Source organism: Pseudomonas sp. ASL8 (assembly GCF_056680355.1).
The window spans coordinates 3606168-3663838 of sequence record NZ_CM155278.1 but is presented as its reverse complement, the minus strand read 5'-3'; the positions used below and the strand labels follow the sequence as shown (position 1 = coordinate 3663838).

The following is a 57671-nucleotide window of genomic DNA, read 5'->3' as shown; positions in this document are numbered from 1 at the left end:
CCTGGTAGGTGGGGTCCTGCTTGAGGGTTTGACGGCCGTCGCCGGCATCGTCGTTGTGGCCGTACACCACAAGGTCGCCGTAAAGCTCCATGGAGAAACGGCCCCACAGTGGCTCGACCCACCCCACCTGCAGATCTCCCTTGAAACGGTTCTCGCCGAGATTGAGCGCATCGTCGCGGTCGTAGCTTCCCAGGGGCAGATAGATCAGCGGCGTGATGCCGAAGTAACGCCCTGATGCTCCGGCAGCCGGCTGGTTAACCAGCCAAACGGTGGCACCGATGATCGGGTCGGCCATTCCAGTGGTACTGCCTAGGGACTGACCACCCACCCGAGCGTCGTAGATGTGTCCGAACGGCAGGAGGATCTGCGGGTCGACGGTTAGCCCACCGATGTCCATGAAATGTATCAGGCGCAGGATGCTGATATTGGATTTAAGGCTGGTGTTGCGGGTGCTGTCTGTAGCGCCATCGGGATTGAAGCGGTCGGCGTGGCCATATTGCTGATACCAAGCTGCGACATTGGTGCCGGGAGGCAAGGCGGTGTAGTCGCCAGCGTTGACGTCGACGGCCAGCGCGTTGGAAGTGCTGACGGCGAGCGCCAACACTCCGAGCAGTGAGCGGGAGAATACATGCATGGAAAGCCCCTTTCTTATTGTTTTGCACGCACAGCCCGGGGCGCGTTGCGCCACCGGGTCTCGACGGATCAGCCGATACGGATGATGGGCTTGAGGGTGATACCACTTTCGCTATCAGCGGCGGCTTGGTTGATCTCGTCGAAATTGTAGAACTTCACCAGCCGGTCGAACGGGAAGCGTCCCTGCAGGAAGAGGTTCACCAGTTCCGGGATGAATTTCTGCGGAACACTGTCGCCTTCGACGATACCGCGGATGGTTTTGCCCCCGAGCAGCAGGTCGTTGACATCAAACTCTGCGGTTGTGCCCAGCGGGGGGGCCCCGACGACCCCCAAGCTGCCGCGGCTGCCTAATGCATCCACTGCCTGGCGCAGTACGGCGGGTCGCCCAGTTGATTCCAGCGCAAAATTGACGCCTGCTCCAGTTATCTCGCGGATGGCGGCCACCGGGTCAGTCTCCTTGCTGTTGATCACATGGGTGGCGCCCAGCTCGGTCGCAAGGGCGAGGCGCGATGGAACTACGTCCACTGCGATGATGGTGGTGGCACCGGCGACCCGGGCGGCCAGCACCGCACTCAAGCCTACGGCACCACCGCCAAACGCGGCGAAACTGCTGCCCGGAGTTACCTTCAGCGAATTGATCACCGCACCGGCGCCGGTCTGGATGCCACAGCCCAGAGGGCCGAGCAGCTCCAGCGGTGCATCCCGACTGACTTTGACGGCATTGTTTTCGCGGCTCAATGCGAATGTTGCAAACGAAGATTGCGCAAAAAAGTGGTCGTTCAGACGCTCGCCGGTCTGATCCTGCAATGCGCTTTCTCCCTGGGGATCCGAGCCGCTGAAATTGCGCCCGAAAAACTCCTGGCAATAAGCGGTGTGTCCGCCGCCGCAGGACAGGCACTGGCCACAATAACCGTAGGTAAGGACCACATGGTCGCCCACCTGCAGGCCTTGAACCAAGGGCCCTACGGCCTCAACCACGCCGGAGCCCTCATGGCCGAGCACGGCCGGCAACGGCACTGGATAGTATTGATCGCGCACGATCATGTCGGTGTGGCACATGCCGGTGGCAACGATGCGCACCAGCACTTCATCGGCTCGAGGGAAACGAATCTGCGCGGATTCAAGGGCGAAGGGTGCCCCTTTGCTACGCGTTACAGCGGCGGTAATAGGACGATAGATAGTGCTGTTCATTATTGTTGTTCTCCTGACTTAAAGCGGGTAGGCGGGCGGGACACCTTTGACGGTGAGCCACTGCCATTGGGTAAACTCTTCCCAGTTCGCGGCACCGCCGATACTGGTGCCGTTGCCGGAGGCGCCGACACCACCGAAAGGGTTGATGACTTCGTCGTTAACGGTTTGATCGTTGATATGAAGCAGGCCGACGCGTAGCTGTTCGCCCAGGGCGAGGGCGCGGCTGACGTTCTGTGAGAGCACCGCTGCCGACAAGCCGTAGTCAGTGTCGTTGCACAGATCGATCGCCTCGGCGTCGTCATCGAAGGGGACGACCACCGCTACGGGGCCAAAAATCTCTTCGTGGAACGCCGGATTGTCACGGGTCACACCGCTGAGCACCGTGGGCTGAAAAAATAGCCCTTCGTAGGTGCCACCCGTTTCGAGCGTCGCGCCTGCGTCGACGGCGGTGCTTACAGCCTGCGCTGCATGATCACGCTGCCGCGCATTGATCAAGGGCCCAAGGTGTACCTCGCTGGCGGCCGGATCGCCGACGCTCAGGCTCTTAGCCTTTGCAACCAGCTTATCGAGGAACCGCTGATAGATGCCACGCTGGACAAGCACGCGCCCGGTCGACATGCAGATCTGTCCCTGGTGCAGATATACGCCCCACGTAGCGTTGGCCAATGCGAGGTCAAGGTCGGCGTCGTCAAGAATGATCAATGAGTTCTTGCCGCCCAACTCCAGGGAAACTTTCTTCAGGTGCCTGCCCGCAGCCTCGCCAACGGCGCGGCCGGCGCCAGTGGAACCGGTGAACTGAATCATCGCAACGTGCGGATCGCTGGTCAGTGCGGCGCCGGCATCGGCGCCACCGGGCAGTACATGCAACAGCCCGCTGGGCAGCCCGGCGAGCTCGAACAATCGAGCGATAACTAGTCCGCCGCACACTGCAGTGCGAGGGTCGGGTTTGAGCACTACCGCATTGCCGGTCGCCAAGGCAGGCGCGACAGCACGCATAGCCAAATACAGCGGAAAATTGAACGGGGAGATGACACCGATGACACCCAGTGGGCGACGGCGGGCCAAGCTCAGACGGCCGGCACTGGAGGGCAATACCTCACCTTGGCTACGTGACGGAAGCCCAGCACTTTCGTGCAATGCTTTGATGGTAAGGCTGACTTCGAAAGCCGCCTTTGGTCGGGTCGAGCCGCTCTCGCGGACAACCCAATTGACGATTTCATCGAAATGTTCTTCGGCGAGTTGCGCGGTTTTGCGAAACAGCGCAGACCTTTCGTCGTAGGGGAGTTGGTACCAGCGACGCTGGGCTTGGGACGCTTGCAGTGTGCTGCTGGCGATCTGTGTCGCGTCGGCGTTTGCAAACTCGCCCAACCTATTGCCTGTCGCAGGTTCGACAACAGCGCCGGGCGCGGCATGACCCGGCTGCCAAGTGCCGGTGAACAGGCGCTGGTGCCATAACGACGCGGGAAGAAACTCAGCAGGTGAGACGGAACTACTCATTGCGGGACCCCTATTTTTTTGTTTTACGTAAGCGCATCGCTCGCTGGCGTTGCGGTGATGATGGAGTCTTAGCAGGGGGCATGCCAACTAGTGGCAGGCATGGGAAGCGCCCGGTCTAGAGCAGCTTTGCTTTTAGCAGGAAAAGTAAAGCCGTTCAGAAAGTGAACGCATCGGCACTCGCGGAGTTCAGCTTCTGTACAGGGCGTTGGTTGAAGATCGTCCGACAGTTTTCAGCGTTTTCGGGACGACCTTATGTTGAGTCTTATGCAGATTGGCGAGAGTCACGTAGTGGCAATGATCATCTTGCTGGGTTAGAAGCTGCTGGGTTGGAGCGGATGCCAGATGATGGTAAAGCCGACTTAAGGAGGCACTGCATAAATAGCCAATCGCCCCACCCTTGGCACACTAAACACCTTCCATCAGCCACCCTCTTCGTGAGCCTTGTTACACGTCATGCAGAAGACCTTCTCCGAACTCGAATACACCCGCAAGAAAAAGCAAACTCGTCGCGATCGCGTCCTTGCTGACATTGAACAGTTGGTGCCTTGGGCACAACTGGAGGCTCAAGTTGCGCCGTTCTACGGCGACACCACTGGCAGGCGCGGGCGCCACTGGCCAATCACTGGGACGGGCTCGTGCCTGCGTTTGTGAAGTTGCACTCGGATTTCCTTGAGCGTTGCCCTCATACGCTTGCTGATGGTCACGCGCCCAACGTCGAACTTCCCGTTCTTGGCTTGACTACAGAAATGCGTGAACCCGAGGAAGTCGAATGTTTCTGGTTTTCCTTCCCCTCGCTTCTTACGATCCTCGACCGCGAACCAGCCAAACCGCAGCAAACGTGTTTTCTCTGGGTGTAGAGTCAGGTTGAATTGGGCGAGTCGAACCTCCAAGGCATGGCGAAAACTCCATGCATCTTCATGTTTTTCAAACCCAAGCACGCTGTCGTCTGCGTACCGCACGGCGATCATCTCGCCCTGTGCGGTACGCCCACGCCATTGCCTGACCCACAAATCCATCGCGTAGTGCAGGTAGATATTGGCCAGCAGCGGTGAAATGGGCGCACCTTGTGGTGTGCCCTGCTTCGCAGGAGTTCGCTTTCCGTTTTCGAGAACACCTGTACGGAGCCATCGAGCTATCAACGCTAACACTCGTCTATCCGCAATTCGGTGTTGCAGGAAGCACATCATCCACTCGTGATCGATGGTGTCAAAGAACGCACGAATATCCACGTCCAATATCCACAGTATCCGAGTTTTCTGTATTCCCACCGATAGAGCGTCCAATGCATCGTGTTGCCCTCGACCAGGGCGAAACCCATACGAAAGTCGAGAAAATTTTGCTCATAAATCGCATTGAGCACTTGCACGAGCGCTGCTTGGACGATCTTGTCTTCCAAGGCGGTAACGCCCAGCGGTCGCTCGCTACCGTCTGCCTTTGGGATGTACACCCGCCGAACAGGTTTGGCTCGATAGCGACCACTGTGCACTTTGTCGTATAGGGCTTTCAGCTTTGTGAGAAGGCCTTGCTCGTACTCTCGCCACGATAGGCCATCCACACCACTGGCCGCATCTCGCTTGAGGTTGTAGAAACTCTCGCGCAATAGCTCGACCGTTACGTGGTGCAGCAAACTCGTGAACTTGACCCGGCGATCCCGCCGGGCTGCTTGACGTACAGCGAGCAACCCTGACAACGCACTTGTCCGGCTCTGAGTCCGGGATGCGGAAGGCTGTTCACTGTTCCCCTTGGCTAGCTCCCTTCCCTCCATCACCTCCGCCGGGGCTGACCCATTGTTCGGCAACTTCTCAGGTACTACGGGGCTATCCGACTTCTCATACGCGTAGACGGCAGACGCTCGGCTTGTGGCCTTTCCTGCCCCGTCTGGCTTGTCACGACCAGACACGGATGAGATCTCCCAGCTTCCGTGCAGTTGACTTCCCAGCATGCTCAGGGTCTACGACCGCGCAGGGCGTGAAACATGACTTGCGATTATCGTCATGCACACTGTGGCCTTCCGCTTCACTTAACAGCGTCGGCGCCCCGAACTCATGATTTCGCGGCTCAATGGCTGGCCTGCTGGTTTCCCCTGCCAACACTTCACCGTACACCTCACGATGCACAGCGCATGACTCGGGGTCGAGGTGTTTCGCCATAACTTCTCTCGTAGGGACTTTCACCCTTTATCAACTGCCAGCTTGGCTGGCGTACTAAGCGCTCCATAAACCCCACATTCAAAGTCACCGCCTGATCCCCGATGCTGTGCTCCCGAATTCTCTCAGGAGCCAACACGTCATGATGCGACCCGACGCCAAAGTCGAAAAAGTCTACCTCTACCCCAAGCCTGTGGACTTCCGAAAATCCATTGATGGCCTGGCCGCCTTAGTCGAACTTGATATTAAAGTCGCCGTGTTCGACCCCGTGCTTTTTGTCTTTCTGAATCGCCACCGTAACCGAGTGAAAATACTTTATTGGGAGCGCAACGGCTTCTGCCTTTGGCTAAAGCGCCTGGAGTCCGAGCGCTTCAAAACATCGCCGGATTGTTCGGATGAAGCCATCGTGCTGACGGTTCAAGAACTCAACTGGTTATTGGACGGTTTTGATTTGTGGCGCAACCGTCCGCATCAAGTTTTGACGCCTCTATTCGTCGCCTGATTCGGTATAATCAAGGGCATGATTTCCATGCCCAAAGACCTTTCTGATGACCCTGTTTTGCTCAAGCGACTGCTTGAGCAAATGCTGAGTGAGCGCGAGTCAGGTAAGGGAAAAATCGTTCATCTCGAAGAAGAAAACGCGCTGTTGCGTCAGCGCCTTTTCGGGCGCAAGTCAGAGCAGACAGCCGACCCCGCGACCCCGCAAATGGCCTTGTTCAACGAAGCTGAAAGCGTGGCCGAGCTTGTCGACGAAACGGTGGAAGAAGAGGTCGTAGCTCCGACCAAACATCGCGGTAAACGCAGCCTCTGCCCGCCGATCTTCCGCGCATCGAAGTCATCCACGAACTGCCCGAGCACGAACTGACCTGCGCCTGCGGTTGTCATAAACACACCATTGGCGAGGACATCAGCGGTAAGCCTCCAGCCCAGCCACCTTTACGCGGTGGCTGTTCTCAACGGCAGCAGCTCATCCAGCCGACTATTCGGCCAGATCGGCAACTTCTCCAACGTATCTTTCAACCACGCACTCGGCTCGATACCGTTCAATTTGGCTGTGGCCAGCAAACTCTGGATCGCCGCCGCCCGCCAACCCGCGCGCTCTGACCCGGTAAACAACCAATTCTTCTTACCGACCGCGATCGGCCGAATAACGTTCTCGACGGGATTATTATCAATGGGCAAGTCACCGCTCAGCGCGTAGCGCGACAGCGCCGGCCAGCGCTTGAGACTGTAATCTATGGCTTTGGCTAGGCTGCCGCCGTTGGCCACGCCTTGGCGAGTCGACTGCAACCAGTCGTGCAGCGATTGCAATTTGGGGGCTGTTTCTTGAGCGCGCAGTTGTTGCCGCTGTTCGGCGTCGAGTTCCCTGCCGCGCCCTTCAATCTTGTAAAGCTCGGCGATCCTTCGTAAGGCCTCAGCGGCCACTGGACTCTGATTGGCCACATGCAGATCAAAGAACTTGCGCCGTGCGTGGGCCATGCAGCCGACTTCGGTAACCCCCAAGCCAAACAACGCCTTGTAACCGGCATAGTCGTCGACCACCAGATGACCTTTCCAGCCATCCAGAAACGCGCGCGCATGCGCACCGCTGCGTCCGGTTTGATAGTCGAACACGGCGAGGCCCGGCCCTTCATCCAGGTCGTTGCTGCGGTAGGCCCACAGATAGGCCCGTTTGGTTTTCCCCTTGCCCGGATCAAGCTGCTGCACCGGTGTTTCGTCGGCATGCAGAATCAAACGCTGGCGCAACAGTTCGGCCAGTCGATCCGCCAGCGGTTGCAGGGCAAAACCATAGCGGCCAACCCACTCCGATAAGGTCGAACGCGCCAGAATGACGCCGTCACGACTGGCAATCTGTTCAAGCCGATACAGCGGCAAATGATCGAGATACTTGCTGATCAAGATCCAGGCAATCAAACCGGGGGCTGCCATACCACCGTCGATGACAGCCGGTGCAACGTCGGCGGAGACAACCCTTTCGCAAGGACGGCAGGCGTACTTGCTGCGAATATGGCGGTGGACGAAGAACTTCGCGGGTTCGACATCGAGCTGCTCGGTGATGTCCTCACCGATTTTCACCAAGACACCGCCACACTGGCCGCACATGCAGACTTCGGGTTCGTGACGATGTTCGATGCGCGGCAGATGTTCCGGCAGCGCCTGACGCCCTGCACGCGGACGCTGAGCCCGCAGTTCAGGTACTTGCACCTCGACTTCGGCCTCGATGGCGGCGCAGTCGGCGTCCATGGTTTCGTGAAACAGATCGCGCTGCTCGGGCGACAGGGCTTCGTTCTTGACGCCGAAACGGATGCGCTTGTATTGAGCGAGTTCGAAGGTCAGCGCCTGGATTTTCAGAGCGTCAAGCTCAACTCTGGCGCGCAACCTCTTCGCTTCTGCCTGGAGCGGCAAAAGCTCGGCGACGAGCTGTTCCCGCAGTGCGGGATCGAGGTTCAGGGCGGTGAGCTTGTCAGAAAAAGGCATGGGCGGATTTTACTGGAAACACCCCCGTCATGCTTGAGATCGAGCGGTTCTAACGCGTTTTTTTACACCTGCCACTGGTGGATCGGACGCGCTTCCAGGCGCTGCCAGTCCACTCCTGTGATCAGCCATTGCCACTGGGCCTGGGTCAGCGTGAAGGTTTTGTCACCCTTGCTCGGCCAAACGAAAGACCCTTGATGCAAGCGCCGCTGGCTCAGCCAGACGCCCGTGCCATCCCATTGTAAAAGCTTGAGCCGAGTGCCTCGGCGGTTACGAAACGCATAGGCCGTGCCGTCACATGGCGAGCGCCCCAGCGTTTGTTGAAGGCGTGATGAAAGGCCATCTATACCCAGACGCATGTCCATGGGATCGAGCACCAGCCAGACTTGATCAGGCAAGACCATCACACCATCTCTCGCAGCAATCGCGCCAGCCAAGTGGGTTCGACCGAAGGCGACAAAACCAACTGCCAACCGTTGGCATGGCGCAGCAGTACTTCAGTCGTGCCAATGGGTTTACTGACTTTGACGGGAACTAAGGTCAGGGTATCGCTGGCTCGCTCGTGGATTCTTACTCGATAGCCAAACGCTTTGGTTTTAAGGCTATGTAGCTGGCAGTAAGCGACTTGAGTGAGGCCGCTGACCTGCCACTGTTCGATGTGTTTTGCCCAGAAAACACGGCATGACTGAAGTGATTTCATCAGAGTGCCCCTTGAAAACCACAACATCTCAGAACGCAGGATCAGATTACAGGTGGCTGGGCTGGAGGCTTACCATCAGCGAGCAGCTTGAGATCGTGCCGATGCAAATCCGTGTGATCAAACATGTCCGCAAGATCTACGGTTGCCGAGATTGCGAAACCGCACCGGTTACCGCGGACAAGCCCGCCCAACTGATTGAAAAAAGCATGGCCAGCCCAAGTGTCCTGGCGATGCTGCTGACGACCAAATACGTCGACGGCTTACCGCTGCACCGCTTCGAAAAAGTGCTGGGCCGCCACGGTATCGATATCCCACGCCAAACCTTGGCGCGCTGGGTTATCCAGTGCGGCCAACACTTGCAGCCGTTGCTCAATTTGATGCGCGACCGGCTACTGGAAGGCCGCGTCAGGTCAGTTCGTGCTCAGGCAATTCGTGGATGACTTTGATACGCGGCAGATCAGCAGATAGAGGCTTGCGTTTGCCAAGGCGTGGCGCTGGAGCAACGACTTCTTCATCGGCATCCTCGACGGCGGGCATCGGTTCACTTTCGGGCTCGTTGAACAGCGTCAATTGCGGTGTGTTGGGCTCGACCGTTTGTTCGGACTTACGGCCAAATATACGGTCACGCAGCAACTTGATCTGCTCTTTCAAATCAACGATATGGGTCTGATAAGCCTCTTTGACTTCCTGATCACGTGCACGCGCTTCATACGTCTCAAGCAGCATCTGCTTGAGACGCACGGGGTCATCAGGAAGGTTGTCAGGCATGGAAATCATGCCGTGGATTATACCCGTCAGGCGACAAATCGTGGAGTCAAAACCTGATGGGGGCGATTACGCCACAGATCAAAACCGTCGAGTAACCAGTTCAATTCCTGGACGCTTAACACGATGGCCTCGTCGGTGGCATCGGGCGATATTTTGAAACGTTCCGACTCCAGACGCTTGAGCCAAAGGCAAAAGCCGTTGCGCTCCCAATAAAGTATTTTCACTCGGTTACGGTGGCGATTCAGAAAGACAAAAAGCACGGGGTCGAACACGGCGACTTTAATATCAAGTTCGACTAAGGCGGCCAGGCCATCAATGGATTTTCGGAAGTCCACAGGCTTGGGGTAGAGGTAGACTTTTTCGACTTTGGCGTCGGGTCGCATCATGACGTGTTGGCTCCTGAGAGAATTCGGGAGCACAGCATCGGAGATCAGATAACGGCTTTGAATGTGGGGTTCATGGATCCCTTACCACCGATCAATGCTGCGCAGGAGATGATTTGGTGGGATGTGGTCTTCAATCTTGAACGAGTAAAACAGCCGTTCCTGTCCACTCGATAATTGTCCCATCATGCTGCGAATCCTCACGCCGGCCGATGTCCATATTTTGCCGCAGGCCGAGTTGAAGGTCTACTTTTTCAACAGAATCGGCCAGAAGCGATCACTGAGTATCATCCATCACGCCATAACAAATCGCGAGCATAATGAAGCGTCTCCAATGATGCAGCATGAGTCGGATCATGAGCGAAACCCAAAGCTGTTTACCAACGAAAGCGCCCGACTGATTGTTGCAAGTCACTACCTAAACGAGCTAGCTCTACTGAAGAACTCATCGTTTGCCCTGACTTAATTGCGGACAGGTCAGCCATGCTGTGAATCTCGATGATGTTTTGGTTGATCTGAACCACTGTAGCGCCCTGCTCTTCTGCACCGGCAGCGATCTGATGGTTCATAGCCTGAATATCAGCTACTGCTTGAGTGATTTCGAGCAACGAGGTACGTGCTTGCTGGGCTAGGTTTACAACATCTCTGGTTCGTAAATTGCCGCGCTGCATAAGCTCCCACGCCGTGTGGCTTCCCTCCTGAAGCGAAATCACGAGACTTTCTATCTCCTTTGTCGATTGCTGAGTACGCATCGCGAGCGCTCGAACCTCGTCCGCGACCACTGCAAATCCCCGCCCCTGCTCTCCTGCTCGAGCAGCCTCGATTGCAGCATTTAATGCCAAGAGATTAGTTTGCTCCGCCACAGCTTTTATTACATCAATCACTTGATTGATGCATGCACTATTGTGCTGAAGTCTTTCCATCGCCCCACCTAACTTAGCCATATCCTCAGAAAGGCATTCTATATAATCGACTGCACCATTTACTACTCGCTCTCCGTCGCGCGCCTTTTCATCCGCCATACTTGCCAATGCGGCTGCTTCCTCTGTGCTTTGCGCAATCGCTTGAACGGTTATCACCAGTTCATTTACAGCAGCAGAGACCTGTGCTATTGCAAACTTCTGCTGCTCATTATCAATTTGAGCCTGCGCGCAAATCGACGAAATTCCCTCGGAGGCAGCAACCAATTGCGAAGCTCCCTGATTGATGTCTCCTACGAGATGACGTAAACCATTCGCCATTTTACGAGTAGCGCTTTGCAACTGCCCTATCTCGTCGTTACGGCAGCTTTCCTCCACATCGACCAAGTCACCAGAGGCAATACGCTCAGCCAACCGAACAGTGGCTTTTAGAGGAGGAACCAATTGACGCGATATGAACCAGACACCACACACGGCGATTAATATAGCAATCACTGAAGCGCCAGCCAAGAGCGCGTATATCAAAGCCACCTTATCATCACGATCCCTGACCAGATCCGACATCAGCTTGTCTACCGACTTCTCCAAGCTCGCATATTGACCAGCCAATTGTTCAGTTTCTTCACTCCAAGTAACTAGCACTCCCTGCGCCAATCCGGAATTATTAGGCACTGAAGCGCGGACCAGTCCAGAAAACGTCCGATCATGGGCAACTAGCTCGCCAGCCAATCCATTTAAGTCATTTGCCGCCGGAGACACAAACAAAGGCAACGCTATTTCAATGCTACTGTTTATCCGCTCCACTGCAGAGTTCCTATCCTGAAAAGTTTGTTCGTCATGAAGAAGCAGGTATTGTCTTTCCACTGCCTTTAGATTTCGAACTTCTACCTTAAGATCACCAATAAGCCCACTTTTTTCTAGCAGACCAGAGAGTGCGTAAACACTGTAAAATCCAGAAAATGTGACAATCATCCCAACACTAATAACCAGGGAAAAACTGAGCATCAACTTGAATTGAACACCAAGCCCTCCCAGCATACGATCACTATCTTCCACAATCATCCCCTTATTTTTATTATAAAATTATAGTTTTGCGTTTCGAATGCACAGCCCTTAAGAAGACTCTGAATAAGTCAGCCCTTTTCAACCAATTGCCGGTCAATTCTCCTTCGACCCTCCACATCAGAACTGTGATCCTAGCAACAAGGATAGCGATTAGATCTAGGCCGACCGAGTCAATAACCAACCTCATGACCATACGAGGGATTCCGCCTTTAATTTATTATTTAATGTTTACCCAAAGAGTGAAAGCGGTCGTCAGGGATAGGAGGAAACCTGGCCATTTGCCGAGCCTTGGTCTAGGATCATGTAGTAATCCTGCAGGGCATCACATGCCCGGAAGGCGATGCGTATTTCACACCCCACACTTGGACTGCTCCCGGCTCCACCAAATCTACATCTAAAGACGTCCGCAGACGTCTTTTTTTGCGCCTTAAATCCAGACAGAATAAGCGCGAAAAATGAGACTATTCCAGCCCTTTCCTGAGGCCCCGCGCAGAAAACTCAACCTAAAATATAAAGCTAAGTTGCCAAGCGGGGTGGTATTGGCGGAGCCAAAGTCGCATCCGCCTTTGCGAACCACTCGAACTTACAAGACATCCAGTTTAGGCACTACGCTAGCCTCATCAAAAAACTCGACCACAAGCCGATTGAATCGGTCGGCCTGCTCAATTTGTGTCCAGTGCCCACAACGCCCGAAAACATGCAACTGTGCACGTTCAATGATTTCGACTAAACGCAGACTGCTGGATAGCGGAACCACCTGATCCTCGCGTCCATGAATAATCAGTGTCTCGTTGGAAAGCCCTTTTATATCTGCATCCGAACTAGCCAGAGCGGCTACCCAGCGCTGACGCGGTGCTGGAAACATCCGGGAAAAAGATTCTTGGAAGCCTGGCTGAATACTCGCTTCATATCGTAGCCTGGCCAATTCATCGCTGACCAAGCTACGGTCATAGGCGAAAATGTCGAGGAGATCACGCATGTTTTTGATTGACGGCGTGTAACCCCAAACCGCATCCAAACCATCCGTGAGTTCGAATTGCGTTCCAGCTGCCCCCATCAGTACCATGCGGTCTATCCGCCCCGGATGCCGTATCGCAATTGCAATCGCCAGTGCCCCGCCAAACGAGTTACCTACGATGTGGGCTTTTTCAATTTCCAAGGCATCCATGACGCCAATGATGTGCTTGACCCAATTATCCATGGAGTAAGTATAGTTTTCAGGCCTATGTGTGAAGCCGAAACCAACTATATCTGCGGCAATAACTCTAAAGTTCTTGCTCAGGGCAGGCATCGTCAGTCTCCAGTTGGCATAAGCACTTACGCCGGGGCCGGAGCCATGAACGAGGAGTACCGGCGCCCCTTCACCAAGATCGTGATAATTTGTTTGAATACCAGCAGCTACAATACTCTTACCTATTTCAGGATTAGCCATTTTTCTATCCTCGGTCACTAAAAATTATTTATGCGTTGAACTAAATAAATAGAAAAGCACCAACGTATCATGGCAAGGACACTATCCAACTCATGAAATGCCATGGATGCTGTCTTCGCCCTAAAGAAAGGGCGGGATATTCAGAATTCGTAAACATAAGCCGTACTTATACTATCCTGAGCATGCGCCACCCTTATTGGCTCGGATGTATTGGGCTGGCTGGAGTTATCCATCTCCTTTTTAAAAGAATGGATCCAGGCAAAGTCCATCTTGCTTGCCCGCGTGAATTGATAAGAAAACCCTGCAGAGCCGAACGTGGTAGGAATAGAAGGAATTACCGCTAACATAGTATCGGAGCGCAACGCCTGAGTCGCTAAGCGCCCCCCTCCTCGCAGCGTCCACTTGCCAGTCTGATAGGCAGCGCCAAACGATAGAGCGGTCTGATCCCTATAATTCTGCGGCAATAAAATATTTATATTCGAGCCATTATCTGCAACAAAATCAACATCAATATCTTTCATTGCGTGCTTCCAGAATATCCGGGAAACGTCGGCAGCAATCAGCCATTGGTCACTAAGCTGATGGCTTATACCCAGATTCAATTGCGCGGGAGTTTGAAAGTCACGTATCTTAATCTTGCCTGACAGCGCAACCTGGCCGACTACAGCGTCTACTGCCGTAAGAGTTGCATTACCTTCCATGTCAGCTAACTTGCTCTCCATGGAATACGCGGCACCAAAAATCGTAGCTCGCGTGATTTTATATATCATACCTATGCGTCCGCCAACACCCCACGCATCCGCACCACTCGCCACTGGCTGGTTCTTGGTAAAACTCAAATGAGCGCCGCGCAAGTCAGGTAGTTCCCCAAGCACAGGAACAAGGCTGCCACTCACCCGCCCAGCCCCGATCAGCGAACCAAGCTGGTCCGCGCCCATCAACATATCCAGGTTCAAGCCCTGCCACACGGCATCAACACTCGCCCCCACAGTCAGCCTATCATTGACTTCGTAGCTCGCCGCAAAGGGAATGTTCAAGGTCAGTAGGCGACTCGAATTCTCGAGACCTGTATCAAGTCCCCCGGTAGCGCGAGAAAGAAAACTCTTGGCTCCATATTCCGTTCCCACCCCACCTTGGGCGAAGACACCTAGGCCAAATGCCCAGGGGCCACCGCGATACGTAAAAGCCAGTTGGGGAGCCGCATAAGGGCCGCGGTTTTTGGAGTGATCATTGGAGGAGGCAGTTTCTCCTGTTGCTTGATTCTTAACTGATAAATCAGGAACGATAACATCTAGGCCTAGATGAATTTCAGAACCTGGCGCCATCAAAGAAAGCGTTGCAGGATTCGTCATCATACCAGCCGCGCCCACATCAAACGCCGTCGCAGCCCCCCCCATCGCACTCGACACTGGGCCATACCCAACGAACCGAAATACATCGCTGCTAGCCAGTGTCGCTTGAGAGGCAGTTGCCGATATCGCAATGGTTATAGCCCGAATAAGTCCTTGATTCATTTTTCTATCTCTTATATTTATAAGAAAAATTATAATTTATGTCCGGATGAAGATTTTCCAGCCTTCCCCTTTCTTGTTTATCGCAAACAAATGCGTTCCCTCGCACTTGCTGCAAATGCATATCGCCGAAGTAGTGTTACCACCCGAAATTTACATGAAAAAATCAGAAGCATAGAAGACAGTACACTTCAAATTAGAAGATGTAGTGACACAACTAATAAATTTTACAATCTATTTTATATATTCGATAACTCGCTCAAGCTTTTGTATACAGACGATAAATTAATGAACTAATAACTCACTCCACTAGAGTGACGCTAGACTGCGGGCCCGCGCCATGGTCAGCGCCGTATCTTCGATCATATCCTCCTGGCCACCGACCATGCCGCGCCGCCCCATCTCAACCAGAATGTCACGTGCCGACACCCCGTATTGTTTCTCAGCACGTTTGGCAAACAGTAGGAACGAACCATATACACCGGCGTAACCCAGCGTAAGCGAGTCGCGATCGATCCGGATCGGGAAGTCCATCATCGGTACCACAAGGTCTTCTGCTACGTCTTGGATTTTGAACACATCAACCCCGGTCTCAATCCCCGATCGGGCGCAGACCGCGATGAAAACCTCCATCGGCGTATTGCCTGCACCGGCACCGAGTCCGGCCGCTGCGGCGTCGATCCTGTTAGCCCCGTATTCTACCGCCACCAACGAGTTAGCCACACCCATCGCCAGATTGTGATGGCCGTGAAAACCGAGTTCAGTTTCAGGATTAAGTTTCTCGCGCAGTAGCCCTATGCGTGCTTTAACATCTTCCGGCAGCATGTAGCCAGCCGAATCGGTGCAATAGATGCAGTTGGCACCATAGCTTTCCATACGCCGCGCTTGTTCCAGTAGTTGCTCGGGCGATGCCATGTGCGCCATCATCAGAAAGCCGACCGTGTCCATTCCTATCTTGCGAGCATATTGAATATGCTGCTGCGAGACATCGGCCTCGCTGCAATGGGTAGCCACACGAATAGTACTTACACCCAATTCATATGCCATCTTCAGATCATCTACGGTGCCAATACCGGGCAGTAGCAACGCAGACACTTTTGCTTTCTTCATCAGTGGGATCACCGACGACAGATACTCCTCGTCGGTATGCGCGGGCAAGCCATAGTTGATTGACGAGCCGCCCAAACCGTCGCCATGAGTGACCTCAATCAGCGGCACGCCAGCAGCGTCCAGGCCCTGTGCGATGCTGGTCATTTGCTCCAGCGTCATTTGGTGCCGCTTCGGGTGCATGCCGTCACGCAGTGTCATGTCATGAACGGTAATTTTTTTGCCTTTGAGTGCCATGTTTATTCCTCACGGAGCAGTTATTTTTGCTTCTTTTTCGTCGAGTCAAGTGTAAGTTTTCCGCTGAGAACTTCTTCGGCGAACATCTCCGCAGTGCGGACAGCGGCGGCAGTCATGATGTCAAGGTTGCCAGCATATTTGGGTAGGTAATCGCCCAGACCTTCAACTTCCAGGAACAGCGAGATGCGCTTGCCGTCAAATACCGGACCGTTGACCAGCTTGTAACCGGGCACGTATTTCTGGACTTCCTTAATCATTGCGTGCACCGACGCAGTGATTTTTTCTCGATCAGGTTCGGTTTCGGTCAGGCAATGAACGGTATCGCGCATCATCATCGGCGGCTCGGCCGGGTTAATGATGATGATAGCCTTGCCCTTTTTAGCTCCGCCGACGATTTCAACTGCACGGGATGTGGTGCGGGTAAACTCATCAATATTGGAGCGGGTTCCGGGGCCTATCGATTTGGATGCCGTGGTAGCTACGATCTCGCCGTAAGCTACCGGCTGTACACGCGATACCGCAGCGACCATCGGGATAGTGGCCTGGCCGCCGCAGGTCACCATATTGACATTCAATTCACGCTGACCGACATGTTTGAGCAGATTCACCGGCGGCACACAAAAGGGGCCGATAGCAGCCGGGGTCAAATCGATCATCATCACGCCCAGCTCATTAAGCTTGCGTGAATTTTCTGCATGTACATAAGCCGAGGTGGCATCGAAGGCAATTTGTATCCCATCTGCTGCGACATGCGGCAAAAGACCATCAACCCCATCGGAGGTAGTTTTCAATCCCATGGCGGCAGCGCGCTGCAAGCCTTCGGAAGTAGGGTCGATACCGACCATCCAAACAGGCTCCAGCACCGTGCTGCGCTGCAACTTATAAAGCAAGTCGGTTCCAATGTTCCCCGGGCCGATGAGTGCGCATTTAACTTTCATCATCTGACATCCTCTCTTTTTTAATGAAAACGAACTGAACAGCAACCGATGCCACCTATCGCGACATGCAAGTTGTCGCCGGCCTTGACGGGCACCATCGCACCGAGTGCCCCGGACAGAATCACTTCGCCGGCTTTCAGCGAGATGCCCAGCTTGCCCAGTGTGTTTGCGAGCCAAACTACCGCGTTGACAGGTGAGTTCATAGTTGCGGCGCCTGCTCCGGTAGCCACCGTTTCGCCGTTTTTTTCCAAAACCATACCGCAAGTCCGCAGGTCGAGCCCGCGCAGATCGACCATGCGGTCACCGAGCACGAAGATCCCGCAGGATGCGTTGTCGGCGATGGTGTCCTGGATCTTGATTCTCCAATCGGTGATACGTGAGTCGACGATCTCGAAGCAGGCCATAACGCCTTCGGTGGCGGCCAACACGTCGGCAGCACTGACCCCCGGCCCCATCAAGTCTTTCTTAAGCACGAAGGCGATTTCGCCTTCAGCCTTTGGCTGGATAAGCATAGCAATGTCAACATCTGCGCCGTCGTCGTGGATCATGCCATCGAGCATGTAACCAAAGTCGGGTTGGCGCACGCCTAGCATGTTCATCACTGCGGCACTGGTGACGCCGATTTTCTTGCCGACGATGCGTTCGCCGGCCTGTAGGCGGCGAGAAATCATACGCAGCTGGATGTGGTATGCATTTTCAATAGTGATATTGGGATAACGGCTAGTCAGCGGCTCTACCATTGTGCGTGTGCACAGGGCAGAGTAGAGCTCGTCGCCGAGAGTTTGGATGAGTTCAGGTAACATATCGGCCGTGGCTTCCATTGATTAATAAATAGTTCTTTATTTCTTTTTGGAGGGCAACATTCTCAAGTCGTCATCCTAAACTTCACCCCCCCCCGAACGCCATAGCTGACTCAGCCTTCTTTCTAGCCTGATCGAACTTGATAAGATCGAAACCCAAATCCAACTCCTGCGGCATAATAAAAAGCAAGCGCAGGACTACAATAGAGTCTCACTTAGGACAAGTTGCATTTTTCAGGATTTCTGAGACTTGCTGCGCAAGGGCTTGTGACCCCACATAGCGGTCCGCTTATGCCGCGTCATCACCCAAGACTGATCATCGACATCTCGCGCCCCCCAGCCAAACTCAAGTTCAAAGCCGGATGGCGTCTGGGCATAGAAGGAAACCATGTGATCGTTAACGTGGCGTCCGATCGTCGCCGTAATGCAGCTAGAAGTGCTATCCCCAAGATTGGAGTCGGTGGTTTTACCACCTATTCCATCAAGACGGTCATATGCATGCCCCATATCATCAAGCGTCAAGGCCTGCAGCAAAAAATGGTGAATGCGCTTTGGTAACGGAGCCTCTGCGATCGCTATTGTGTGATGGCGTCCGTTGCAATGTAAGAAGTATCCTCGCGCAGTCAAATCCGGGCCCATCGCGATATCAATGACGTCAGACATCTGGAAGCCCAGCACTCCTGTATAAAAAGCTAGTGCCTCTTCAATATTCGGTACAGCGTAAAGATAATGCCCTGCACCGTGTGCGCCAGTCAGGAATCCCGTGATACCTGTACCAGAAACGAGAGGCCGCTCGAAATAATCGGTAGCCCCATAGTAGATTTCCAGCGGCATTCCAAATGGATCTTCAAAAGAGATCAGTTCCATCACGTCACGTTTCTCTGCCAACTCAGTGTCGCCGGTCTTCACCTGGACACCAGCCTGCCGTAACCGCGCCGTCATCTGCTGCAACGCCAGCGGATTGGCCACTTCATAACCGGCGAACGCTATATCATCAGCCTCTCCCTTTTGCACGGCAATCCGCCAACTGCGTGAATCCATGCGGTATTGAGCACTATCATCGGAGCCGATGACCTCCATCAAACCCACTTTTTCGGAGAGGAAAGAACGCCATGCTGGCACATCACTTACAGAGAAACCCATGTAACCTAGGCTTTTGATGCACATTGTCATCTCCTTAATTGATGTTCAGTTTTTCGAGAAGATCTTTACCACCTACCGCGGAAAAAATTCCGCGAACGCCCATGCCACCGTCGTAATTCAGCAAGGCCCCGGTGGCCGGTACCGAGTCGCACCGCGTAGCGAAAAACACATAGGCGCCTGTATATTCTTCAGCGTCAGGCATACGGCCAATTGGCAGTACGTCCTGCAGCAACTCAGCCAACGGCAGGCTCGATATCGATTGCTCGCTCATACCCAGCGAGCAAGGTCCTCTCAAATCCGTGCTAATACCACCCACCCCCACGCCATTGACCCTCACATACGGTGCCAGCTCGAATGCCAGTTCGCGCACCAAGCCCACGACCGCATGCTTGGCCGCCGTGTAAAGAGGGCCTCCGCCATTGGGGTAGAAACCTGCATTCGAGATCGTGCAGATCACGCTGCCACGACTCGCGACCAAGGCCGGCAGACAGGCCTTGACGGCATGGATATAACCCTTGACATTGATCTGAAACACTTCATCAAATGCAATATCGATACTATCTTCAGACAGATCGACTAATGGCGTGTTGTAATCCCAGATACCGGCGTTGGGGATCAAAGTGTCGATTTTCCCAAACTTAGCAATGCAACAGTTGGCAGCTCGCTTTTGGTCTTCCAGAGAGCGCACATCGCCGACGATGCATACCACTTCTTCGCCATGATCCGATTCCAACTGTTGCAGGCGTTCCGCGCACTTGTCGAGCACAGCCACCTTGGCACCTTCGGCCACGAACCGATCCACAAGAGCGCGCCCCAGTCCAGCGGCACCACCCGTTATCAATATCACTTCACCTGTCAATCTCATGTCTTGAGCTCTGCTTATAATGGTTAAAGGAAATCGCCGGTCATGTGCATCTCTGCGCTTTAGCTTTCAGCAATTCCCGCAGGTTCAAGCTAGCGTCCTGCAGCTGTTTGGCCGAAACAGGAACCCGGCCAACCAACAAGCGGGTCGCAATGGAAAATTCTTTCACATCATTGATCGCTATTGCTGCTTCAATACGGCCATCAAGGAGCCTGAACAGCACCAACGGTTGACCATTTTGTATGTCACCGCGCAGGACGATTTCTCCGGGACCTCCGAGGTCGCCAATCATCTGCATTCGATGCCCCGCAATCTCAGTCCACGAGGTTGGCACCTGAGGGGCCGGGACAGGCGTGCCTAGCATGGCCGCGGCAGCTGTTTCAGCCTGCATTTGGCTGTTCAGATAGGTCTCCAGCGAGCGCTGTCCGCCGGCCCTCAAAGGCCAGACTGCTACGTCACCGACGGCAAACACCTCCGGGCACGAACTTGCACCCGTCGCATCAACCAGCACGCCGCGTTCACATGCTATGCCGGCCGCCCGGGCTAGCTCGTCGGCTGGCTCTGCACCGATGCTGATGAGCACTGCGTCAGCGGCCACCCGACGCCCATCAGCGCAGACGACGGCACACACGTGTCCCTTGCCCTCGAAGTGCGATGCCTGTGCGTTCAGCTCAACCCGGACGCCCATGAGCTCAAGCTCGGTTCGGCCCCAGGCCCCAATTTTGTGGCCCAGCACACGCAGCAGCAGTTCGTCGCCAGCCTCCAGAATTGTTACCTTGGTACCGGCCTTGCTGGCGGTGGTCGCCACCTCGCAACCGATCAGGCCACCGCCAACAATGACCAGCGACTTACCCGGCTCAAGCACATGCCGCAGCGCTAAACTGTCGGCGCTGTCACGCAAGGTGTGGATGCCGGCCAATTCGCATCCCATGATCGCCATGCGCCGCGCGCGCGCGCCGGTAGCCAGCAGCAATCGGTCGTAGGCCAAAGTATCACCGGATTCGAAAAGTACCTGGCGGCTGACCACATCAATACCGGTCACGCGCACCCCAAGATGGAGATCGATATCGGCCGATGCATACCAAAAGGGGTCCATGATCAAACGGGGCTCGACCAGCTTGCCAGCCAAAACGTCCTTGGATAGGGAGGGGCGATCGTAAGCCACATGAGCCTCCTCCCCGACCATATGGATCTTGCCCTGATATCCTTGGGCGCGAAGGGAGCGCGCAGCAGTTGCGCCAGCCAAGCCCGCGCCAATAATTACTATGGTTTTAATCATGGCGCTAGATACCCAGCATCCAAATCGACATACACATCGTTACCATCGATTCGAATCGGAAATATTTTCAGTGGCTCACAAGGCGGTGCTGCTTTGACCTTGCCCGTGCGAACACAAAACTTGCCCATGTGCAGCGAGCATTCGACAACGTCACCGTCTAGATAGCCGCCTTCGGACAGCGACCAATCGCCATGGGTACAATGGTCTTGTGTTGCGAACAAATCTCCATCGACGTTGAAAATTGCGACGGCTTCGCCGTCACCTCCAACCTTAAAAGCGTCACCCATGGGAACATCCGACAAGTCACAAACTCTGGAAAACGCCATACTACTTACTCACTCTTATAATTAATTTTAATTCCTGATTAAGCGAAATACCAAACCAGCACATCAGACAACTGATGCATTCCAAGATCGCATCAGTATTTCAATGTGGATGCATAGTAGGCGCGCAAGCCCTAGGCAATATAGCCAAAACGCATCATCAGCGTTAACATCCTGAACCACAACACTTCGTAACTCCGCACAATACTGTAAAAACCCCAAATGCCATCTGCACTTCCCATTGCAATGACCACTTAGATAACAACACCGTAGCGGCTTGGTTCGCGTGCGCCCAACAAGGCAATCACGCGGATGGCACCCAATTGCAGGCCAACAAAACCCTAAGCATCCTACCGCTGGGTGAGAACCGACTCGCGAATGTGCAGTTAGACGCTTGGATACATCATATCGAACAACCCCAAGGTTCTAAAAGAAAACGCACCCATGAGATCTTTGATGTAAAAAACTCTTATGCCGATAAAAAATGCGTACTTTCCTCATAGCCGTCTCTTTTAATCGCACCCCACTAACAAAGCCCGAGCGGTGCGATTAATAGTGAGTGGCCAACGCTCTTTCTTTAGAAAAACAAGCTGAGATTGTTAGCTGTTATCGTGCTCTGATCAAGCAAGATCGTCCGCTTGGCAATCTTAAATCCTAGGCCGTTGCTTACACGGCGCAGTACGTCCCGACGCTCGCCAACATAGATATCCGTCATTCGCTCCAATCGGTTGCGGTAACAAAGGAATGAAGAACTAACTTCCACCGTATTGGGATCCTCAGTTTCGCGAACGATCACGTTACTGACAATGTGCCGACTGCGCGATGGCGGATCTTCCGTCCAGTTCAACCCCGAAACTCTTCCACGAATACGCGCGCGCATACTCTCATATGTATCGTCAAAATGGGCATTGCCACCCGCGCGCACGTACTCCAACGCCTTGTTTCGGGAGGTATGGCTAGTACGGATTGGCATCCAGTATTGAATGTCTTCGGCCAGCAAAGTCAACCAGGTCTCATATCGTTGATGATCAAGCAACTGCGCTTCGCGGTAGTAGAACTGTTCAACTGAGTTTTGCAACTCAAGACTAACGGCTTTCTCTGGCCATTCAAAGGCCTGGGTCAAATCAGTGGATGGCATAGTTAATATCCTATATGCATATATTGGGCGACTGGAGTTATCCGCTCACACATAAAACTAAAAACCTTAATAAGATTATCACCCAACTAAAAGCTGTACGTTTTGCATGAACCTGAATAAAAAGCTTTCACGAACTTACAGCAACCATGAGTCCGGCTAAAATCCTTACCTAACAAATTGGTAGCACGATAAAAACACTATTGCTTTTCTTCGATCACTTAACCCGCTCAAGGTTTCAGCGTGTCCCAGCTTGGCTCGGACATCATGCGACTCCAGTGATGGTAGAACCCACGTGCGGCTTCCTCGCTATAAACGTAGCTGGTGTTGCCAGGAAAGTCCGGGGTGTTTTTGTTCGGCACACCGACCCCCATCTGAGCACAAAAAGGTCGACTTCTAGCCATATGACCGCGCAACCCTCGCTGAACCTCAACCCAGTTTTCGCCGTCATCCTGCTCGTAGGTTCCCCCTTGATTGAAGGTAAAGATGTTCTTCCGGCGATATTCTTCCTTAATTTCTTCAGGTGCATCAGCATCCACTAAGATGAAAGACCAGACTTCGACCTCATTAGGGCCGCGCGGGTGCCAAGTACGGATCGTATTGATTCCCGGCAGAAATGAGCAGGTCGGAAAGATGGTCATATGCTGCGCAACCATGCGATTCGCCGGGAGCTTATCCCCTAATCGTTCTTGTGCACGCTCGGCGTTAGGACCCTTGGTCCAGTAGTCGACAATCTTGGGGCCCATAATGGCTCCAAGAAGTGAGAAATCATCATTGAACCAGCCTGTTCCGTGGCCGCCCCATTTGGCCCGGAACTGATTTCCAGATGTAGGTAACTTCACTTGGGACAGGTCCATATCAGGCGGCAGACTGGACACAACACCAGCCAGATGCGCTACCGTGCCAGCATGGTACATGTCACTGCAGAACTGCTCGGCGGCAAATTTCCAGTTGCAGGGAATCACCGTCTTTTGCATGCCAGTGATGACCTGGGTGCCCGCCTCTGTGCGATCGAGCATCACGTCCATGTATGGAGTAGCATCGCTTAGATAAGTCAAGAGGTCAGGCGCTTCGGCATCCCAATTGGCAAAAATCAGCCCTTTGTAGGTGTCCACACGAGCCTGCAACGGCCCCCAATCAGCCTTGTCGAAGCCACAGTCCCCCTCCTTTTTGTCACAAAAGGCCTCTTTTTCATAGGGCACATTCACCAGATTACCGGCAGTGTCGTAGGCCCAGCCGTGATAAGTGCAGGTGAATGACTTGGCATTGCCAAAGTCCGAGCGTTCAAGGCGCATTCCACGGTGCCGACATTGGTTGAGGAACACCTTGATGCTGCGGTCCTTCTGCCGCACTACGATGACGGGGTCTTCACCCATGTAGGTGGTCAGGTAGTCCCCGGCTTTGGGAATATGCCCCTCGTGCCCTAGCAGCAACCAGGATCGGGCAAAAACTCGCTCAAGCTCAATCTCGTACAGATCCTGATCGGAGTAGATACGGGGATCAAGCAACCCATTTTCCTGATCAACGAGTGCACGAACCTCATCGGGAGACCAGTTTCTCACCCATTTTAAAGGGACTTCCTGCGCTTCTATTTTTATTGTTGAACTCATGACCTAAGTCTCCTTCATGATGCTCTAGCTAGAGCCAAGATAACCAATTTTTTATCTTTCCGCGCCGAAAGCCAATACCCATGATGCTGGCGCATTACCGTAAAAATCCAATTTACGAATCTCTGAAATCTATAGCCCAACACGCACCTGAAATAGGTGAAACTGCACATTAGAATACCGTGAGAAAGTACTGATCAAAGTGCCCATGCCGTAAATCCGCGCAACTCCATGTCGCGCTGACGCATTACACCACTTCCACCCCGTCTTGTTACTGGGTCTGGCTTACTGTCACGCCGTACTGTTGCGACTCTTGGCGCCTTGCTCCGATCAGTATGGGTGAGTGAAACCACCGGGATTACTCTGAAGGCACTCAAGAGCTTGCTTCGAGTCGCGCGCCTAATGTATGCGGACACTTCGCGCTGGGTAGATACCTTCACTCTCCGCTGTTATTTGTTGTTAAGACTACGATATGGAGATACGGGGGGATATCCGTTATTTAATTATCGATATCCGTTTTTTGGAAATATCCTAGGACCTGTTCCCGTTTCGTACTAACCCATTGATCCATAAGAGAAAACTCGTATCGTTGTAGTTCTCACACAACACCAATACGAGTTTGCAATGCCCCGATTGATGCTCAGCGATGAGCACTGGTCGAAGCTGCGGGAAATTCTGCTGCACAAGACCATCTACAACAAGCGTGATCTACGGATAACCGTCGAAGGCATGCTGTATCGCATGCGCACAGGCTGTCCCTGGAGAGACTTGCCCGAAGCATTCGGCGGCTGGAGCAAGGTCTACAAGCGCTTCAATGCGTGGTCGACCTCAGGCAAGTGGCTCAAGGTGTTTCAAACGCTTGTGGCTGATCCTGATATGGAGTGGGTTTTCATCGATGGCAGCTATGCCAAAGCCCACCAGCACAGTGCAGGGGCTGCCGGCGGTATGGATCAGGCAATCGGGAAAAGTCGAGCAGGCAACACCAGCAAGATTCACCTGGCTGTAGGTGCCTGCGGGCTGCCCGTCGTGTTTGAGATCACGGGAGGCCAGATCAACGATCTGCACACAGGCGCCTGCCTTGATTGCCAAGGTTCCCGCTGCGCAAGCGATCATTGCGGACAAGGGCTATGAGTGAGGCCATACGGGAACAGGTTGAACAACAAGGTGCCAAAGCCGTGATTCCCAGAAAACGCAACTCAGTGAAAGGTAGCGCGGATCTGGATAGAGGGCTTTACCGCAATCGGCACCTGGTAGAAAACGCTTTTGCCCGGCTGAAGCATTACCGGGCGGTCGCATCACGCTTCGACAAGCTCAAGACAAATTACGAAAGTGTAGTGGCCATGGCCTGCGCCTTACTCTGGCTACCCATGTGAAACGGGAACAGACCCTAGTATGCTGTTTTCGAAATATCTTACCCTTTCATCCGCGCGTCTATCACATCGCGTGCTCGCCGGATCTTGCTCACAATCTCCTCTCCCTTTGCGTTCCATATGTACCGGGTCGGTTGCGTGTTTCGTAATGCCAGGAAGGTGGTAATCGAGCTTCCCAGCTCACGTACCGAGCAGAAACTACCGTCGCGCAAGAACACAGTAATGTCCATGAAAAACCGCTCGACCATGTTCATCCAGGAGCTTGAGGTCGGAGTGAAGTGCACATGGAAACGCGGATGTTTCGCCAGCCAAGCCTTCACTTTTGCATGTTTGTGCGTCGCGTAGTTGTCCACGATCAGATGCAGCTGGAGGTGTTTGGGCGTTTCCTTGTTGATTTTCTTGAGGAACGCCAACCACTCCTGATGGCGGTGCTGGCGCTCGATGCTACTAATCAGTTTGCCCTGGAGATAATCCAGCGCCGCGAACAGCGTGACCGTGCCGTGGCGAGTGTAGTCATGGGGTTTTGTTTGGATATGACCGATCCCCAACGGCAGCCCAGGCTGGGTGCGCTCCAAGGCTTGAACCTGACTTTTTTCGTCGCAACAGAGCACCAACGCCTTGCCTGGCGGGGCCAGATACAGCCCGATGACATCCCAGAATTTCTCCTCGAACTGCGGATCGTTGGACACCTTGAAGATACGTGTCAGATGAGGTTTCAAGTCATTGGCAGCCCATAGCTTGTGGACGGTGGTCGCCGATATGCTGGCGGCACGAGCCATGCTTCGGCAGCTCCAGCGGGGTTCGCCAATACGGGGCTTGGTGACCTGTTCGAGTACGCGACGGACCGTGTCGGGAGGAAGGGAGGATTTGCGTCCGCGGCCAGGCTTGTCGAGCAGGCCTTCTAGACGCAGCGTCTGAAAACGCTGGCACCAACAGGTGATCGTGGGGAGTGAGAAACCGGTCAAGCGAGCGATGTCCACCCTTGAACAACCTTGGGCTGCCAGCAGGATCACTCGGGCGCGACGGCCGTCGCGCTGACTGATGGTGGCTGAGCGTACACGACGGTTCAGTTCGGTCTGTTCTTCTGGACTAAGGACAATCTCTTGGGCGTTCACTTGCGTTCCCCCGAGTGCTGAATGACAGGGAAAGTGTAGCCAAAGATGCAGAAAAGTTATTTCGAAAACAGCACACTAGGAACTCTCCGAACAAGTCCTCAAACGTGCTGAAATACAGACTCATCACCTGACCCGAGTCCTTCATGAACCAGATGAGCTTTTCCGACTTCGGATATGCCAGCAAGCGCAAGCAAACCCGCCGTGAACGCGTCCTTACCGAAATGGATCAGGTGGACGTCCTGGAGTGGTTTGTTGGCGTTGATCGAACCGTATGACCCGAAGGCTGGCGGCTGCCGTAAACCGTATCCAGTTTTTGCGGCCGCCCTGACTAACTTTTTTTGCGAGAGCAGTTGCTAACAACATAAAATTGGAATACAAATTTAAAAAACGTAGTGCCTTGGGCTTGGGCTTGGGCTTTGTTCAGTGCGTATAATAAATATAAGAGCGTTTTGAATTATGGACTTTTATCTGCTAGGTGAGAACAGCCAAGTTTTCGTCAATACTGATCCCGATGCCGTTTCGAGCTATGCTAACCAGCATGCTGGCCCTCACCGGGTGAGCCAGCACCACACCAGCTATCCGCAGGCGAGCCTGAAACACAAGACCATTGGCAGTTTGGATCTGTTTCAGATGAGTTACGGCAATGGAGTGCAAATCACCTCGCCAGAGCGGGAGGCCGTTTACCATTTGCATTTCCTGCTCAAGGGGCACTGCCTGTGGCGCAGCCGCGGACAGGAACACTGCTTCGCCCCAGGCGAGTTGCTGCTGCTTAACCCTGATGCTTCGTTCGACCTGACCTACTCGGACGACTACGAGAAGTTCATCATCAAGCTGCCGGCCTCCTTCATTAACAAGGTCTGCGGCGAGAACCACTGGAGTCACCCCGACGCAGGGGTGGTCTTCGCCCCGGTTCACCGCCTCAAGCAGCTGGATGGCTTCTTCAATCTGCTGAGCCTAGTCTGTCAAGAGGCGGAAACTGAGCCAGCCACTCCTCTTCAGGTACAGGAGCATTATGCTAAAATTATCGTTAGCAAACTACTAAGCTTACCGGGCAGCGACGTTAGTCGCGAGCCGTTGCAGGGGGGGTGTCGGTCATTCGAACTCCTCGCTGAGCTCATTGAGATGAACCTCAAGAAGGACATAAGTGTTGTGCGGCTGGCTGATCTGGCGCACATGAGTGTGCACTCGCTGTTCGTGTTGTTCGACAAGCACGCCGGCACTACACCCAAGCGCTACATACGCCACCGCAAGCTGGAGGCGATCCGTGCTCGTCTGAGCGACTCGCAGGCGGTAGTAAGCAGCGTCACCGAAGTCGCCCTCGACTATGGCTTCCTGCATCTCGGACGCTTCGCCGAGTACTACAAGAATACTTTCGGCGAGCTACCCTCAGTCACCCTGCACCGTCGCAACTTGATCGCGGGGAACTTCCCGCACTCTGATAAAATAATATATTAGGCCATCATTTTTTGGAATGATGAGAAATGTTACGGTTGGTACTGCCATCCGCTGCATATATCGAAGCATGAAAGCTTGGTAGTTTTTACCGAGCGCGTTTTGGCGTCAGTAGTAACGCCGCATGTCGCGTTGCGCAATCGCCAAAAATGCAGATTGGACCGTGCGTGCCTAGGGAAGTGGATAGCCAAAAATCCTTTTTGGTGATTAGCATTTTGAGCATCCACTTATCTGACGCTAACGCTGCCCCCGAAGCAGTTCTGCCAGTCTTGGCTCGCCTCGGGTCTCCGGCTGCGCAACAAGCTGGCTCAATAGTTTCTCGACGCCGTACGGCCAATCGGCCGATTCCTCGGTGAGAATGGCCCCGAGTAGGTTGAGGAGTGCCTGCGGATGCTGTTTGGCAATACTCGACTCAGGATCGATAGACGGAGCGAACCGCAGCGATGCGCTCTTTATTGGAACCAACCTTGGAAGGATAATCTCCACGATCTCAGGAAATCGGTCAGGTAATGCCAAAGCAAGCTCAGCAAGGCGCCCCGATATCAATGCCGTACGGACATCACGCTGGCGTGGCCACACTCGTGTAAGGAAAGGTACTAGGAGATCCCCCCACCGGCTTCCCGATTCGAGGGTCCAGCGTTCGAGATGCCAGAGCATCTGCACACGCAGGTCATCCTCGGCATGAATAAGAATATCGCGCAATTCAATGTCTGAGATCAGGCTTTCGGCGTTGATTGCGTCCTCAGTACCGCCCCAGCCGGCCAACAACATGCCAACCAGAATTCTTGCTTCGTCCCGACGCTGACCTGACTGGCTAGCGAGCGCAATAAACCCAGGCTTTAGCAGCAGATAGAGAGAGTGTTGTGGCGTGTGCGCGCGCCAGAAATAACCCGCCCAGAAAGCGTTACTGTCGTTTCCTCTGCCGCTGGCGAGCGGCAGTAGTTGGTCGTGGACCCAATTAGGATCGATGTGAAATAGCCAGTTAAGTTGCGGTGTGATCATGGCGATGGCGTGCGGTCGATGATCGCCCGGCAGTTCAAGCAGTCTGTCGAGTCGGCGTTTCCAGGCTTCCGGCATGCCCGAGCAAGGCTCAAACGTCGTCTTGGCGGGATCCTTTAGCAGCACATCCACCATTCGTCCAACAGGACTATTCAACCCCTCATCGACCCACGCCCGATCAGGTCTTGGATACCGCTTCACCGAAGGAGCCGCCACGAGTGCTACAACCATGGCTTCCCAGACCAGATCGAAAACTATCGGAAAGTCGGCGAGTAATCGCCCGTGCTGGTCGCTCAGCCATGCCGAGACCGGATGGAGTATCTCCGCCAGATTATCAGCCGGCAGACGCGCCAGCCGCTGCCCTATAGTCGAAAGCATGCGGGGCGACGTCGTTACCTTACTTACCGAAGAAAGTAGTGCGCTCCACGCCCATGGTTCGAACGTGCTCTTTCGCGCAGCGTCGGTCAGAACGCTAAGTGCACGTACTGGTCGCCTCTCGGCAAAGCCACGAAAAGGTTGTCGCTGAATGTGTGAATCGAAATCGTAATGCCCCAGAGCCTTTGCTTTTTCAAGGACTTCACTAATAGGCAACTGCTCAACGGGAGTGGCACTCGTATGGATATCAATGCCCCGAATCTTCGAAACATTGGGCTGGGCCGTGTTCGCGCCAGCACGTTCCGTCCACTCAGAAGCGAGAGCCCGCAGAGCCAAGACTTCGGCATCAAAATCGAAGGAAAAAGTGACTCCCTGAGTTGAGAGCCAATGGAGCCGGTCGAGTCTGTAATGAGCGATAAGTTCGTCGCTATTTTCGTGCTGCGTTGCCCATGAGATTTTCCCATCGCGAAGGCGTGACTCAATCTCCGCGATCGTCGACGGGGGCATTTCGGACCACCTATCGCGTAGGGAAAACAGCAAATCCCGTTTCTGCTTGGATTTCCAAAATGTATCCTCGTTAAGATCCAAAAATATCTGGCCAGCTTCCTCGGGTGTCGTCAGGTCGTTGCGTCCCGCAGCCCAAATACGTAAACGGGTAAAGAGCGGATCGTTTATTCCAGACCACTGAGCGGCTTCTTTACGCGCAGCTGTGCGGTCCTCCACTGTCAGTCGCGCCACCATTTTAGTAAAAATAGCGAGGTGGCCGGTCAGCCCGTAACTATCCTCATCCAGGGCATCGCCATCATCTGGCCGCGTCGTGTCAAAGTACAGATCGTCGTGACCATTGACCTCGCGCTCAAGCTGGACGGCATATCCAAGCTTCTCGCGGAACAGGGTGACAGCGTAGCCGAGCAAGTCTGGCGGAATATCAAGAGTCTGATGCGGTCGCGGATATTCCACATCAGCCCGAATAATGGCTTTGAGTTCAAGTGCCGGATTCGCCTCGGGCGCCATGGCGCCAAAGCGTGATTTAACGGTCAGCATCGGTTGATAAAGGGCGACAGCTTCTCGAACGAGCGAGGGTGACCAACCTTCACGCTCCGCTCTGGCCTCAATATCATATCGGCATTGGTCTGGATCAAACACTTTCTGTTGCCAGCACGCGAGTAGGATGCGCCAACCATCGCGCACAGCCGGGGGATAAAGACTTGCGTCGTGGCGCAGCGACCATTCGATACGTTGCTGGATGGACGGATGGAACCGCGCTTGATTAGCCGCCCACCATAGGGCTGCCGGTTGATGCGCAACTCTAACGATCCATATGCCGATGTGCCAAAGGCGCGGAGGGAGACTTACCGCAACATCTGCGCGAACTCCGCGCAATTGCGCGACTTCCTCAGGCGAGAGATCTGTACGATCAGATGGCAGTGAGGCGATGCCGTCCCAAGCATTTTCTGGCACCGCACGCTTCGTAAAAAGCTGATCGGGATCAATTGGGGTTGGAGGCGTATCGCTGTCTAGACCAAACGCCTCGAACGGGTCGAAACGATCGCTCGTCTGGTCATAACTATTTACCTTGTCGGCTTGTGCGTACCGGGCATTGCGATCAAAGACGCTCAGCCAGTCAGCGGGCAGTGGGTCATGAGTACCGGCCAGCAGTCGGGCGCCGGTTATGGTCGAAGCAAGATGTGCAATCATGCCGCGCTCATGTGGAGGCATCAATATCGGCCCCTTGGACGCGCTCATGATTAGCCGGTCGTGCCAGCCGTCGACGTCGCGAGCGCGCTCGGCCCAGGCACACAACGTCTTCCACAGCGCAGCGTGGCCATTTGCGCTGTCATATGCGATCGGCTCAACTCCTTTATGCGCCCACTGAGCCATCGCCTCCGTCGCATTACCTGATTGGAATGCATAAAGCTTATGGACTGGCTTTTCAAAGCGATTGAGCGCCTCCAGCAGATACTGGACCGGCGGATCGTCGGCTGAGTAACCGACGAACACGATCCGAAAGCGCCGCAGAAGCGCTTGGATATAACGGGTCGCCCAGCCATCCGACAGATAAGCATGGCCAAAATCTGCGCTCGACAGCACAAACTCGTCATCGCAAGCCCTACGATAATCTGTATCGACTCGACCATGAAGATGAACAATGCCGCGAAAGTCGATATCGCGGCGTGGGTCTGGCAGTCGAGGTGGGTTGGACGAGGTGATCCCCGGCTCACACTCCTCGAATAGAAGATCGAAGTTGGTCGTGACGAGCCGTGCAACGCCAGCGCGAGTTCGCGATAGATCGAGCAAAGTACGATGTGCGGCAAGGCCATAGCCTGACTCTGGCTTGAGCGCGATAGCTACCGCCTCCCGTACATCTGTAGGCTCGAATTCCCGCTCTAGCATCCCGAAGATCCGGTCGGTCGCAACCAAGCCAGTGATACCGCTCTCTTTCTCAAACCTTCGTCCGGCGTCGAATAACCGACGCGCTGGGCTATCGAGCGCTGACCCGAGCAGGTCGAGCACCTTTTCAGCAAGAGTCGCAAAGTCCGGCAAATGCGCTTCGGCACGCGAGACGCCAGCGCCGCAGAAAAACAGCACGTCACCAGCATCTCTCGCAGTTAGGAGTTCATCAGGTAGCGACGGACCGTTAGGGATAAAGCGCATGGTATTAACTCGCTTGTTCGGTGCGGCCATTGGGACCTGTGGAAGATTGAGGGAGCCCCGAATTCCGCTACCAGCTCAACATGGCGGCGCTACCGCGACAAAACCTGATTGATCTGAGGGCACCGCTGAATCAACTATTGACGTTCATTTTCCGGCTCGTCGATCAAGGCCAGGAGTTCCTCCACTTGATCAAGGAACGCGGCGAGTTCGGTCTGCTTGCCGGCGCCCTCCGACCGCCACTCGTCCATAGGCCTGACCATTGCAAGCTCTCGGGCGCCCCGCGACAGCTCCTGCAGCTCATCGTCCGCCATGTTGCGCCCGCGCAGGTAGTACTGACTCCATCGAGTAAAAGTCAGAATCCACATCGAGACCTGTATGGCATCGTCCCATCGTGTCCAGTCAGAGGTGCTGGCGAGGGGCTGTTGCACGATCCGTTGCTGTCGCTTCAGGATTGCCTTCATCGACTTCAGCGTGGTCTGCTGGCGCTCAGGGCTGCTATTCGCGAAGAGGAACGCGGTGATGTTAGTCGTCTGGCCTTCGCGCTCTCGTTTAAACAGCAGTGATTGGTATCCCGGTTCTGACCCCAGCGAAGCCGCTAGCTCGCGAACCCATATTTCGCACGCATCGTCTGTGTTGGCGCGGTCATTTTGCAACAAGGGGAAGACAACATCCTGGAAGAGCCACGGCTCGGCCCACGCCAGTTGCCGCATATGCCCACGCATCGAGTCGACCAGGTTTAGCAGGTCGTCCGCGGAGATTTTCGTCGGCAGCGCACTATGGAGTGCCGCTACTAGGCAGGTGTAGATATCAGCAGTCTTCGGTCTCACTGAGGCGCGATGAACCATCCAGCCTAAGACTTGGACCTGCTTAGAGTAGGAAAAGTCAGCCACCAATTGAAGCACGGCGGCGAGCCCTCCCGGATTTTCTAACTGCCGCTCGATAACGTTCAGTCCTATCCATTGCAGCAGACCATTGCTGCTGCGAATGAGGCTGTCACGTTGCGCTTCGCTGGTGTCAAACTCCATTGACAGTGAAATCTCGCTGGCAATCTGGCTCAAAAGGGACAGTCGCACCGCATCGTGACCTTGAGGCTCTATTGGCACGCTAGCCATTTGGGCTTCGGTAATCGCCACCAGAGTGTCAGGGGTATACGCCCATAGAAATTTGACGGTGTAGTACTCCGCCCAGGTCAGGGCTGTGTATTTTGTCGCATGGAACAAGTGATGCGGGTGATAGGAGCTATGCAGCAAGTTATCGACCGGTCTCTGAAACAACTGGGTATCCATAACAGCTAACTCCTTAGTCACCTCGTCATGCGTGCGCTGGAATGATGCCTCTAGAAATCGTGCCAAAAACGCCAGAAAGCCAAGTTCGGATTTGACCTCGCCAAAGTAGCGATCCACCGTGCTTGAATGCGCGAGTACTTCGCCAAGCACCTCCCAAGTCGTCGCGAAGTCCGCGAAGTCTCCGGCCTGCTGGCTCAGGCAATTGCCCAAGCCTGCCCCTGCCGTCTCGGGCAAAGCGAGCGAGTCATTCTTGAGCAGGCCTAACGCAGCCATTCGCTCCTTCAACGGATCCCCGCTCAAGCCTTGTAGCGATAACTTGCCACTCCAAACGCTCAGCACGTCGCCGGAAAGGGCTTTCTCGAGAAAACGAAGAGGCTCATAGCGTCGGTGCGCTGTCGCAGTCGACGACGCCATAGAGTTGAAAAGAAGGCGTATGGAGGGATTTTCGGCCCCGCCTTCGGGCTGCGCAGCCTCCGCCTCCTGCACCAGTTCAGAGGAGTATTGCTCAACGTTAAGCAAGGTATCCGCAGGAATCGGAGTGACCAACAGGGGATAGTTCTCCGAAGCTTTCTGAAACGAGTTGGACAGATTGAAACCTGCAACCGGTAGTCCGTCTGGTGCCATAATTAGAATATAGCGGTCATGTAGCCGGCCCTCCTTCAGGCCGTAGATACGCAGTTTGTTGCGTTGCAGCAGGTGATGGTTGTGGTCACAGCTCGCCACTAGGTTGTTAATCCGGTCCGAGGTGGGATTGTCGGACTTGCGTCGCATGGGTTTGTCTTTATTGGGTGGTTTGGGCAGAGACGTGAAGACAATGTAGTCAGCTTCCGGTGCCGCGCAGATCACTATCAGACCCAATCCGGAGGCGTCAAAATAGGGGTCGAAAATGATCATCTGGTGGTTTTGATACTTGGCCAACAGCGCCCTGAACCACTCCACGAATTGCAGGCGGCCCTCGCGGTCGCCCTCACTCCAACGCAAGAAGAACCGCCCCTCAGACTTCGGTGGATGGAGCCGCGCAAGAAGGGATTGCAGATCGCGGTTGGCCGGGACCCAAGGGTCCATCTCACGCGCACCGATGCGGTTGGTGAATCCCCGATTGCCTGAATTGATTGTCAGGGCTGACTTAACCCGCGCTAACGCGGACGGCCGAGTGGCTTTCTCCAACCAGTCGAACTTAACCGGGCTGGCACTGTGGCCCACGATATGCCCCTGAATATGGACCTCCCGAACGTATCCGATCCGCCACCGACAACACAGTGTGCCCTCACGGGCATGGTCGCCATGAAAGCCGAAGATCTCCAGATCTGTACTGTCGGTTATCGAGTGGATCTGGTCGCTCAGCTCGAATTTGAATTCAAACTCCCCTCCCTCATTGCATTCCGCTCTGCCGATGCTCGAATAGACAATATGGCCATCGTTCTCAATGCTCAGGCGGAACTGGAAGACGCTAAAGTGAGGCACCTGCATCGGATTAAATCTTGCAACCAGGGCGAGCGGGGCATTGGTCCATTTTACGTTCAGTAAACGCCGCTCAAGATCGTCCAGTGCAGGGAAGACCAGCAATTCAAGGTCGCCGAACCTAGTAGTATCGGCTCCGCCGAAGTCCAGACCTGTATCAGCCTTGAGGTACCTAATTACCGATTCGGTCAAGATGGCGTCGTAGTCAAGACCTAAGCGTAATAGCGCCCCCTTGTCAGTCTGAGTGATCGAAGCGCTGAATGCGCCTGCTCCGCCATGTGGGCTGGACGGAGAGTTCCTATCATGTGCATCGCGGTTAAGCAGATAGGCGACGGGGCGATAGACCAGTTCATCGGCTTTGAGCGCTGTCGCGCCGAACCGTGCCTTCAAATCCTTTGAAAGGTCGAACTTTAGTTCTTCACTGATTGCCAAGATGGTTCGGCCGGCGCTCAATTGCCTTAGAATCGCAGCGCACTGAGCGCTTTTGACGTACAGGTTGAGCGGGATAATCTGCGCTTGGACTTTCCCGAAGCTCTGGAGTTTATGGCCATCGCTGGAGTACCAACGATCGCTTGAATGGCTGTAGGGAAGCAAACGACCGTAAACCAAACGATTTTCAATCGATTGCTCGGACTTGATCTGCAAAATCCACAGCTGCAATGCGCAGTGACGGACATTCTTCGAAAACAACCGCATCAGTCGGCTGTCGTTTATCAGGTCATCAAGTGTAGGAGCCATCAATTCCTTATGAGTACTTTTCCGCATTTTTGTGTTGGCGCCTACTCTGAAATGAGCCACCTTTTGGGAAATCTGACGGCGTCAGCAAGCACCGAGCTGTCCGACTCGAAATCCGCATGAGTGCAGGGTCCGCGCACTGATCGGATGACTAGCTCGAATGTCGGTGCGGTGTCTCGAAGCTGAGTCAGTGCCAGCAGTGTAGTGCCCCCTTCGCTGATTGCCTACTTCCGCTCTGGGCCCAAGCTGTGTGAAAACCCGAGGACCAATTGATACCGTGAAGATCGGTCGAGAAATCGCGCATCTATGTGAAATCAAGGTCTGTGGAACCTGCCAATAAATTTGAGATTCCAAATAGAAGCGCAGACTCCAATTTTTTCTTTGAGTTTTCAAACGGCCAGGGTCGAGAGCGGCCTGCGATTACCGGGTATGATCCGCGCTATCGATAGAAACGTGGGACATGGACGATGCGCGAGAGCAAAATTCCATTTGGCGAGCGTGACGGTGTCCTGATTCGGGCATATGAGGCCGAAAATGGACTTCGTTGCGGCTGCATTTGCCCAGGTTGCCATCAGCCGCTAAATGCAGCCAATAATGGAAAAAAAGTCATTCCCCATTTCCGTCATACGCAATCGAATGACTGTATCGATGGTTTCCGTGAAGGAGTAAGACGAGCTGCAGTCGCACTAATCGTGCAGCACAAGCAGCTCATGCTCCCGACCTTCCTAGACACGGTCAGTGTTTCCATTGCAAGCGGCCAGTTGCTGAAAAAAAGCGTCGGACTGACGCCAGTAATCGCTACTGCAGATTCAGTGGAGCGATTTGTTGATCTGGACGGATTAAGAGGCCATGTAATCCTGCATAGGTCGGGCCGCCAGCTGATTGTACGAATCAAGCTGTCCTCCAGAATGGAGCATGAGCGGTACCGTCAGCTAGAGGCTCTGGAGCACTCCAGCATGGAAGTTGACCTGTATAGCCTGACGCTGGAGCAGATCAATGACCCAGACCGCTTCGCGTATGCCGTACTGCAGGATCCGTCGACCCGCTCCTGGATCAGATGTATCCGTGGCGAAAGGCTATTGGCAAACACAGAGCAGAAGCTCCAACTGCACGCGACTGAGCTAAACGCCAAGTGGTTGGATGAAGAGGCGGAGCGAGAAGCTGCAAAAAATGCTCATCAGCTTGCGCTCGCGGAAGAAAAAACCGAGCGCGGTTTGGCCTTGAAAGCACACCGAGCCATGCAAATTGAATTGGCTGCTAAACGACCAGCTATCGAATCGGACTTTACAGTCCAAGACCGAACGCAGCTCATTGCTGCCACCATGTTCAAAGCATTGCGAAACTGGGAAGGTAAAGCCGCCGAGTGCAAAGCCTGCTATCTGCTGAGTCCTCCTGGCTCAAAATTCTGCCTCTACTGCACCGTGGACGGATACGATCTGCTTGAAACGACCGTATCGCCCGACCTACCAGCGACCATTCACAAACGAATGTACTGCTCGGCCAAGCCGGGCATGTCGGTAAGGGCGGCGCCTCTGCTCATCATAAAGCCAGAGGTCTGATTTACCCTCTGCTGCAACCAAACGCACGGCATCGACTGCCATAGACCTTGGTCGCTGACTTGCAGAGGTAATTCACCCGACGGAAGTACTGGTCCATCTCCGCTGGATCATCCTGAGATAGGTGATATACAGCATTGGCAGGGATATGCACCAAACCATTGGTATCGTCGACAGAAATCCTCAATGCACCGGCCCATCCAGCATGAATGCGGCTGTATGTATTCTCTTGTGCCGAGTGAAAGCGTCCCACGGTGTGGTACGCATCTTTGTTGAGCAGTAAGACGAAGTGGTAATGCGGGCGACCCTCCCGCCCAATCTCCCTGACCCAGCACCAGCGCACCTCTGTCTGATGAGCAGTACCGTTCTGGCGCACAGAGCGCTCCCGTGCTGATTGAATTCTGAAGGTCAAGGAATCAACAAACCTGGAGATGACGGTGCTATCTGATTCGGGTACTGAGTCGTCATCTGGGAAATGTAGGTCGAAACGTAGCGCGAACACCCGACGGTGAGCTCTAAGCGCTAACTGAGTGGTTCATATACGCCTTCAAGGTATTTGGTAATGAAGGGGGTATGGGACGTCAGCACGGGTAGCCCTCGAAAGGTGCTCTCGTAGTGCAGGTGGAGATTGCTGTTGCCGGGGTGACGCTTGGGCTGATGTGCCATGGGGATGATCCACTGAGTGAGTTCATAAGCTCAGGGAGCTGTGTAATTTTTTACGGTGGCAAATTTCAGCTAAGCGACTGATGCTGGACCCTGTCACTGGCTGAGCTACGCCTGGGGGACTGAGCTCATGGCGCTCACCGATGGGTAGGCTAGAACTGAAGTGGCACTGCCTTCGCCTGATAGCTCGGGGTGGTTCAGGTTGAGGAAATAGGTGCTTTTCATTTTGGTGAAAAAGACCGAGCTGGTTGCACCGGGTACGTAGGCCCGTATCAAGCCCTGATCAATCAGGCACTGCACCCTATTCTTCAATCGTTCTTTACTGAGGCCCGTGATCTTGCATAGCGCTGAAGAGCCCAGGTCGCTAACCACGCCAAAACGATCAGTACAACACAGCAGCACGCTCAGCAACAGGCGATTCACGATACTCAACTGACCGGGCTGCTTTTTACTCCATAGCTCAGCCAGCGGAGCCACATCCTCGTTCTGTTCCTCCTTTTTTTCGCTTGCTCGGCAGACCTTCCTGCTTTCGTGCTTCAGCAGACTGGCGACGGCTGCCTCATGGTGCATGGCTGTCAGCGCGGTAATCTTTTCGAGTTTCTTGTGAAAGTCATCCGTGAGTCGGTAGCACCTCTTCGGTCGCCCCTTAACCACGATAACGTGACACTCGTCGATATCAAGGCTGCCCCTATCGAGACGATTACAGAGTCCGGAATAAACACCACCCACCAACAGTACGATTTCGATTGCCTTGTTTACGCCACCGGATTCGATGCTTTTACCGGCGCCCTGTTCAAGATGGATGGGTGTTGCCGAGGTCATTGCCAAGGTCCATATGCATACCTTCATGAAAAAAAAATGGAAATCCTCTCCGACAATAAACGATTCCATTACTGTAATTTTACCTCTATTTATGTATCGCTATTTTCAACATAACCAACCTTTCTGCCTATGCAAAGGACCAGTTGTGGATAGCTAGTGAGCGCTAGCACCCAAAGATTCAAGGCCTCTCTAAACCATGGTTTATATCCTTCAGTCTGTAACAGACCTAATCTGAAAGCAGCCTAAATGAAAACAAAAATAAGGAGAGACCATGAAAAAGCGTATCGGTATTGTTGGCGCAGGAACCGCAGGTCTGCACCTCGGCCTCTACCTGCTGCAGAATGACGTCGAAGTCACCGTATTTACTGATCGCAAGCCGGAGGAATACGCCGGAATGCGATTGCTGAATACGGTCGCCCATCATGCTGTCACAGTGCAGCGCGAAGAGGCCCTGAACGTAAACAAGTGGCCTTCAGATGAGTACGGCTACTTTGGCCACTACTACTACGTTGGCACCCCTCAACCAATGTCATTCTACGGTGATCTGAAAGCACCGAGCCGCGCCGTTGACTATCGCATGTACCAACCAATGCTTATGCAGGCATTGCTGGCCCGTGGTGGCGAGATCAAATATGACGCGGTGAGCGCTGACGACCTGGAGAAGCTCTCCGAAGAGTTTGACCTACTTGTCGTATGTACTGGCAAGGCCTCTCTGGGTGGTCTTTTTGACAAACAGCCTGAAAACTCCCCCTTCGAGCGTCCACAACGAGCTCTTTGCGTTGGGCTATTCAAAGGGATCAAGGAGGCGCCAATTCGCGCAGTGACCATGTCGTTTTCTCCGGGTCACGGGGAGCTAATCGAAATTCCGACGCTGTCCTTCAATGGCATGGTTACCGCCTTGGTCATGGAGAACCACTTCGGCGCCGACATGGAAGTACTTTCGACTACCAAGTACGACGATGACCCGAAAGCGTTCATGGCGCTTTTGCTGGAGAAGCTGCGCAAGCACCACCCATCTGTTGCTGAACGAATTAATCCAGAAGAATTCGATCTTGCGAATAGCTCGCTCGACATTCTTCAAGGCGGGGTCGTACCTGCGTTCCGCAATGGCAGCTTCCAGTTGAAGAATGGAAAAACTGTTATCGGCCTGGGAGACATTCAAGCCACAGTTGACCCCGTGCTGGGTCAGGGTGCCAATATGGCTTCTTACGCGGCTTGGATCCTCGGCGAAGAGATCGTTGGGCATTCTGTATACGATCAGCGCTTCTGCGAGCATCTTGAGCGTCGTCGCACGGATCGCGTTTTGTGTGCCACCCGCTGGACTAATTTCATGCTCACCAGCCTGGCGCAAGTACCTCAGGAGTTTGTCGACTTCCTTGTCGTCCTCAGCCAGAGCCGAGAAATGGCGGATGAGTTTACCGACAACTTCAACTACCCAGAACGTCAGTGGGACTACTTTTCTAGTCCGCAGCGCACCGGCACTTGGTGCGCGCAGTACTCGCCAAATGTAGCAGCCTGAAGCCACGGCCGTCGGCTGCCTCAGCAGCCGGCGTAACATCGCTTTACTGGATGAAGAATCATGTCAGCAATCATCAGCCCGCCTAAACCCACGGATGCGTTGTGCTTCCGTCAGTCGATTTCACTTTTCGCTACCGGCATTGCAGTCATAAGTATCAAGGCCGAGGACGGCCAAGTGCATGGCATGACGGTCAACAGCTTCACATCGATCAGCCTCGACCCTCCGACGGTTATGGTGTCACTCAAACCAGGTCGGATGCTGGATCTCATCACTCGCGGCAGACGCTACGGCGTCAGCATCCTTGCTGAACATCAACAGACGTCATCAGCCTACTTCAGCAAACGCATACTGGAAGACACACCTCTGCCCGCGTTTACCGTGCGCAATGAGCTTCCGACGCTGGAAGGTGCGTTGGCATGGTTTGAATGCGAGGTGGAGGAAACGCTGGTCGTGCACGATCACACCCTCCTCATTTCCCGCGTCACCGCATGCGATCTTGTGAGGCACGAAACACCTCAACCTTTGCTTTTCTTTGCAAGTCGCTACCACTGCAACCCATCACCACTTGGCTGATTGCCCAACTCAGCCAGCTTCATCCAATAACAAGAAACTAGGGTTCGATAAGGCTATGCCTAATCGAATCGGTACAAGGAGAACGATAATGCTTAGCACATTCCCTCGAAAGATGGCCGGCCACGGCATCTTGATGATTTTCTGCACACTGCTTTTCGGAGTAGGGCTGTGGATGCACCTTGTTGGCGGCTTTGAAATTATACCGGGTTACATCATCGAGTTTCATATTCCCGGCTCCCCAGAAGGCTGGGCCAAAGCTCACGCAGGTCCAGCCCTCAACGGAATGATGGTCATCACTGTTGCCTTAGTACTTCCTAGCCTCGGTTTCACAGAGAAAACCGAACGCCTTTTGGGCTGGACCATCGTCCTCGATGGATGGTCCAACGTATGTTTTTACTTCTTTTCAAATTTTTCCCCGAATCGTGGATTGACTTTTGGCCCAAATCACTTTGGCGCAGGGGACATCTTCAGCGTGGTGGCGCTCGCTCCGGCCTATCTCTTTGGCGTGCTCGCCCTCGTTGCGCTTTTCGTTATCGGTTACCAGGCACTTAAGACTCCGACCACTAGCAATCAATTGGCCAAGCCGCTACCGAATAAGGATCTGTCATGAACACTATTGAATTGCCTGTCGCAACAAACTCTTTGCGCACCCGGATGTTCATTAATGGTAGTTGGGTTGCTGCCAAGTCTGGCGCTCAACTCCCTGTCTATAATCCTGCGACCGGAGAAATCCTGGCACACGTGCCCGACGCTGACGCTAATGACGTCAACGATGCTGTCAGTAGTGCAGTCCACACATTCAATTCTGAAGCATGGAGGCGAATGCCTCCAGTCAAGCGGGAAGCCATTCTGCTCCGGTTAGCAGACTTGCTCGAAGAAAACGCTAATGAATTGGCCGAATTGGAGACGCTCAACAACGGCAAGCTGCTCATTTATTCTCGCATGGTGGAAGTGGGTGCCAGTGCGCAATGGCTACGTTATATGGCTGGCTGGGCGACAAAAATCAATGGAACCACGTTGGATTTGTCCCTGCCCATGCCCCCTCAAGTACGCGTGCGGGCCTCGACTCAACGTGTGCCTGTCGGTGTAGTGGGGGCAATCATTCCTTGGAATTTTCCCCTGTTGATGGCTGTCTGGAAAATTGCACCAGCACTTGCTTGCGGTAATACCGTTGTGCTGAAACCAGCAGAAGAAACGCCACTCACGGCACTGCGTTTGGGAGAGCTGGCGCTCGAAGCAGGCCTGCCTGCAGGGGCCTTGAACGTTATTACTGGGCGTGGTGAAATTGCCGGCGACGCACTTGTGCGACACCCCCAGGTGAACAAAATTGCGTTCACCGGATCCACCGAAGTCGGTCGTATTATTGGTGCGGCTTGTGGCCAAAACCTTAAAGCTGTGTCACTTGAGCTTGGTGGAAAAAGCCCGGTGATCGTCCTGTCGGACTGCGATCCACAACAGGCAGCTGAGGGGGCGGCAGCTGCCATCTTCTTCAACCACGGCCAGGTGTGTACTGCCGGCTCACGCCTCTACATTCATGAGAGCATTTACGAGGATGTGCTCGAAAGAATGAAGGACATTGCTGAGTCCATAGTGCTTGGCGCTGGACTGGATAAAGACGCACAGATGGGCCCCATGGTATCTGCAAAGCATTATGAAAACGTCTTGCAGCACATTCGCAATGGACTCGATGACGGAGCCGAGCTGGTGTGCGGCGGCGCAGAACGACCACTGCCCCACGGTTATTTCATAAAGCCTACAATTTTCGCCAATCGGACCAAAAATGATATTCGACTCCTTACTCAGGAAGTATTTGGCCCGGTCTTGATCGCAACTCCTTTCAGCAGCGTGGAAGAGGTCCTAGACGAGGCCAACAGTTCAATTTATGGATTGGGGGCAAGCGTGTGGACAAATAACATGTCGGCGGCTTTGCGTCTTGCCGATGAGCTCGAAGCGGGTACGGTATGGATAAACACTCATAACATGGTCGATCCGAACTTGCCTTTCGGCGGTTTCAAAGCTTCCGGGGTCGGTCGTGAGCATGGTGCTGCGGCCGTAGAACACTATACGGAGACCCGTTCATTGGTTATTGCCTACTGAGCTATGGGCCACACAGTGGCCCTACCCTTTTTATCTTGTATTAGGCGCCTTACCGCGCTCCAAAAAAATAACAACAATTGACGAGATCGGAAGATGAAAAACAAGTCTTTTACTCAAGCCGCGAGCTGCCTGCCGCTGGCTATCCTGTGCAACTATGCGTCTGCTACTGATGTGTTACGAATGGAGGGCTTCGGTCCAATATCGCGCGCCATGGGCGGTACCTCCATGAGTTATGACGTCGGCAACGCAGGCATGATGAGTAACCCGGCGACTCTCTCCCTGGCCAAACCTGGAAGTCACTTAAGCATCGGCGCAGATGTTGTGACTACTGATATAACAACCCGCAACCAGAACACTGGTGAAACGGCCCACAGTCACGATGAGTCAAATAACCGAGGTCCCTACTACGCGCCAGAGCTTTCTTATAGCTACCGAGGTGATCGGTGGGCAGCGGGTATCGGCGCCTTCGCTCAAGGTGGGTTGGGGACTGAATATGGCAAGGATAGCTTTCTGTCCAACGGCACCAGTGGATCACCGACGGACTTGGATAACAGCAGCAGACTGTTGGTATTAAACATCCCCCTCGCTTTCAGTTTTGACATCAACGATCAGCTGACCATTGGCGCAAGCATGGATGCCATGTGGATGGGTATGAACATTAACATGATGTTTGGAGCCAACCAGGTTGGATCATTGATTGGCGCAGGCCGTGCCACCGGCAGTCTTGTCCCGGTATTAGGTAGTTTGCCTGCGCTCGATGGCGCGCACATCGGATTCACCAAGGACCAACCCCTGGCAAGTGGTGCAGATGCGTGGGGTTTTGGCGGCCGCCTGGGACTGCTTTGGAAAGCGACCGACTCTACTCAGGTCGGTGTCGCCTATAATTTCGCAAGCAAAATGAACGATTTGAAAGGTGACGCAACTGTAACAGCAGTAGACCGGGTCGCAGGGCAAATTCCTATTTCAGGTAAAATTAAAGTACGCGATTTCCAGATGCCAGCTTCGCTCAGCGTCGGCGTAAGCCACTCAATAACCGAAAACTGGCTGATAACTGGGGATTTTTCTCGAGTGTTCTGGCGCGATGCAATGAAAGATATCAAGGTTAGCTTTGTTGATAACCAAGGCCAAGACCTTAATCTAAAATTTCCACAAAACTACAAAGACCAAACAATTGGAGCAATAGGGACAAGTTATAAACTGGGTGATTGGACACTTCGCGCAGGGTATCGACAAGCCACAAAGGCAGCGGAGTCTTCGCTGCTATTCGCGACATTGCCAGTCACCCCAACAAAACACATTTCGACTGGATTTTCGTATCAACTAACCGAGTCAGGTCATATCGATTTTGCGTACGATCATGCACTGAAAGAGACCACATACAACAGTTCCTTACCTAATACAGCTGTACCAATAAAAAACACCCATTCTCAAGACAACTTCGTACTTGGCTACACCTACGACTTCTAGGGCGAAGAAAATGCATAAGTTAATTGTATTATACCCACACCCTGCTGAACCGGAAGACTTTCTAGCTTATTATGAAGCTACGCATCAGCCCCAAGTCCAGCATCTGCCGGGATTGATCTCTTCATCCTATGGCCGAGTGGACAACCCAAACAGCGAGTATTTTGTGGTGTTTGAGGCTGTATTTAATGATTTGCCTTCGCTGCAGGAGGCCCTAGGTTCGCAAGCCGGGAAAAATCTCGCTGCAGATATTCCGAACTACTCACCAAAGGGTGCCCTAATTCTCACGTTAGAAACGTGCTAGGTCATAACAGATAACATTTGCCCGGGCTTTTGTGTTCCGGGCAAATGAGTTCTATACATTTACTGATAACTCTGCCATCTCGACCGCCTCATAACCTTCCTCTAGGGTATAACTTATCCCTTCCATACATCATTAACATACCGGTAGCAATATGCCCCGCATACCAACTTTTCGAATGGTGGCCATCTGGAGCTGCATCTACGTTTCGGCCATTATTATTACTCTCTCAACTCTTTCACTTGTTTTTATTAGTCAGAGTTACTCAATCACTGACGAAAGCAAATTCATCCATTTTACATGCCAGCCTGATTGCGCTCAGGTACTCAGCGAGATCAATGAGCAGCAGAGATATAGATACGATGAAGTTAAGCTAAAAACTCTTATATCTTGCACTACCTCCATCCTCATCGTTTTATTATCAGTAGTCATTATCACACGGCGCGTATCTCGACTGCTCGGTGCAGAGCTACCCGAGCTCGTCGTGAGCGCCATCGCCCTACAACTCCCAAGATCAAATAGGTCAAAGATCATATCGAGTGTGCAGGAGTGGTTATTTGATTTGAAACTCAAACTTGGTGATCATTCCGAAAAACTTCAGCACTATGCAGATAAAGTGGCGACTGAGTTCAATGAGATATTTTTGGCCTCTGAAAGCGCGAAAGCCGGAATTGCACGTCAATGTACGCTCATTGAGCGTTTAACTACAAAAGCAAATGACCTGAGCAATACTGTAGAAGTCACCTTACTCAATGCCGAGGCCGTAGCTGGAGCGGCAGATGCCGCAAACACTCAAGCACACGTGGGCGCCGATCTTGCGCGCACAGCTGTTGGTCAAATTGAGCTTTTGGAGCAAAGGGTTAAAAAATCCACAGCATCAATAATTTTGCTACAGGAAAACAGCAACCATATCAGCTCAGTACTCGACGTGATTCGCTCGATCGCAGATCAAACAAATTTGCTGGCCCTCAATGCTGCGATAGAGGCTGCGCGAGCAGGTGACAGTGGTCGAGGATTCGCGGTAGTAGCCGATGAAGTCCGAGGATTGGCAATGCGTACACAAACAGCAACCGTAGAAATTCGAGAAATGATTGCGAGCTTGCATGGGACCTTGATCGACGCCGTCGGCGGGATGGAAGCCTGCAGCAAATTGGCAAGCTCAAGCCTTGCCGACGCCTACAAGGCGGGCGGCTCTGTACTGACTGTCACAGATATGATCGGAGATATTCGACTGAAAATGCAGGATCTAGTGGGTAATGCCACTAGCCACAGAGCTGATATCGAGAGACTTATAACTGCCTTCTCCACCTTGAAAGAGAACGCGATTATTTGTGTTGCCAGCGCAGACCAAGCCTTTAAGAGCTGTTCTGCATTACCGAACTTGCATTGCCAAGTCTTGGGTTAATCCAGGAAAAAATCGCGCCTAAGAGCCTCCGACCCCTGGAATTCTTTGGAAGCTGCACTATTACCTATCAAGCTTGATGCGAGGAGGGGCACGATTGTCGGCCTGTAAAATCACTCTAATCGACGCATTGCGGCCCGGCGACTTCAGGGGCAGTGGAAACTCCTGGCAGCTGTCTATGATTTTGCTGTCTCAACTGGCCGAAAAAGCCCTGCGTTTCCATTCGGTCAAGTACGATCATCGAATTGACGCGACATCCCATCACTATGCTCACCCGGGAAATACTACAAGTAACACCCGTGAAATACCCAGGAGTGGGCCTGATGGATGACTATGTCAATTAGCTAGCTTTCTCGAGCTTGAACATAGAACCTTATTATCACCCTGGAGCCATACCGGCCGGCCGTCGAGCAGGAATACCACAAAGTATTCCCCCTTCGCCGGCAGCAACTTCCAGGATGCTGAACAGGCATTGACGAAACCGAGCTTCAGCGCGCCGTACTGACGCGCCCATATATCGCTGGCAATCCCGGCGTCTAGAGGTGCGCATTGAAGGCGCCACAGATGTGGTTGATCTGATGAATCCACTGATCAACGCCATCACGACGTTGTTCAATTGAAGAAATCATGTCAGACCTCGCGCAGGCTTATTTTATTGTCTACGCCAATCCACAGGTTCTGCGTAACCGCAGCGCTCCAGGGCAACAACGGGCTATTTCAGCCCGCCAAACCGCCGGTAAAAACTTTCGCCGACATCCGGCAGCGGGCCATCGGCGGTTTCCAGTGCAGTGTTCAACCATTCCTCGGCTTTGACGTAGATCAACCGGTAAATGTTGCGGCACAACTGGCGGGCGGCCCGACCCTCCCAGTCGCCGGGCAACAATTCGTCCGGCAATTGCGGGTCGCGCAGCAGCAATTTGCGGTACTCGTGAATAAGCAAGACCCGTGCTAGGAAGCAGTCAGCCGGTACCAGGTCCTCTTGCTCACGAAGCGCTTGCCAGAGCGGTCGAAACAGCTGAATGAACTCGCTGTAATGGGTCGCCAGTTCCTCGATGCTCCAGCTCTCGCGCACTTGCAGGCGCAGGGCCTTGGAGGCCAATACGTCCTGAGCAGTGGTTTCGAAAACGATGGTGTCTTCCTGGGCACCTAGGTCGAGCAAGGCCGCGTTGACATCGGTCCGGTCACTGCGCGGACAGGCCAGCACCGCCGGTGAAATCGCACCAAAACCTTGCCATTCCAGTTCTTCGCGCACTTGTTTACGCTTCTCCTGAGTCAGTTGCGAAAGCATCACCAGACACCAGGAACCGTCCCAAGCCGGCATGCTGTTGCTGTAGACCCGCTTGAACGCCTTGTCGAAACGCCGGCGCCCGGTGCCGGTCAGGCTGTAGTAACTGCGCCGTCCGACTTTCTCGGCGGTCAGCCAGCCTTCCTTGGTCAGACGGAAGATCGAAGTACGGATCAGCCGTTCATTGATCCCGATCGGTTCGAGCAACTGAATCAGGCTACCCAGCCACACGGTGCCGCCATGGGGCTCGATGGCATCGCCGTACAGGGTGATGATCAATGAACTGGCGCGAATCGGCGTCTGCTCCTGGAAGCGGGTAATCAGATGGTTCAACGGTGTCAGGGACGACATGGGCGTACCAAGCTAAAAAAGAAAAGGAATATACCGAAAGCTGCCCAATTAAACGCAATCTCTCAAGGAGCTGCTGCAGGCTGCGATTTTTTGATTTTGTTTTTTAGAATCAAAGTCAAAAGATAACACCCTGTGGCAATTCCTACAGGAGAGCCGTGTTCACGCGCCGCTGCCCTTGGGCCGTAAACTGCTGTCGCTGATGCGTGGGCGATCCGGCTCCGGTTCGGTCAGCGGTTCGCAGACTTGCATCTGCTCCAGGCAGCGCTTGGCCAGTTGCTGATACTCGCGGGTCCCCGCCTGCTTCCAGGCCACCTCCTGATCACTGAGCGTGCGCTTGATGCTGGCCGGCGCGCCCATGACTAGCGACTGCTCGGGGCATTCAAAACTGGCCTTAACGAATGCCGCCGCCGACACGAATGAACGCGGGCCGATCCGCGCGTTGTCCATGACCACTGCATTCATGCCCACCAGTGCGTCGGCGCCGATCCGGCAACCGTGCAACACCGCGCCATGACCAATATGGCCGTTGCGCTCGACCACGGTGTCGCTGTCCGGAAAACCGTGCATCACGCAGGTGTCCTGCAGATTGGCGCCCTCCTCCAGCACGATCCGCCCAAAGTCCCCGCGCAAACTGGCCAGCGGGCCGACGTAGCAATGGGGGCCGACAATCACGTCACCGATCAATACAGCCGACGGATGCACATAAGCGCTCGGATCAACCACCGGGGTCAGGCCATCAAGGCTGTAGCAGGTCATGGAAGGTCCCTTCACAAAGCGATGCCAATATTTATTCATTTTGTATCACATCTATTTTAACATCACAAAGGCAAAAAACCGTATCACTTGAGAAAGCCCTTCCCGACGACCTGCCCTGCGCCGCCTTAAGCGGCAAAAAACCCAATAAAATCGGGACAAAAGCTCCCATCAACTACCGCTTTACCCATCCAAAAAAACACCAAACCCATACCAATGGGACACATTAAATATATTTTTGTATTGCATTTGCGTATCACGTTATAGCTATACTTGGGCAAAACCGGCCCCAGCGGCCGATCCAATAACAAGCCGGCACTCCGCCGAGCGTGCATCGTGAGGGCATCCGCCATGCCTCTAACCCTTGCTGTCGAGTTCCTCGAGCCGGGCGTTCGCCTGATTACCCTGCAGCGCCCGCAAGCACTGAATGCCCTGACCACCGAATTGCTCGGTGAATTGGCGGATGAACTGACCGCTGCGCAAGCCGATCCCGACACTCATGCCGTTGTCCTGACCGGCAGCCGCAAAGCCTTCGCGGCTGGGGCCGATATCAAGGAAATGGCCGAACGCAATCTGGTTGGCATCCTCGAAGACCCACGCCAGGCGTCATGGCAGACCATCACCCGTTTCAACAAGCCGCTGATCGCGGCTGTCAATGGCTTTGCCCTCGGCGGTGGCTGCGAACTGGCGATGCACGCCGACATCATCATTGCCGGTGAAGACGCCCGTTTTGGTCAGCCGGAAATCAACCTCGGGATCATGCCCGGCGCCGGTGGCACCCAACGCCTGCTGCGTGCTGTGGGCAAGTCCATGGCGATGCAGATGGTCCTGACCGGCGAGCCGATTGACGCCCGCCAGGCCCAACGTGCTGGTTTGGTCAGTGAAGTGACTCAACCGGAATTCACCGTCGAACACGCTTTGCAGATTGCCCACCGTATTGCCGCAAAAGCCCCTTTGGCTGTGCGCCTGGCCAAGGAAGCGCTGCTCAAGGCGATGGACACCGACCTTGCCAGCGGCCTGCGTTTCGAACGCCATGCCTTCACATTGCTGGCGGGTACCCGCGACCGCGACGAAGGCATCCGGGCCTTTCAGGAAAAGCGCACACCGACATTTACCGGCGAATAACCCGCCGATCAGCCATCGAATTCGAACGACCTCTTAGAGAGCGCCATGACCATGAACTTCGAACACATCCTGTTTTCCATCGAGGCCGGCGTCGCCCTGCTCAGCCTCAATCGGCCGGACCAACTGAACAGCTTCAATGCGCAGATGCACGGCGAAGTGAAGGAAGCGCTGAAACTGGTTCGGCAAACCCCGGACGTGCGCGTCCTGCTGCTGACCGGTGAAGGCCGCGGTTTCTGCGCCGGGCAAGACCTCAGCGACCGCAATGTCGCGCCGGACGGCGCCGTGCCGGATCTGGGTGAATCGATCGAGAAATTCTATAACCCGCTGATCCGCCAATTGCGCGACCTGCCGATGCCGGTGATCTGCGCGGTCAACGGTGTAGCCGCCGGGGCCGGCGCCAACATTCCGCTGGCCTGCGACCTGGTGTTGGCGGCGCGCTCGGCGAGTTTCATTCAGGCCTTCTGCAAAATCGGCCTGATCCCCGACTCCGGCGGCACCTGGACCTTGCCGCGCCTGGTCGGCATAGCCCGCGCCAAGGCCCTAGCCTTGCTCGGTAATCGCTTGAGTGCCGAGCAAGCCGAGCAATGGGGGCTGATCTACCGCTGCGTCGATGACGCTGAACTGCGCAATGAAGCCCTGACGCTAGCCCGCCATTTGGCCACGCAACCGACTTATGGTCTAGCACTAATCAAACGCAGCCTGAACGCCAGCCTGAGCAACACGTTTGACGAACAACTGGAGCTGGAAAAAGATCTGCAACGCCTGGCCGGGCGCAGCGAGGATTACCGTGAAGGCGTCAGCGCGTTCATGGAAAAACGCAGCCCAAGTTTCAAGGGGCGCTGAGTCATGACTGCTCTAAACACAAACGCGCGCATCGCGGTGATCGGCGCCGGCGCCATGGGCGCAGGCATTGCGCAGGTCGCCGCACAGGCCGGTCATCCGGTGCTATTGCTCGACAATCGCCCCGGCGCTGCTGCGCAGGCGATCGATGGCATTGACCGACAACTGGGCAAACGCGTCGAAAACGGCAAGCTCTCGGCTGAAGCACGCACTGCAACCATCGCCCGCCTGCAGGCAGTGGAAGCCATCGAAGCCCTGGCCGATTGCGAACTGATCATAGAAGCCATCGTCGAGAACCTCGAGGCCAAACGCGCCCTGTTCCGGCAGCTAGAAGGCATCTGCAGCGAGCACTGCATTCTCGCCAGCAACACCTCGTCGCTGTCGATTACCAGCATCGCCGCGCAACTGAATCATCCGCAACGTTTGCTTGGCCTACACTTCTTCAACCCGGCGCCGGTCATGGCGCTGGTGGAAATTGTCTCAGGCCTGGTCAGCGATCCGGCGTTGGCCGAGTGTCTGTATGACACCGCCAAAGCCTGGGGCAAAAAACCGGTGCACACCCGCTCCACGCCTGGCTTCATCGTCAACCGCGTAGCCCGGCCGTTTTACGCAGAGAGCATGCGTCTGTTGCAAGAAGGCGCCGCCGATTGCCCGACCCTCGATGCGCTGATGCGCGATGCCGGTGGATTTGCAATGGGTGCGTTCGAGCTGACCGATCTGATCGGTCATGACGTCAACTATGCCGTGACCTGCTCGGTGTTCGACGCCTATTACGGCGACACCCGCTTTCTGCCGTCGCTGATTCAGAAAGAACTGGTCGACGCCGGGCGTTTGGGGCGCAAAAGCGGTCAGGGCTTTTATAGCTATGCCGACGGTGCCGAGCGTGCGCAGCCCGCCTCGATCATCAGCGAACAAGCCATTGAAACCTGCGTCGTGGAAGGCGATCTCGGCATTGCAGAGAGCCTAATCCCACGCTTGCGCGAACATGGCGTCGAAATCATCCAGCGCGATGGTCAAGGCTTGCTGCGGGTCGGCGACGCGGTGCTGGCGTTGAGCGACGGGCGCATGGCCAGTCAACGGGCCAATGAAGACGGTCTACACAATCTGATCCTGCTCGACCTGGCGTTCGACTACGGCAAGGCCAGTCGGATCGCCATCAGCTGCTCGACAGACATCGATCCATCAGCGCTTGAACAAGGCCTCGCCCTGCTGCAACGGGCAGGACTTAAAGTTAGCCAACTCAGCGACAGCCCGGCCCTCGCCGTGTTGCGCACCGTCGCCATGCTCGCCAATGAAGCCGCCGACGCCCTGCTGCGAGGAGTTGCCTCGGCCGCCGACATCGACCTAGCGATGCGCGCAGGGGTCAATTACCCACAAGGCCCGCTGGCCTGGGCCGATGCCATCGGGCTTGCGCAGATCCTCACCGTGCTCCAAAACCTGCAAGCCAGTTATGGCGAAGAACGTTATCGGCCATCGCTGCTGTTGCGCCGCCGGGTCGCTGAAGGAAGGACATTCCATGACAAACCATGAAGCAATGAATCTGGCCAGCACCTGCGCGCAAGCGATGTTCAAGCGCGACGCCGCCAGCCAAGCAATGGGTATGCGCCTGCTCTCGGCGGCGCCCGGCGCAGCCCGCGTGGGCATGAACGTGCGCGCCAAGATGATTCAGGGCCACGGCACTTGCCACGGCGGCTACCTGTTCGCCCTCGCTGACTCGGCGTTTGCCTTCGCCTGCAACAGTTACAACGAAGCTACGGTGGCCATCGGTTGCAGCATCGACTACATCGCCCCGGCGCGCCTGGGCGACACCTTGACGGCCGACTGCACCGAGCAAAGCCGTTCCGGTCGCACCGGCAACTACGACGTACGCATTGAAAACCAACAGGGCCAGTTGATCGCCCTGTTCCATGGCAAATCCTACAAAGTGCGCGGCGCTGTGCTGACGCAGGAGAACCCGAATGAATGACGCCTTGATCATCGATGCAGTGCGGACCCCGATCGGCCGCTACGCCGGCGCCTTGAGCAGTGTGCGTGCCGACGACCTCGGCGCGGTGCCTCTGCGCGAATTGCTGCGCCGTCACCCGCAGGTCGACTGGAATGCCGTCGACGATGTGATCTACGGCTGTGCCAACCAGGCCGGCGAAGACAACCGCAACGTCGCCCGCATGTCAGCGCTGCTGGCCGGGTTGCCGGTCAGCGTGCCGGGCACCACCCTCAACCGTTTGTGCGGTTCCGGGCTGGATGCGATCGGCACGGCTGCGCGGGCGATTCGTTGTGGCGAGGCCGGCCTGATGCTGGTGGGCGGCGTCGAATCGATGTCCCGCGCGCCGCTGGTGATGGGCAAGGCCGAGCAAGCCTTTTCCCGCGACGCGCAGCTTTACGACACCACCATCGGCTGGCGCTTCGTCAATCCGCTGATGAAAAAAGCCTTCGGCGTCGACTCCATGCCGGAGACCGCCGAGAACGTCGCCGAGCAGTTCAACATCTCCCGCGCCGACCAGGACGCCTTTGCCCTGCGCAGCCAGCAGCGGGCTAGCGCCGCCCAGGCCAGCGGGCGCTTTGCCAAAGAAATCGTCGCGGTAGAAATCCCCCAGCGCAAAGGCCCGGCCAAAGTCGTCGAGCATGACGAGCACCCACGCGGCGACACTACGCTTGAGCAGTTGCAGAAGCTCGGCACGCCGTTCCGCGAAGGCGGCAGCATCACCGCCGGCAATGCGTCCGGGGTCAACGACGGGGCCTGCGCGCTGTTGCTGGCCAGCCCGGAAGTTGCGAAGCGTCACGGCTTAACTGCACGTGGCCGGGTGGTGGCGATGGCCACTGCCGGGGTCGAGCCACGCATCATGGGCATCGGCCCGGTGCCGGCGACTCGCAAGGTGCTGGAGCTGGCCAACCTGAGCCTGGCCGATATGGATGTGATCGAACTCAATGAAGCCTTTGCCGCGCAAGGTCTGGCGGTACTCCGCGAGCTCGGCCTGAGCGACACCGATGCACGGGTCAACCCGAATGGCGGCGCGATTGCCCTCGGCCATCCGCTGGGGATGAGCGGCGCACGGCTGGTGACCACCGCCTTGCATGAACTGGAAGAACGTCAGGGTCGCTATGCCTTGTGCACCATGTGCATCGGCGTCGGCCAGGGCATCGCGCTGATCATCGAGCGCTTGTCCGACTAAAGAACCGCGATTCCCGGGGAGCCGAGAGGTATCCTTGGGGCATGCACTCAAAGCCCTTCCGAGGAGGGGCTGAAACACAAAAATAATTAGAGTGAAATCATGAACATGCCAAATGCCCAATCCGTGCTTGATCTTGTGCTGGACCCGATGGAAACCGCCAGCATCGACGAACTCCGTCAGCACCAGCTGGATCGCCTGCGCTGGAGCCTGAACCACGCTTACAACAATGTGCCGCTGTACCGTCAACGCTTCGATGCGCTGGGCGTGCACCCGGACGACATCCAGTCCCTGGAGGACCTGGCGAAGTTTCCTTTCACCACCAAATCCGACCTGCGCGACAACTACCCCTATGGCATGTTCGCCGTGCCGATGCACGACATCGTGCGTCTGCACGCATCCAGCGGCACCACGGGCAAACCGACCGTGGTCGGCTACACCCAGAACGACATCGACACCTGGGCCAACGTGGTTGCGCGCTCGATTCGCGCTGCGGGTGGCCGCCGTGGCGACAAGGTGCACATTTCCTATGGCTACGGCCTGTTCACCGGTGGCCTGGGTGCGCATTACGGTGCAGAACGATTGGGCTGCACGGTGATTCCGATGTCGGGTGGCCAGACAGAGAAACAAGTGCAACTGATCAAGGATTTCCAACCGGACATCATCATGGTCACGCCGTCCTACATGCTCAACATAGCCGATGAAATCGAGCGTCAGGGTATCGACTCGCACAAATTGGCCCTGCGCCTGGGCATCTTCGGTGCCGAGCCGTGGACTGCCGAACTGCGCAGCGCCATCGAAAACCGTTTGGGCATCACCGCGCTAGACATCTACGGTCTCTCGGAAATCATGGGGCCAGGCGTCGCCATGGAATGCGCCGAGACCAAGGACGGGCCGACCATCTGGGAAGACCACTTCTACCCGGAAATCATCGACCCGGTCACGGGTGAAGTGCTACCGGACGGTCAGATGGGTGAGCTGGTGTTCACGTCCCTGAGCAAAGAAGCCTTGCCGATGATCCGCTATCGCACTCGCGACCTGACGCGACTGCTGCCGGGTACTGCCCGGCCGATGCGACGGATCGACAAGATCACAGGGCGCAGCGATGACATGTTGATCATTCGTGGGGTCAATGTGTTCCCGACGCAGATCGAGGAGCAGGTGCTGAAAGTTAAACAACTTTCCGAGTTCTATGAGATTCATCTGTATCGCAATGGCAACCTAGACAGTGTCGATGTACATGTGGAGCTAAAGGCTGAGCACCAGCACCTAAGCGATGAACAGCAAAAGGCGATATGTGGTGAGCTGAGCAAACACATCAAAACCTATATCGGCATCAGTACGCGAATCGTCTTGCAGCCATTCCATTCGATCAAGCGCTCAGAGGGCAAGGCTTGCCACGTCATGGATAAACGTCCGAAAGAATGACTGCTGCACCTTTAGCCCCGCTTTATGCGGGGCTTAATGAGATGGTCAGCCTGACCGAGAAGCCCCACAGGTTTACGCTCGTGGGGCTTTTCTCGTTTTCAGACGGAGGATCTCTCATGAACACTGCGACTCTTCTGGGCATCGACATTGGCAAGCACAGCTTCCACTTGCACGGCCAGGACGCTAAAGGCCATCAAGTGATACGCAAGAAGACCAGCCGAAGCCAATTGCTCTGCACGTTGGCTCAATTACACGCCCGCACGGTGGTGATGGAATCTTGCGGTGGTGCCCACTGGCTGGCTCGCCAGATCGGCACGTTGGGCCACATCGTGAAGCTAATCGCACCGCAATACGTCAAACCTTTCGTCAAAGGCAATGAAAACAATTTCATTGATGCCGAAGCGATTTGCGAGGCGGCGAGCCGCCCTGCAATGCGCTCTGCGCGATCAAAACAGCCGAACAGCAGACCTTGGCGGCACTGCATAGAGTGCACGATTCATTGGTCGGTAACCGCACCGCTACGACGAACCAAATTCACGGATTCTTGCTTGAGTTTGGGATCAGCTTGCCTGTTGGCAGTGCGGCTTTATTGCTGTTTAACCATCTTAAAACCAAGGCACCGACAAGGTCGAACCATCGCAGCTTTCGGCAGCTGCGTGATCGCTCCCACTCTAAACGTGGGACTGTCGCAGAGGATCGCTGCGTTATGCAATCAACGTAAGGCTCAAGTCCTGCGCAAGGGACGCGCGTATCGTCATGGGATGCATTCCCACACAGGGCGTGGGAATACGCGTGCACATTGCCGCTCATCGTCCCGTAGTGTCAGCAGATGGGCTGACCACACATTTGGTTACTTCCTCCAAAGTGACCCGGCGTAAAGGTTAGAACCCTAAGTAGCCGTGACCACAAAACCGGATATACACCCAAAACCAGCCACTCATCCCAAGCTGATACAAAAAATAACTAGATACGGTATTTTGTGTTTGATATTAATTTCTGTATCGCTTATAAAGTTATCAATGCCCTCGAATTGATTCAAGGCGGGAGACCCCCATGTACGCACAGCTTGTAGAAACCGGCGTTAAGCGCATCAAAGACCTCTCGGAAATGTCCGACCAGGAACGCGCCTTCCAGGAAAAAATCGATTCAGAAATCAAGATCGAAGCTAAAAACTGGATGCCTGATGCCTATCGTCAAACCCTAATCCGGCAGATCTCCCAGCACGCCCACTCCGAAATCGTCGGCATGCTGCCCGAAGGCAACTGGGTCACCCGCGCGCCATCGCTCAAACGCAAACTGCAACTGATGGCCAAGATTCAGGACGAAGCCGGCCACGGCCTGTACCTGTACAGCGCCATGGAAACCCTCGGTGCCGACCGCGACGAAGAAATCGCCAAGCTGCACAGCGGCAAGGCCAAGTACTCGAGCATCTTCAATTACCCGACGTTAAACTGGGCCGACATGGGCGCGGTGGGCTGGTTGGTGGATGGTGCGGCGATCGTCAACCAAGTGGTGTTGCAGCGCACCTCTTACGGCCCCTACTCCCGGGCCATGGTGCGGATCTGCAAGGAAGAGAGTTTCCACCAGCGCCAGGGCTACGAAATCCTCCTGACCATGATGCGCCACGGTAATCAGGCGCAAAAAGACATGGTCCAGGACGCGATCAACCGTCTGTGGTGGCCGTCGCTGATGATGTTCGGCCCGAGCGACGAACACTCGCCGAACAGTGCTCAGTCCATGGCCTGGAAAATCAAGCGCCAGAGCAACGACGAGCTGCGCCAGCGCTTCATCGACCAGACCATCCCGCAGCTAGAACTACTGGGCTGCACCTGCCCCGATCCAGACCTGAAGTGGAACGCCGAGCGCGGTCACTACGACTTCGGCGAAATCCAGTGGAGCGAATTCTACGAAGTGCTCAAGGGCAACGGTCCGTGCAACCAGGAACGTGTGGCCACCCGCCGCAAAGCCATTGAAGACGGTGCCTGGGTCCGCGAAGCCGCGGTCGCCCACACTCGCAAAAAACAGAACAAGAACGCCGCCTGATCGGCCACCTGATGTGGAGTCACTGAAATGTCTGAATGGACCCTTTTTGAAGTCTTCGTGCGCAGCAAGCACGGCCTCAACCACAAGCATGTCGGCAGCGTGCATGCCGCCGACACCACCATGGCCATCGAGAACGCGCGCGAGTTGTACACCCGCCGCAGTGAAGGCGTGAGCCTGTGGGTGGTGCCTTCGGCGCTAATCACCGCCTCCTCCCCCGATGAAAAAGACCCGTTGTTCGACCCGTCGGACGACAAGGTTTATCGCCACGCCAGCTTCTACGAGCTGCCGGCCGAAGTCGGGCACATGTGAGGTCGACCATGAACAACAAGACTGATCTGATTGAATACCTGTTGCGCCTCGGCGACAGCGCCCTGATCCAGGGCCAGCGCCTGTGCCAATGGTGCGGCAAGGCTCCGGCACTGGAAGAAGAACTGGCGCTGATGAACGTCGGCCTCGACCTCATCGGTCAGGCGCGCAACTGGCTGGACTACGCCGCCGAACTGCTGGACGATTGTCGCGATGCCGATCATCTGGCCTTCCGCCGAGATGAGCGCGCCTATCGCAACCTACTGCTGGTGGAACAACCGAACGGCGATTACGCGGTAACCATCCTCAAGCAATTCCTCTACGACGCCTGGCACCTGCAAGTGCTCAGCGGCCTGAGCCAGTCCAGCGACGAGC

General features: G+C 54.8%; 48 protein-coding genes and 7 pseudogenes (2 of these 55 cut by a window edge). 25 read left to right on the top strand and 30 right to left on the bottom strand.

Annotated features, from left to right (window positions below; genetic code table 11):
* From AC1MEA_RS16915 to AC1MEA_RS16905, 3 genes are all read right to left on the bottom strand, one after another.
* Nucleotides 1-634, bottom strand: partial view of a transporter gene (locus AC1MEA_RS16915; RefSeq protein ID WP_480416852.1) — the 5' portion only. The gene continues 257 nt to the left of window position 1, outside the view; the window shows 634 of its 891 coding nt (coding positions 1-634); it begins with the start codon at nt 632-634; the stop codon falls past the left edge of the window.
* A gap of 68 nt (nt 635-702) precedes the next feature.
* Nucleotides 703-1824, bottom strand: a complete 1122-nt coding sequence (locus AC1MEA_RS16910; protein WP_480416851.1) for an NAD(P)-dependent alcohol dehydrogenase — start codon at nt 1822-1824, stop codon at nt 703-705.
* 18 nt (nt 1825-1842) lie between these two features.
* Nucleotides 1843-3321 carry a benzaldehyde dehydrogenase gene (locus AC1MEA_RS16905; RefSeq protein ID WP_480416850.1) on the bottom strand — a complete coding sequence of 493 codons (1479 nt, stop codon included), beginning with the start codon at nt 3319-3321 and terminating at the stop codon, nt 1843-1845.
* Between the two features lie 453 nt (nt 3322-3774).
* Here AC1MEA_RS16905 and AC1MEA_RS16900 point away from each other — a divergent pair.
* Nucleotides 3775-3969, top strand: a pseudogene (locus AC1MEA_RS16900) (IS5/IS1182 family transposase); the annotation flags it as partial.
* Here the strand turns inward: AC1MEA_RS16900 and AC1MEA_RS16895 are convergent.
* Nucleotides 3900-4604, bottom strand: coding sequence for a reverse transcriptase domain-containing protein (locus AC1MEA_RS16895; protein WP_480416849.1), 705 nt, complete (start codon nt 4602-4604; stop codon nt 3900-3902). The pseudogene AC1MEA_RS16900 and the gene AC1MEA_RS16895 sit on opposite strands and share 70 nt — an antisense overlap.
* Nucleotides 4505-5011 carry a hypothetical protein gene (locus AC1MEA_RS16890; RefSeq protein ID WP_480918229.1) on the bottom strand — a complete coding sequence of 169 codons (507 nt, stop codon included), beginning with the start codon at nt 5009-5011 and terminating at the stop codon, nt 4505-4507. Before AC1MEA_RS16890 ends, AC1MEA_RS16895 begins: the two co-directional genes overlap by 100 nt.
* A gap of 599 nt (nt 5012-5610) precedes the next feature.
* Here AC1MEA_RS16890 and tnpB (AC1MEA_RS16885) point away from each other — a divergent pair.
* Together tnpB (AC1MEA_RS16885) and AC1MEA_RS16880 are read left to right on the top strand one after the other, a co-directional pair.
* Nucleotides 5611-5970, top strand: coding sequence for an IS66 family insertion sequence element accessory protein TnpB (tnpB, locus tag AC1MEA_RS16885; RefSeq protein WP_480416848.1), 360 nt, complete (start codon nt 5611-5613; stop codon nt 5968-5970).
* 18 nt (nt 5971-5988) lie between these two features.
* A pseudogene (locus AC1MEA_RS16880) lies at nt 5989-6380 on the top strand (transposase domain-containing protein); the annotation flags it as partial.
* 24 nt (nt 6381-6404) lie between these two features.
* Here AC1MEA_RS16880 and tnpC read toward each other — a convergent pair.
* The 3 genes from tnpC to tnpA all read right to left on the bottom strand — a co-directional run bounded on the left by tnpC (nt 6405) and on the right by tnpA (nt 8643).
* On the bottom strand, nt 6405-7946 hold the full coding sequence (tnpC, locus tag AC1MEA_RS16875) for an IS66 family transposase (RefSeq protein WP_480416847.1): 1542 nt from the start codon (nt 7944-7946) through the stop codon (nt 6405-6407).
* 62 nt (nt 7947-8008) lie between these two features.
* Nucleotides 8009-8347, bottom strand: coding sequence for an IS66 family insertion sequence element accessory protein TnpB (gene tnpB / locus AC1MEA_RS16870; protein WP_330201436.1), 339 nt, complete (start codon nt 8345-8347; stop codon nt 8009-8011).
* Complete coding sequence (gene tnpA / locus AC1MEA_RS16865; protein WP_480416846.1) at nt 8347-8643, bottom strand: IS66 family insertion sequence element accessory protein TnpA; 297 nt, start codon at nt 8641-8643, stop codon at nt 8347-8349. Before tnpA ends, tnpB (AC1MEA_RS16870) begins: the two co-directional genes overlap by 1 nt.
* 77 nt (nt 8644-8720) lie before the next feature.
* Between tnpA and AC1MEA_RS16860 the strand changes: the two are divergent.
* A pseudogene (locus AC1MEA_RS16860) lies at nt 8721-9050 on the top strand (IS66 family transposase); the annotation flags it as partial.
* 1 nt (nt 9051) lies between these two features.
* Here the strand turns inward: AC1MEA_RS16860 and AC1MEA_RS16855 are convergent.
* The 15 genes and pseudogenes from AC1MEA_RS16855 to AC1MEA_RS16785 all read right to left on the bottom strand — a co-directional run.
* A pseudogene (locus AC1MEA_RS16855) lies at nt 9052-9420 on the bottom strand (transposase domain-containing protein); the annotation flags it as partial.
* A gap of 17 nt (nt 9421-9437) precedes the next feature.
* Complete coding sequence (gene tnpB / locus AC1MEA_RS16850; protein WP_480416845.1) at nt 9438-9797, bottom strand: IS66 family insertion sequence element accessory protein TnpB; 360 nt, start codon at nt 9795-9797, stop codon at nt 9438-9440.
* Nucleotides 9798-10171: 374 nt separating this feature from the next.
* Nucleotides 10172-10816 (bottom strand): methyl-accepting chemotaxis protein, encoded by a 645-nt coding sequence (locus AC1MEA_RS16845; RefSeq protein WP_480918161.1) that lies wholly within the window; start codon nt 10814-10816, stop codon nt 10172-10174.
* Between the two features lie 1546 nt (nt 10817-12362).
* The gene (locus AC1MEA_RS16840) at nt 12363-13211 is read right to left on the bottom strand and encodes an alpha/beta fold hydrolase (RefSeq protein WP_480416844.1); all 849 of its coding nucleotides are present in this window, start codon (nt 13209-13211) and stop codon (nt 12363-12365) included.
* 140 nt (nt 13212-13351) lie between these two features.
* Nucleotides 13352-14725: an OmpP1/FadL family transporter gene (locus tag AC1MEA_RS16835; RefSeq protein WP_480416843.1), complete on the bottom strand. Its 1374-nt coding sequence runs from the start codon at nt 14723-14725 to the stop codon at nt 13352-13354.
* 306 nt (nt 14726-15031) lie between these two features.
* Nucleotides 15032-16066: a 4-hydroxy-2-oxovalerate aldolase gene (gene dmpG / locus AC1MEA_RS16830; RefSeq protein ID WP_480416842.1), complete on the bottom strand. Its 1035-nt coding sequence runs from the start codon at nt 16064-16066 to the stop codon at nt 15032-15034.
* A 20-nt stretch (nt 16067-16086) separates the two neighbouring features.
* Nucleotides 16087-17007: an acetaldehyde dehydrogenase (acetylating) gene (locus AC1MEA_RS16825; protein ID WP_250690808.1), complete on the bottom strand. Its 921-nt coding sequence runs from the start codon at nt 17005-17007 to the stop codon at nt 16087-16089.
* 17 nt (nt 17008-17024) lie between these two features.
* Nucleotides 17025-17825, bottom strand: coding sequence for a 2-oxopent-4-enoate hydratase (gene dmpE / locus AC1MEA_RS16820; RefSeq protein WP_480416841.1), 801 nt, complete (start codon nt 17823-17825; stop codon nt 17025-17027).
* A 213-nt stretch (nt 17826-18038) separates the two neighbouring features.
* Nucleotides 18039-18971, bottom strand: coding sequence for a VOC family protein (locus AC1MEA_RS16815; protein ID WP_250690809.1), 933 nt, complete (start codon nt 18969-18971; stop codon nt 18039-18041).
* Nucleotides 18972-18981: 10 nt separating this feature from the next.
* A complete protein-coding gene (gene bphB, locus AC1MEA_RS16810; protein WP_480416840.1) occupies nt 18982-19812 on the bottom strand; it encodes a cis-2,3-dihydrobiphenyl-2,3-diol dehydrogenase in 831 nt (276 codons plus the stop codon).
* 40 nt (nt 19813-19852) lie between these two features.
* Nucleotides 19853-21088 carry an NAD(P)/FAD-dependent oxidoreductase gene (locus tag AC1MEA_RS16805; protein WP_480416838.1) on the bottom strand — a complete coding sequence of 412 codons (1236 nt, stop codon included), beginning with the start codon at nt 21086-21088 and terminating at the stop codon, nt 19853-19855.
* Complete coding sequence (locus AC1MEA_RS16800; protein WP_480416837.1) at nt 21085-21375, bottom strand: non-heme iron oxygenase ferredoxin subunit; 291 nt, start codon at nt 21373-21375, stop codon at nt 21085-21087. The genes AC1MEA_RS16805 and AC1MEA_RS16800 overlap by 4 nt, the downstream gene beginning before the upstream one ends.
* Nucleotides 21376-21665: 290 nt before the next feature.
* On the bottom strand, nt 21666-21719 hold the full coding sequence (locus tag AC1MEA_RS16795) for a hypothetical protein (RefSeq protein WP_480918160.1): 54 nt from the start codon (nt 21717-21719) through the stop codon (nt 21666-21668).
* 269 nt (nt 21720-21988) lie between these two features.
* The gene (locus AC1MEA_RS16790) at nt 21989-22549 is read right to left on the bottom strand and encodes a 3-phenylpropionate/cinnamic acid dioxygenase subunit beta (protein WP_480416836.1); all 561 of its coding nucleotides are present in this window, start codon (nt 22547-22549) and stop codon (nt 21989-21991) included.
* 227 nt (nt 22550-22776) lie between these two features.
* A complete protein-coding gene (locus tag AC1MEA_RS16785) occupies nt 22777-24156 on the bottom strand; it encodes an aromatic ring-hydroxylating dioxygenase subunit alpha (RefSeq protein WP_480416835.1) in 1380 nt (459 codons plus the stop codon).
* A gap of 621 nt (nt 24157-24777) precedes the next feature.
* On the opposite strand from AC1MEA_RS16785, the pseudogene AC1MEA_RS16780 reads away from it, so the two are divergent.
* A pseudogene (locus tag AC1MEA_RS16780) lies at nt 24778-25526 on the top strand (IS5 family transposase).
* A gap of 38 nt (nt 25527-25564) precedes the next feature.
* Here AC1MEA_RS16780 and AC1MEA_RS16775 read toward each other — a convergent pair.
* Nucleotides 25565-26638 (bottom strand): IS630 family transposase, encoded by a 1074-nt coding sequence (locus AC1MEA_RS16775; RefSeq protein WP_480416834.1) that lies wholly within the window; start codon nt 26636-26638, stop codon nt 25565-25567.
* Between the two features lie 143 nt (nt 26639-26781).
* Between AC1MEA_RS16775 and AC1MEA_RS16770 the strand changes: the two are divergent.
* Nucleotides 26782-26950: pseudogene (locus AC1MEA_RS16770) on the top strand (IS5/IS1182 family transposase); the annotation flags it as partial.
* A gap of 144 nt (nt 26951-27094) precedes the next feature.
* A complete protein-coding gene (locus AC1MEA_RS16765; RefSeq protein WP_480416833.1) occupies nt 27095-28093 on the top strand; it encodes an AraC family transcriptional regulator in 999 nt (332 codons plus the stop codon).
* Between the two features lie 234 nt (nt 28094-28327).
* Here the strand turns inward: AC1MEA_RS16765 and AC1MEA_RS16760 are convergent, their stop codons facing one another.
* Nucleotides 28328-32149 carry an SIR2 family protein gene (locus AC1MEA_RS16760; RefSeq protein ID WP_480416832.1) on the bottom strand — a complete coding sequence of 1274 codons (3822 nt, stop codon included), beginning with the start codon at nt 32147-32149 and terminating at the stop codon, nt 28328-28330.
* A gap of 104 nt (nt 32150-32253) precedes the next feature.
* Nucleotides 32254-35604 (bottom strand): VPA1262 family protein, encoded by a 3351-nt coding sequence (locus tag AC1MEA_RS16755; protein WP_480416831.1) that lies wholly within the window; start codon nt 35602-35604, stop codon nt 32254-32256.
* A gap of 464 nt (nt 35605-36068) precedes the next feature.
* On the opposite strand from AC1MEA_RS16755, the gene AC1MEA_RS16750 reads away from it, so the two are divergent.
* Entirely contained in the window at nt 36069-37160 is a 1092-nt protein-coding gene (locus AC1MEA_RS16750; RefSeq protein WP_480416830.1) for a competence protein CoiA family protein, read from the top strand.
* A 1-nt stretch (nt 37161) separates the two neighbouring features.
* Here the strand turns inward: AC1MEA_RS16750 and AC1MEA_RS16745 are convergent, their stop codons facing one another.
* Both AC1MEA_RS16745 and AC1MEA_RS16740 read right to left on the bottom strand, forming a co-directional pair.
* Nucleotides 37162-37659: an inovirus Gp2 family protein gene (locus AC1MEA_RS16745; RefSeq protein WP_480416829.1), complete on the bottom strand. Its 498-nt coding sequence runs from the start codon at nt 37657-37659 to the stop codon at nt 37162-37164.
* A gap of 269 nt (nt 37660-37928) precedes the next feature.
* Entirely contained in the window at nt 37929-38711 is a 783-nt protein-coding gene (locus AC1MEA_RS16740; protein ID WP_480416828.1) for a hypothetical protein, read from the bottom strand.
* A gap of 202 nt (nt 38712-38913) precedes the next feature.
* Here AC1MEA_RS16740 and styA point away from each other — a divergent pair, with 202 nt between their 5' ends.
* The 7 genes from styA (at nt 38914) to AC1MEA_RS16705 (ending at nt 46001) form a co-directional block, all read left to right on the top strand.
* Nucleotides 38914-40161 (top strand): styrene monooxygenase subunit StyA, encoded by a 1248-nt coding sequence (gene styA / locus AC1MEA_RS16735; protein ID WP_480416827.1) that lies wholly within the window; start codon nt 38914-38916, stop codon nt 40159-40161.
* A gap of 60 nt (nt 40162-40221) precedes the next feature.
* Nucleotides 40222-40734 carry a styrene monooxygenase NADH-dependent flavin reductase subunit StyB gene (styB, locus tag AC1MEA_RS16730; RefSeq protein WP_480416826.1) on the top strand — a complete coding sequence of 171 codons (513 nt, stop codon included), beginning with the start codon at nt 40222-40224 and terminating at the stop codon, nt 40732-40734.
* Nucleotides 40735-40822: 88 nt separating this feature from the next.
* Nucleotides 40823-41344, top strand: coding sequence for a styrene-oxide isomerase StyC (gene styC, locus AC1MEA_RS16725; protein ID WP_480416825.1), 522 nt, complete (start codon nt 40823-40825; stop codon nt 41342-41344).
* The gene (gene styD, locus AC1MEA_RS16720) at nt 41341-42831 is read left to right on the top strand and encodes a phenylacetaldehyde dehydrogenase StyD (RefSeq protein WP_480416824.1); all 1491 of its coding nucleotides are present in this window, start codon (nt 41341-41343) and stop codon (nt 42829-42831) included. The genes styC and styD overlap by 4 nt, the downstream gene beginning before the upstream one ends.
* 93 nt (nt 42832-42924) lie before the next feature.
* Nucleotides 42925-44298, top strand: a complete 1374-nt coding sequence (locus AC1MEA_RS16715; RefSeq protein ID WP_480416823.1) for an OmpP1/FadL family transporter — start codon at nt 42925-42927, stop codon at nt 44296-44298.
* Between the two features lie 10 nt (nt 44299-44308).
* Complete coding sequence (locus AC1MEA_RS16710) at nt 44309-44599, top strand: EthD family reductase (RefSeq protein ID WP_480416822.1); 291 nt, start codon at nt 44309-44311, stop codon at nt 44597-44599.
* A gap of 151 nt (nt 44600-44750) precedes the next feature.
* Nucleotides 44751-46001 (top strand): methyl-accepting chemotaxis protein, encoded by a 1251-nt coding sequence (locus AC1MEA_RS16705; RefSeq protein WP_480416821.1) that lies wholly within the window; start codon nt 44751-44753, stop codon nt 45999-46001.
* 709 nt (nt 46002-46710) lie between these two features.
* On the opposite strand, the gene paaX is transcribed toward AC1MEA_RS16705, so the two are convergent.
* Both paaX and paaY read right to left on the bottom strand, forming a co-directional pair.
* Entirely contained in the window at nt 46711-47634 is a 924-nt protein-coding gene (paaX, locus tag AC1MEA_RS16700) for a phenylacetic acid degradation operon negative regulatory protein PaaX (RefSeq protein ID WP_480416820.1), read from the bottom strand.
* 159 nt (nt 47635-47793) lie between these two features.
* Entirely contained in the window at nt 47794-48390 is a 597-nt protein-coding gene (gene paaY / locus AC1MEA_RS16695; protein ID WP_480416819.1) for a phenylacetic acid degradation protein PaaY, read from the bottom strand.
* A 348-nt stretch (nt 48391-48738) separates the two neighbouring features.
* Here paaY and paaF point away from each other — a divergent pair, with 348 nt between their 5' ends.
* The 10 genes and pseudogenes from paaF to paaC form a co-directional block, all read left to right on the top strand.
* The gene (gene paaF / locus AC1MEA_RS16690) at nt 48739-49512 is read left to right on the top strand and encodes a 2,3-dehydroadipyl-CoA hydratase PaaF (RefSeq protein ID WP_480416818.1); all 774 of its coding nucleotides are present in this window, start codon (nt 48739-48741) and stop codon (nt 49510-49512) included.
* A gap of 51 nt (nt 49513-49563) precedes the next feature.
* Nucleotides 49564-50355, top strand: a complete 792-nt coding sequence (paaG, locus tag AC1MEA_RS16685) for a 2-(1,2-epoxy-1,2-dihydrophenyl)acetyl-CoA isomerase PaaG (RefSeq protein WP_480918159.1) — start codon at nt 49564-49566, stop codon at nt 50353-50355.
* Nucleotides 50356-50358: 3 nt separating this feature from the next.
* A complete protein-coding gene (gene paaH / locus AC1MEA_RS16680; RefSeq protein WP_480416817.1) occupies nt 50359-51882 on the top strand; it encodes a 3-hydroxyacyl-CoA dehydrogenase PaaH in 1524 nt (507 codons plus the stop codon).
* The gene (paaI, locus tag AC1MEA_RS16675; protein WP_480416816.1) at nt 51869-52318 is read left to right on the top strand and encodes a hydroxyphenylacetyl-CoA thioesterase PaaI; all 450 of its coding nucleotides are present in this window, start codon (nt 51869-51871) and stop codon (nt 52316-52318) included. The genes paaH and paaI overlap by 14 nt, the downstream gene beginning before the upstream one ends.
* Nucleotides 52311-53522 (top strand): 3-oxoadipyl-CoA thiolase, encoded by a 1212-nt coding sequence (gene pcaF / locus AC1MEA_RS16670; RefSeq protein ID WP_480416815.1) that lies wholly within the window; start codon nt 52311-52313, stop codon nt 53520-53522. The genes paaI and pcaF overlap by 8 nt, the downstream gene beginning before the upstream one ends.
* A 99-nt stretch (nt 53523-53621) precedes the next feature.
* Nucleotides 53622-54947, top strand: a complete 1326-nt coding sequence (paaK, locus tag AC1MEA_RS16665; protein WP_480416813.1) for a phenylacetate--CoA ligase PaaK — start codon at nt 53622-53624, stop codon at nt 54945-54947.
* Nucleotides 54948-55063: 116 nt separating this feature from the next.
* Nucleotides 55064-55536: pseudogene (locus tag AC1MEA_RS16660) on the top strand (IS110 family RNA-guided transposase); the annotation flags it as partial.
* A gap of 464 nt (nt 55537-56000) precedes the next feature.
* The gene (gene paaA, locus AC1MEA_RS16655; RefSeq protein ID WP_480416812.1) at nt 56001-56990 is read left to right on the top strand and encodes a 1,2-phenylacetyl-CoA epoxidase subunit PaaA; all 990 of its coding nucleotides are present in this window, start codon (nt 56001-56003) and stop codon (nt 56988-56990) included.
* 27 nt (nt 56991-57017) lie between these two features.
* Nucleotides 57018-57299, top strand: a complete 282-nt coding sequence (gene paaB, locus AC1MEA_RS16650) for a 1,2-phenylacetyl-CoA epoxidase subunit PaaB (RefSeq protein WP_007943393.1) — start codon at nt 57018-57020, stop codon at nt 57297-57299.
* Nucleotides 57300-57307: 8 nt separating this feature from the next.
* Nucleotides 57308-57671, top strand: partial view of a 1,2-phenylacetyl-CoA epoxidase subunit PaaC gene (gene paaC, locus AC1MEA_RS16645; RefSeq protein ID WP_480416811.1) — the beginning only. It continues 398 nt past the right edge of the window; only the first 364 of its 762 coding nucleotides appear in the window; its start codon is at nt 57308-57310; its stop codon lies beyond the right edge, outside the window.

Coding starts and splice junctions, on each gene's coding strand:
- AC1MEA_RS16910 (WP_480416851.1), bottom strand. CDS start 1,824: ATGAACAGCACTATCTATCGTCCTATTACCGCCGCTGTAACGCGTAGC.
- AC1MEA_RS16905 (WP_480416850.1), bottom strand. CDS start 3,321: ATGAGTAGTTCCGTCTCACCTGCTGAGTTTCTTCCCGCGTCGTTATGG.
- tnpB (WP_480416848.1), top strand. CDS start 5,611: ATGATGCGACCCGACGCCAAAGTCGAAAAAGTCTACCTCTACCCCAAG.
- tnpC (WP_480416847.1), bottom strand. CDS start 7,946: ATGCCTTTTTCTGACAAGCTCACCGCCCTGAACCTCGATCCCGCACTG.
- tnpB (WP_330201436.1), bottom strand. CDS start 8,347: ATGGTCTTGCCTGATCAAGTCTGGCTGGTGCTCGATCCCATGGACATG.
- tnpA (WP_480416846.1), bottom strand. CDS start 8,643: ATGAAATCACTTCAGTCATGCCGTGTTTTCTGGGCAAAACACATCGAA.
- tnpB (WP_480416845.1), bottom strand. CDS start 9,797: ATGATGCGACCCGACGCCAAAGTCGAAAAAGTCTACCTCTACCCCAAG.
- AC1MEA_RS16845 (WP_480918161.1), bottom strand. CDS start 10,816: ATGGCGGATGAAAAGGCGCGCGACGGAGAGCGAGTAGTAAATGGTGCA.
- AC1MEA_RS16840 (WP_480416844.1), bottom strand. CDS start 13,211: ATGGCTAATCCTGAAATAGGTAAGAGTATTGTAGCTGCTGGTATTCAA.
- AC1MEA_RS16835 (WP_480416843.1), bottom strand. CDS start 14,725: ATGAATCAAGGACTTATTCGGGCTATAACCATTGCGATATCGGCAACT.
- dmpG (WP_480416842.1), bottom strand. CDS start 16,066: ATGGCACTCAAAGGCAAAAAAATTACCGTTCATGACATGACACTGCGT.
- AC1MEA_RS16825 (WP_250690808.1), bottom strand. CDS start 17,007: ATGATGAAAGTTAAATGCGCACTCATCGGCCCGGGGAACATTGGAACC.
- dmpE (WP_480416841.1), bottom strand. CDS start 17,825: ATGGAAGCCACGGCCGATATGTTACCTGAACTCATCCAAACTCTCGGC.
- AC1MEA_RS16815 (WP_250690809.1), bottom strand. CDS start 18,971: ATGTGCATCAAAAGCCTAGGTTACATGGGTTTCTCTGTAAGTGATGTG.
- bphB (WP_480416840.1), bottom strand. CDS start 19,812: ATGAGATTGACAGGTGAAGTGATATTGATAACGGGTGGTGCCGCTGGA.
- AC1MEA_RS16805 (WP_480416838.1), bottom strand. CDS start 21,088: ATGATTAAAACCATAGTAATTATTGGCGCGGGCTTGGCTGGCGCAACT.
- AC1MEA_RS16800 (WP_480416837.1), bottom strand. CDS start 21,375: ATGGGTGACGCTTTTAAGGTTGGAGGTGACGGCGAAGCCGTCGCAATT.
- AC1MEA_RS16790 (WP_480416836.1), bottom strand. CDS start 22,549: ATGCCATCCACTGATTTGACCCAGGCCTTTGAATGGCCAGAGAAAGCC.
- AC1MEA_RS16785 (WP_480416835.1), bottom strand. CDS start 24,156: ATGAGTTCAACAATAAAAATAGAAGCGCAGGAAGTCCCTTTAAAATGG.
- AC1MEA_RS16765 (WP_480416833.1), top strand. CDS start 27,095: ATGGACTTTTATCTGCTAGGTGAGAACAGCCAAGTTTTCGTCAATACT.
- AC1MEA_RS16760 (WP_480416832.1), bottom strand. CDS start 32,149: ATGGCCGCACCGAACAAGCGAGTTAATACCATGCGCTTTATCCCTAAC.
- AC1MEA_RS16755 (WP_480416831.1), bottom strand. CDS start 35,604: ATGGCTCCTACACTTGATGACCTGATAAACGACAGCCGACTGATGCGG.
- AC1MEA_RS16750 (WP_480416830.1), top strand. CDS start 36,069: ATGCGCGAGAGCAAAATTCCATTTGGCGAGCGTGACGGTGTCCTGATT.
- AC1MEA_RS16740 (WP_480416828.1), bottom strand. CDS start 38,711: ATGGAATCGTTTATTGTCGGAGAGGATTTCCATTTTTTTTTCATGAAG.
- styA (WP_480416827.1), top strand. CDS start 38,914: ATGAAAAAGCGTATCGGTATTGTTGGCGCAGGAACCGCAGGTCTGCAC.
- styB (WP_480416826.1), top strand. CDS start 40,222: ATGTCAGCAATCATCAGCCCGCCTAAACCCACGGATGCGTTGTGCTTC.
- styC (WP_480416825.1), top strand. CDS start 40,823: ATGCTTAGCACATTCCCTCGAAAGATGGCCGGCCACGGCATCTTGATG.
- styD (WP_480416824.1), top strand. CDS start 41,341: ATGAACACTATTGAATTGCCTGTCGCAACAAACTCTTTGCGCACCCGG.
- AC1MEA_RS16715 (WP_480416823.1), top strand. CDS start 42,925: ATGAAAAACAAGTCTTTTACTCAAGCCGCGAGCTGCCTGCCGCTGGCT.
- AC1MEA_RS16710 (WP_480416822.1), top strand. CDS start 44,309: ATGCATAAGTTAATTGTATTATACCCACACCCTGCTGAACCGGAAGAC.
- AC1MEA_RS16705 (WP_480416821.1), top strand. CDS start 44,751: ATGCCCCGCATACCAACTTTTCGAATGGTGGCCATCTGGAGCTGCATC.
- paaX (WP_480416820.1), bottom strand. CDS start 47,634: ATGTCGTCCCTGACACCGTTGAACCATCTGATTACCCGCTTCCAGGAG.
- paaY (WP_480416819.1), bottom strand. CDS start 48,390: ATGACCTGCTACAGCCTTGATGGCCTGACCCCGGTGGTTGATCCGAGC.
- paaF (WP_480416818.1), top strand. CDS start 48,739: ATGCCTCTAACCCTTGCTGTCGAGTTCCTCGAGCCGGGCGTTCGCCTG.
- paaG (WP_480918159.1), top strand. CDS start 49,564: ATGAACTTCGAACACATCCTGTTTTCCATCGAGGCCGGCGTCGCCCTG.
- paaH (WP_480416817.1), top strand. CDS start 50,359: ATGACTGCTCTAAACACAAACGCGCGCATCGCGGTGATCGGCGCCGGC.
- paaI (WP_480416816.1), top strand. CDS start 51,869: ATGACAAACCATGAAGCAATGAATCTGGCCAGCACCTGCGCGCAAGCG.
- pcaF (WP_480416815.1), top strand. CDS start 52,311: ATGAATGACGCCTTGATCATCGATGCAGTGCGGACCCCGATCGGCCGC.
- paaK (WP_480416813.1), top strand. CDS start 53,622: ATGAACATGCCAAATGCCCAATCCGTGCTTGATCTTGTGCTGGACCCG.
- paaA (WP_480416812.1), top strand. CDS start 56,001: ATGTACGCACAGCTTGTAGAAACCGGCGTTAAGCGCATCAAAGACCTC.
- paaB (WP_007943393.1), top strand. CDS start 57,018: ATGTCTGAATGGACCCTTTTTGAAGTCTTCGTGCGCAGCAAGCACGGC.